This is a genomic window from Mucilaginibacter frigoritolerans (assembly GCF_007830615.1).
GTDB lineage: Bacteria > Bacteroidota > Bacteroidia > Sphingobacteriales > Sphingobacteriaceae > Mucilaginibacter > Mucilaginibacter frigoritolerans.
Map to the genome: position 1 here is coordinate 115,343 of NZ_VLLI01000001.1, position 57,671 is coordinate 173,013.

General features: G+C 39.4%; 45 protein-coding genes and 1 riboswitch (2 of these 46 running past the window's edge). Of the genes, 21 read left to right on the forward strand and 24 right to left on the reverse strand.

The genetic code is table 11. The annotated features are described in order from the left end of the window. The 3 genes in view from JN11_RS00465 to JN11_RS00475 are tightly spaced (at most 38 nt apart) and all read right to left on the reverse strand, a layout consistent with a single transcriptional unit that may run on beyond the window. Positions 1-43 carry the 5' end (the start) of an HU domain-containing protein gene (locus JN11_RS00465; protein ID WP_144908563.1) on the reverse strand. It extends 1,007 nt beyond the left edge of the window, so 43 of the gene's 1,050 nt are visible here — the first part of the coding sequence; the start codon lies at positions 41-43; the stop codon falls past the left edge of the window. Between the two features lie 38 nt (positions 44-81). Beyond that, the gene (locus tag JN11_RS00470; RefSeq protein WP_144908565.1) at positions 82-1,896 is read right to left on the reverse strand and encodes a TonB-dependent receptor; all 1,815 of its coding nucleotides are present in this window, start codon (positions 1,894-1,896) and stop codon (positions 82-84) included. Between the two features lie 14 nt (positions 1,897-1,910). Then, positions 1,911-4,973: a tetratricopeptide repeat protein gene (locus tag JN11_RS00475; RefSeq protein WP_144908567.1), complete on the reverse strand. Its 3,063-nt coding sequence runs from the start codon at positions 4,971-4,973 to the stop codon at positions 1,911-1,913. Between the two features lie 237 nt (positions 4,974-5,210). Here JN11_RS00475 and JN11_RS00480 point away from each other — a divergent pair, with 237 nt between their 5' ends. Beyond that, a complete protein-coding gene (locus JN11_RS00480; protein WP_144908569.1) occupies positions 5,211-6,326 on the forward strand; it encodes a DUF922 domain-containing protein in 1,116 nt (371 codons plus the stop codon). A gap of 58 nt (positions 6,327-6,384) precedes the next feature. Here JN11_RS00480 and JN11_RS00485 read toward each other — a convergent pair whose 3' ends face one another. The 6 genes from JN11_RS00485 to JN11_RS00510 form a co-directional block, all read right to left on the reverse strand. Next, positions 6,385-6,747 (reverse strand): response regulator, encoded by a 363-nt coding sequence (locus tag JN11_RS00485; RefSeq protein WP_246138918.1) that lies wholly within the window; start codon positions 6,745-6,747, stop codon positions 6,385-6,387. Between the two features lie 309 nt (positions 6,748-7,056). Continuing rightward, the gene (locus JN11_RS00490; protein ID WP_144908573.1) at positions 7,057-7,440 is read right to left on the reverse strand and encodes a response regulator; all 384 of its coding nucleotides are present in this window, start codon (positions 7,438-7,440) and stop codon (positions 7,057-7,059) included. A 154-nt stretch (positions 7,441-7,594) separates the two neighbouring features. Next, positions 7,595-8,818: a BamA/TamA family outer membrane protein gene (locus tag JN11_RS00495; RefSeq protein WP_144908575.1), complete on the reverse strand. Its 1,224-nt coding sequence runs from the start codon at positions 8,816-8,818 to the stop codon at positions 7,595-7,597. A gap of 90 nt (positions 8,819-8,908) precedes the next feature. Further along, positions 8,909-10,129 carry a BamA/TamA family outer membrane protein gene (locus JN11_RS00500; RefSeq protein WP_144908577.1) on the reverse strand — a complete coding sequence of 407 codons (1,221 nt, stop codon included), beginning with the start codon at positions 10,127-10,129 and terminating at the stop codon, positions 8,909-8,911. Between the two features lie 59 nt (positions 10,130-10,188). Then, the gene (locus JN11_RS00505) at positions 10,189-10,989 is read right to left on the reverse strand and encodes an alpha/beta fold hydrolase (protein ID WP_144908579.1); all 801 of its coding nucleotides are present in this window, start codon (positions 10,987-10,989) and stop codon (positions 10,189-10,191) included. A gap of 43 nt (positions 10,990-11,032) precedes the next feature. Next, positions 11,033-11,941 (reverse strand): serine hydrolase, encoded by a 909-nt coding sequence (locus JN11_RS00510; RefSeq protein WP_144908581.1) that lies wholly within the window; start codon positions 11,939-11,941, stop codon positions 11,033-11,035. A gap of 263 nt (positions 11,942-12,204) precedes the next feature. Between JN11_RS00510 and JN11_RS00515 the strand changes: the two genes are divergently transcribed. The 3 genes from JN11_RS00515 to JN11_RS00525 all read left to right on the forward strand — a co-directional run bounded on the left by JN11_RS00515 (position 12,205) and on the right by JN11_RS00525 (position 19,554). After that, positions 12,205-14,634: an ABC transporter permease gene (locus JN11_RS00515; protein WP_144908583.1), complete on the forward strand. Its 2,430-nt coding sequence runs from the start codon at positions 12,205-12,207 to the stop codon at positions 14,632-14,634. A 15-nt stretch (positions 14,635-14,649) separates the two neighbouring features. Next, positions 14,650-17,031 (forward strand): ABC transporter permease, encoded by a 2,382-nt coding sequence (locus JN11_RS00520; protein WP_144908585.1) that lies wholly within the window; start codon positions 14,650-14,652, stop codon positions 17,029-17,031. 96 nt (positions 17,032-17,127) lie between these two features. Further along, positions 17,128-19,554 (forward strand): ABC transporter permease, encoded by a 2,427-nt coding sequence (locus JN11_RS00525; protein ID WP_144908586.1) that lies wholly within the window; start codon positions 17,128-17,130, stop codon positions 19,552-19,554. Between the two features lie 98 nt (positions 19,555-19,652). Here the strand turns inward: JN11_RS00525 and JN11_RS00530 are convergent, their stop codons facing one another. From JN11_RS00530 to JN11_RS00545, 4 genes are all read right to left on the reverse strand, one after another. Then, entirely contained in the window at positions 19,653-21,272 is a 1,620-nt protein-coding gene (locus JN11_RS00530; RefSeq protein WP_144908588.1) for an alpha/beta hydrolase-fold protein, read from the reverse strand. Positions 21,273-21,449: 177 nt separating this feature from the next. Then, positions 21,450-22,202 carry a hypothetical protein gene (locus tag JN11_RS00535; protein WP_144908590.1) on the reverse strand — a complete coding sequence of 251 codons (753 nt, stop codon included), beginning with the start codon at positions 22,200-22,202 and terminating at the stop codon, positions 21,450-21,452. A gap of 167 nt (positions 22,203-22,369) precedes the next feature. Further along, a complete protein-coding gene (locus tag JN11_RS00540; protein ID WP_144908592.1) occupies positions 22,370-23,071 on the reverse strand; it encodes a PspA/IM30 family protein in 702 nt (233 codons plus the stop codon). Positions 23,072-23,117: 46 nt separating this feature from the next. Continuing rightward, the gene (locus tag JN11_RS00545; RefSeq protein ID WP_144908594.1) at positions 23,118-23,852 is read right to left on the reverse strand and encodes a hypothetical protein; all 735 of its coding nucleotides are present in this window, start codon (positions 23,850-23,852) and stop codon (positions 23,118-23,120) included. A 405-nt stretch (positions 23,853-24,257) separates the two neighbouring features. Here JN11_RS00545 and JN11_RS00550 point away from each other — a divergent pair, with 405 nt between their 5' ends. The 4 genes from JN11_RS00550 (at position 24,258) to JN11_RS00565 (ending at position 29,106) form a co-directional block, all read left to right on the forward strand. Continuing rightward, a complete protein-coding gene (locus JN11_RS00550) occupies positions 24,258-25,025 on the forward strand; it encodes a Type 1 glutamine amidotransferase-like domain-containing protein (protein ID WP_144908596.1) in 768 nt (255 codons plus the stop codon). Positions 25,026-25,125: 100 nt separating this feature from the next. Continuing rightward, complete coding sequence (lpxK, locus tag JN11_RS00555; RefSeq protein ID WP_144908598.1) at positions 25,126-26,226, forward strand: tetraacyldisaccharide 4'-kinase; 1,101 nt, start codon at positions 25,126-25,128, stop codon at positions 26,224-26,226. After that, positions 26,210-27,025, forward strand: a complete 816-nt coding sequence (locus JN11_RS00560) for a purine-nucleoside phosphorylase (protein WP_144908600.1) — start codon at positions 26,210-26,212, stop codon at positions 27,023-27,025. Before lpxK ends, JN11_RS00560 begins: the two co-directional genes overlap by 17 nt. Beyond that, positions 27,025-29,106 (forward strand): putative porin, encoded by a 2,082-nt coding sequence (locus JN11_RS00565; protein WP_144908602.1) that lies wholly within the window; start codon positions 27,025-27,027, stop codon positions 29,104-29,106. The genes JN11_RS00560 and JN11_RS00565 overlap by 1 nt, the downstream gene beginning before the upstream one ends. Positions 29,107-29,166: 60 nt before the next feature. Here JN11_RS00565 and JN11_RS00570 read toward each other — a convergent pair whose 3' ends face one another. Beyond that, positions 29,167-30,348 (reverse strand): asparagine synthetase B, encoded by a 1,182-nt coding sequence (locus tag JN11_RS00570; RefSeq protein ID WP_144909626.1) that lies wholly within the window; start codon positions 30,346-30,348, stop codon positions 29,167-29,169. Between the two features lie 238 nt (positions 30,349-30,586). Between JN11_RS00570 and JN11_RS00575 the strand changes: the two genes are divergently transcribed. Together JN11_RS00575 and JN11_RS00580 are read left to right on the forward strand one after the other, a co-directional pair. Beyond that, positions 30,587-31,024 (forward strand): peptidylprolyl isomerase, encoded by a 438-nt coding sequence (locus JN11_RS00575; protein ID WP_144908604.1) that lies wholly within the window; start codon positions 30,587-30,589, stop codon positions 31,022-31,024. 71 nt (positions 31,025-31,095) lie between these two features. After that, positions 31,096-31,608 (forward strand): DUF5606 family protein, encoded by a 513-nt coding sequence (locus tag JN11_RS00580; protein WP_144908606.1) that lies wholly within the window; start codon positions 31,096-31,098, stop codon positions 31,606-31,608. Positions 31,609-31,713: 105 nt separating this feature from the next. Here the strand turns inward: JN11_RS00580 and JN11_RS00585 are convergent, their stop codons facing one another. The 3 genes from JN11_RS00585 to rlmH all read right to left on the reverse strand — a co-directional run bounded on the left by JN11_RS00585 (position 31,714) and on the right by rlmH (position 34,286). Then, on the reverse strand, positions 31,714-32,655 hold the full coding sequence (locus tag JN11_RS00585) for a cation diffusion facilitator family transporter (RefSeq protein WP_144908608.1): 942 nt from the start codon (positions 32,653-32,655) through the stop codon (positions 31,714-31,716). A gap of 46 nt (positions 32,656-32,701) precedes the next feature. Then, on the reverse strand, positions 32,702-33,628 hold the full coding sequence (locus tag JN11_RS00590) for an aspartyl/asparaginyl beta-hydroxylase domain-containing protein (protein ID WP_144908610.1): 927 nt from the start codon (positions 33,626-33,628) through the stop codon (positions 32,702-32,704). Positions 33,629-33,812: 184 nt separating this feature from the next. Continuing rightward, positions 33,813-34,286: a 23S rRNA (pseudouridine(1915)-N(3))-methyltransferase RlmH gene (rlmH, locus tag JN11_RS00595; RefSeq protein ID WP_144908612.1), complete on the reverse strand. Its 474-nt coding sequence runs from the start codon at positions 34,284-34,286 to the stop codon at positions 33,813-33,815. A gap of 60 nt (positions 34,287-34,346) precedes the next feature. Here rlmH and JN11_RS00600 point away from each other — a divergent pair, with 60 nt between their 5' ends. Further along, positions 34,347-36,161 (forward strand): MutS-related protein, encoded by a 1,815-nt coding sequence (locus tag JN11_RS00600; RefSeq protein WP_144908614.1) that lies wholly within the window; start codon positions 34,347-34,349, stop codon positions 36,159-36,161. A gap of 200 nt (positions 36,162-36,361) precedes the next feature. On the opposite strand, the gene JN11_RS00605 is transcribed toward JN11_RS00600, so the two are convergent. Continuing rightward, positions 36,362-38,878 carry a TonB-dependent receptor domain-containing protein gene (locus tag JN11_RS00605; protein ID WP_144908616.1) on the reverse strand — a complete coding sequence of 839 codons (2,517 nt, stop codon included), beginning with the start codon at positions 38,876-38,878 and terminating at the stop codon, positions 36,362-36,364. 160 nt (positions 38,879-39,038) lie between these two features. Next, entirely contained in the window at positions 39,039-42,341 is a 3,303-nt protein-coding gene (locus JN11_RS00610; protein WP_144908618.1) for a leucine--tRNA ligase, read from the reverse strand. 1,240 nt (positions 42,342-43,581) lie between these two features. Here JN11_RS00610 and JN11_RS00615 point away from each other — a divergent pair. From JN11_RS00615 to JN11_RS00660, 10 genes are all read left to right on the forward strand, one after another. Continuing rightward, positions 43,582-44,355, forward strand: coding sequence for a hypothetical protein (locus JN11_RS00615; protein WP_144908620.1), 774 nt, complete (start codon positions 43,582-43,584; stop codon positions 44,353-44,355). A gap of 263 nt (positions 44,356-44,618) precedes the next feature. Beyond that, entirely contained in the window at positions 44,619-45,869 is a 1,251-nt protein-coding gene (dctA, locus tag JN11_RS00620) for a C4-dicarboxylate transporter DctA (protein ID WP_144908622.1), read from the forward strand. 174 nt (positions 45,870-46,043) lie between these two features. Next, positions 46,044-46,253, forward strand: coding sequence for a hypothetical protein (locus tag JN11_RS00625; protein ID WP_144908623.1), 210 nt, complete (start codon positions 46,044-46,046; stop codon positions 46,251-46,253). Between the two features lie 72 nt (positions 46,254-46,325). Then, complete coding sequence (locus JN11_RS00630) at positions 46,326-46,628, forward strand: hypothetical protein (RefSeq protein WP_144908625.1); 303 nt, start codon at positions 46,326-46,328, stop codon at positions 46,626-46,628. Between the two features lie 208 nt (positions 46,629-46,836). Then, positions 46,837-47,406, forward strand: coding sequence for a PPC domain-containing DNA-binding protein (locus JN11_RS00635; RefSeq protein ID WP_144908627.1), 570 nt, complete (start codon positions 46,837-46,839; stop codon positions 47,404-47,406). Between the two features lie 105 nt (positions 47,407-47,511). Then, positions 47,512-48,393 carry a succinate--CoA ligase subunit alpha gene (gene sucD, locus JN11_RS00640; RefSeq protein ID WP_144908629.1) on the forward strand — a complete coding sequence of 294 codons (882 nt, stop codon included), beginning with the start codon at positions 47,512-47,514 and terminating at the stop codon, positions 48,391-48,393. A gap of 391 nt (positions 48,394-48,784) precedes the next feature. Then, on the forward strand, positions 48,785-49,150 hold the full coding sequence (locus JN11_RS00645) for a methionine-R-sulfoxide reductase (protein ID WP_144908631.1): 366 nt from the start codon (positions 48,785-48,787) through the stop codon (positions 49,148-49,150). Between the two features lie 450 nt (positions 49,151-49,600). After that, positions 49,601-50,572: a ribonucleoside-diphosphate reductase small subunit gene (locus JN11_RS00650; RefSeq protein WP_144908633.1), complete on the forward strand. Its 972-nt coding sequence runs from the start codon at positions 49,601-49,603 to the stop codon at positions 50,570-50,572. Positions 50,573-50,680: 108 nt separating this feature from the next. Further along, a complete protein-coding gene (locus JN11_RS00655; RefSeq protein WP_144908635.1) occupies positions 50,681-53,053 on the forward strand; it encodes a ribonucleoside-diphosphate reductase subunit alpha in 2,373 nt (790 codons plus the stop codon). A gap of 139 nt (positions 53,054-53,192) precedes the next feature. Continuing rightward, positions 53,193-53,399, forward strand: coding sequence for a cysteine-rich CWC family protein (locus tag JN11_RS00660; protein WP_144908637.1), 207 nt, complete (start codon positions 53,193-53,195; stop codon positions 53,397-53,399). A 74-nt stretch (positions 53,400-53,473) separates the two neighbouring features. Here the strand turns inward: JN11_RS00660 and JN11_RS00665 are convergent, their stop codons facing one another. The 5 genes from JN11_RS00665 to JN11_RS00685 form a co-directional block, all read right to left on the reverse strand. Then, complete coding sequence (locus JN11_RS00665; RefSeq protein WP_144908639.1) at positions 53,474-53,863, reverse strand: acyl-CoA thioesterase; 390 nt, start codon at positions 53,861-53,863, stop codon at positions 53,474-53,476. After that, a complete protein-coding gene (locus JN11_RS00670) occupies positions 53,860-54,102 on the reverse strand; it encodes a cysteine-rich CWC family protein (RefSeq protein WP_144908641.1) in 243 nt (80 codons plus the stop codon). The genes JN11_RS00665 and JN11_RS00670 overlap by 4 nt, the downstream gene beginning before the upstream one ends. A gap of 46 nt (positions 54,103-54,148) precedes the next feature. Beyond that, positions 54,149-56,455: a 5-methyltetrahydropteroyltriglutamate--homocysteine S-methyltransferase gene (gene metE / locus JN11_RS00675; protein WP_144909628.1), complete on the reverse strand. Its 2,307-nt coding sequence runs from the start codon at positions 56,453-56,455 to the stop codon at positions 54,149-54,151. A gap of 163 nt (positions 56,456-56,618) precedes the next feature. Beyond that, a riboswitch (cobalamin riboswitch) is annotated at positions 56,619-56,818 on the reverse strand. Positions 56,819-56,976: 158 nt separating this feature from the next. Then, positions 56,977-57,588 (reverse strand): hypothetical protein, encoded by a 612-nt coding sequence (locus JN11_RS00680; RefSeq protein WP_144908643.1) that lies wholly within the window; start codon positions 57,586-57,588, stop codon positions 56,977-56,979. Between the two features lie 31 nt (positions 57,589-57,619). Continuing rightward, a protein-coding gene (locus JN11_RS00685) for a glycoside hydrolase family 3 C-terminal domain-containing protein (RefSeq protein WP_144908645.1) crosses the window boundary here: on the reverse strand, positions 57,620-57,671 show its end. The gene runs 2,090 nt beyond the window's last position; only the last 52 of its 2,142 coding nucleotides appear in the window; the start codon falls outside the window, past its right edge; its stop codon occupies positions 57,620-57,622.

Here is a 57,671-nt window from a genome sequence, read left to right on the forward strand (position 1 = left end):
CGTGCTGCCCTAACAATTCGCTCAAATAATCAGCTAAATTCATCGTGCTAAAAATACGTTTTATTATAACGTTTAGAAAACTTAAAAAGTAAACCCAACACCGCCAAATATATTAAACCCGTAATCAGGATAATATAACCACGTTTGATTGGTTCCGTTTAAAATATTATTAACTTTTACAAAAAGTGAAAATCTGTTATTTATCTTATAGTCAACACCACCACTTACATCAGCAAATGAGTTAATAGTTGTTGGTGTGGTACTGCCTGCTTTTGAAGGATATGGATCAAGTGCCGAACCACGTATTAACAATGTTCCGCTTATATTAATCTTATCGGTAATATGCAATATGGTTCCGGCAGTAAGCTTAAACTTAGGCAAGTTCCAGGGTTGTGCAACGGTTGCCATCTGATAGTCCTTAATTTCAACACGGCCAAAAATATCCACGTCTTCTGATGCTTTGTAATCCAGTTCTCCATTAAATCCATTAACGCGCGATTTGCCATCATCATAAATAACAGTAAAACGGTTATAGCCTTTGGTAAAGTCAAAGTCGCTGACAAACAGCGGCATATCTTTAATACTATTGCGGAAAACAGATACCTTAAAGCCTAATCCCGGTACTATAGTACCTTTTAATCCGGCGCTGATATCCAATTGATCAACCGAGTTCTGGATATTGATGTTTTGTCCTAAAAATGGATTGTAGCTATAAAAGTCGAGTAGTGATGATTTATTTACATCACCCTTGGCTTCAACAAAAAGCCGTACATATTTGGGAATCACCTGGAACTCCAGCTTTGCTGCCGGGAATACATGAAAATTTGATGTGCCGCCAAATTGATCAACGATGTTTATCCCCGCATCAATTTTATAATTATCGCCCTGAAATTTAATGTAAGGGTTAAGCCTGATAAGGCTGTTATTATAATTATGGAGATATAAACTATCCTGTTGGGTACTTAAATCGAGCGAGCCGCTTAAACCAACATAAAACTGGTTAATAGTTTCGTTTAAAAATCCTGAAAGAACAATATTGTTTTCCTTAGTTTGATATGCATCACTAAAAGTATAGGCCTTAATTTTAAGAGCATAAGTAAAATCATTCTCTACATCCTTAAAGTTTTTGGCAAGCTCGCCTTCGGCTCCTAATGTGCTGAAGTGCTGTTTGTTGATTTGTACAGGGTTTAGCGGGTTGGCTTCATCAATACCGTAAAAATAATTACTGTTATAGTTATAGGTAATACGGCCGCTTAAGGAGTTTTGAGCTCCTATGCTTTTACCAAAAATGCCAGCTTCTTCTTTAGCCGAATTTTGTTTGTACAATGATCCATCCTGGGCAAAATGTTTCAGATAACCGCCAAACTGTAAACCCTGATCCTGGCCATTGTTAAAATAGGCCTCGCCATAAGTGGTTTTTAAATTACCCAGGCCGGCTTTTACATAGTTATTTGTTGGGATAGAATCGTGCTCTGCTGGCCTTTTCATGGCCTCCAGTTGTTTTATTTCATTATTCTGTTCAAGGCGCTTATCAAGCGGGGTGTAAATCAGGGGAGCTTTAAAAGGTGTGGTATCTCCCAGATCCGGATTACGGCGAATCTTCACTGCATCTGCCAATACCGGTTTATAAGCAGTAGTTACTACAATTTCTTCCGAAAGGCTGCTGTTGTCACTTGGTTGGCCACCTTTTTTAATGGTATCAATGGTCACTTTTGCTGCAGCATCACCTAAACTTTTGGCGGCTGTTTTTTGTGTGCTGGTGATTGCTTTAGCAGGTTTTTTCTTTACTGCCTTTGTGGAATGCTTTTTAGCTTTTTGATTTGTTTGTGCAGATGCAGGAACAATGTACAAAGCTATTATTAAGCTAAGCAGCGTATAGATGTATTTGAATTTCATTGCTTGTCTCATTTTTATTCTTTGTTATCCTGTTTCTTATCGTTTGTTCCTGTTGCTGATAGCTTATCCAATTTTTGTTTGGCTGTTGGGAGGATGTCATCATCGCCTTTATAGTTGTCAATAACACTTTGAAGGGTTGCTTTGGCCTGAAAGGTGTCTTTTAATCCCACATAATCATCCGCCAGCAGGATAAAGGTTTTAGTTACCCAATAGTCGTAATTTGGGAGATTTTTTACCAGATCAAAGCAGGTTTTTTGTGATGCTTTGTAATGGCCTTTCAAATATTCAATATTGGCAATATTGTATTTGGCTTCGGCCGCGGCAACTGTTTTGGTATTGGCTACGGTATAATCAAACTCGTTAACCGCTTTAGTGGTATCATTTTTTTGCAAGTAAGCTAAACCCGCGTACAAACCAGTTTTGAATTTATCTTCCTGAGATGTCTTATCATTATCACGCACCTGTTTTACATAATTCAATACATCATCAGGCATCTCCATTTGAGCATAGCAAAACAGGAGGTTATTTATAGCAAAAGTGTAATCAGATTTGTATTCAGCATTAGTTTCCAGCTTTTTCAGGAAAGGAACCGCTTCGTTATATTTTTTTTGAACCATGTACAATTTAGCCATACTGATGAGCGATTGTTCAGTATAAGGACTTGTCCAATCATTTAATATCACATTATAATCGGTAACGGCTTCATCATACCTGTTTAAGTTGGCTAAGCTTTGTGCACGGATAAATCTTGCCTGCTTATCATAAATAGGCTTGGTTGGAAATTTATCATAATAAGCGTTAACGGCTCCTACTGTTCCCTGCCAGTCACCACGTAAATAAAGATTGTTAGCTGCGGTTATCATGATATTTTCCTGATCAGCCGCGCTGTAATTTGCTATTGGCGTAGTGGATGCGTAATTGATAAAGGTTTTTGCGTCACCTTTATCGGTGTAAATTTTCTCCACTTCTTTCAATGCCGATTTAGCTTCATCAGTTGAGGAGTAGTCCTGAATTACGCGTTTGAATGATTCAATAGCTAAATCATCATTCCCTGAATTATAGTCAATCAAGCCTATAGTAACCAATGCCCGCGGTACGTAGCTGCTATGTGGATATTTTTGAATCATATTCAGTAGACCGGTTTTGGCGGTTGTTGAATCATTTTTTAAGAAATAAGTATAAGCTATTTCAAAAGAAGCATCATCAGCATAATCTGAACTCGGGAATTTGTTTAAAACATCTGTTAATGTAGTAATCTTAGTATCAGGTGCACCCTGTAAACCCTGGATCATCCCGCGCTGAAATAAGGCATAATCCTCTCCGCGATTATGTTTTTCAATAATGCGATTGTAATAATCAAGTGCCTTGCCGTATTGTTTTAAAACAAAATAGCTATCGCCCAGACGGGTTGTTGCATCGTTTATTGTGTTAGCGTCTTTCTCATCGCCATCTAAAAACTTCTGGAAATAAATAGCTGCCTTTTTATATTGTTCGTCACTAAAGGCGGCATAGGCTAAAGCATAATTAGCATAATTATATACATCAGTTTCGCTGGCGCCGGGTAAGTCAAGAAACCTTTCAAAGGTTTCAACAGACTCTTTATACTTGCGTACTTCATACATGGCTTCGGCCATCCAGTAAGTAGTTAAAACCTCTACCTTACTGTCAACTGGATTTTTTAACGACCTGAGGAAGATACCGATAGCATTTTCAAAAGCGCGTTCATTATAAAATTCCAGCCCGCGATAATAGGTTACCTTTTGATAAGCTGCCTGTGCACTGGCTGATTTATTGGGAATAGGCTCCAATATATCAACCGCCTCCTTGTAATTGTGTGAATTGAGCAGTTCTTCGCCTAACAATGTTTTCATTTCGTCATTACGACGGGAGCGCGGATAGTTTTTTAAATATAGCCGTGTTGCATCAAGCGCTTGTGTATTAAAATCAAGCTCATAGGATAACTTGGCATATTCATACAAAGCATCTTCCTGTAATTGCTTATCAAAATCAAGCTTTGATGCTGCAAAAAATGCACTGCGTGCACTTTGCTTGTTATTCATTTTCAGAAATACATTGCCAAGGGTGTAATTTCCATTCTGGCTGTAAATATCATTTTGCTGTTGTAGTTTTTCCAGTTCGCTTGCGGCTTTTGCATTATTGCCCACCTTGAAAAAGGTATAACCCATTTGGTAACTATCCTGAGTGTTTTGGGTATGCCCCAGGTCTTCCGTTTCAAAACGGGTATAGTATTTGGCTGCGTTAGGGTAATCGGCCTTTGCAAAATAGGATGCTGCAATAATTCGCAGCATTTCTTTTTCATTTTGCTGGTGTGTGTTATTAACTATAGGTATTGCATAGTTAATAACATCATCATAGCGGTTATCTAAAAAATATACGGCAGAAATATAATAAGGGTAACTGCTTTCGTATTTTTTGGAGTTTTTCAGCCTTTCAAAATTTACCAGTGCTAAATGATAGTCTTTATTTAAATAGGCAATGTAGGCAAAGTAATAAGTAGCATCATCGGTAAATGGCGAGCGGATATTTTTTACTTCTCCAAAAAGCAGTTGTGCATTTTTATAATCATTAGTTGCAAAGTAAGCATACCCCTTACGGAACTTATATTCGGTATTTTCACGTCCATTGAGCTGATCCGCATTAACTTTATTAAACCAGGTTAAGGCTTCGGTATATTTTTCTTGTTTGGAATACGAACGTCCAATTTGATAATAGGCTAGTTTGGTTAATGGATTTTCGGGATGTTCTTTTATAAACCGCAGAAACATGCTTTCGGCATCGTCATTTCCAAGCTCAAGGGCACACAAGGCTTCGTAATATTGGGCATTTTCTTTTATTAATGATAGCTCTGATTCAAACTTAGGTTGGGTGCTTGTTTTAAGCCTTGAATTTTCAACGAGACGAAATTGTTCTGCAGCGGCAACATATTTTCCTTTATCAAGTAGCTCATTTGCTGTGTGATAGATGCGATACACCTGGAAAGATGGATTTTGCTGTGCATAAGATGAAAAGACAAAAAATACCGGAACAAGAAAATAAATGTATTTATGTTTGGTCATAAAATATCAAACTAAGGATTTCGCGAAATTAGGGGAAATGGAATGTGGTTCTCCACAATAGTAATTCACATGGTGTGGATAACATTTTCTTAACGGTATTAAATTACTACATGTTATTGATGTGGATAACTTTAAGGTTGTTTAAAAAAGAACAAAACACAGGCTCAAAATAAAAACACTTCAAATAATATCGCTTTATCAACGCTTTCGTTTTATAGTAAAGAATAATTAATCTGTATGTTTTTTTTAGGAAAGAGGTGGGCGAAATTTGTTTTATTAATAATAGCTGGTTTATGGGCCGGACTTCAACAAGCTTTGGGTCAAACGCAGGAGATTTTTCTAAAAAATGAACACCTGAATATCAAGGCTGAACAATACTATATCAAAAAAATAATTGATGAACGTGTTAACCGCACAATGGTTGCCTCATTAGCTGATGTTGGTACGTCTTTAAATAATAAGACTAAAAGTAATACAGCAGATTTCGCAGGTGGTACTCAGGTAGCTTTACAACAATTTGTTTTGTATAATAATTTAAATGTTAAATCAGGATTTCCATTAATTATCCGGGTGAAAAAATTTAATGCAACAGAAACAACAGCTGCTAATGGCAGTATTCAAGGGAAAGTAATACTAATAATGTCATTTGATGTAGATAAGGGTGACGATGAGATCCTTCATCTAAGTGATTATAATGGGAATGCTGTTTATACAAGAGGGATAGGCCCTGCACAAAATATGGAACCAGCTTTAAGACAGGTATTTGAAAACGGCCTTATTTACATTAATAACTGGATGAACCAGTCAATATCAACCAATATTAAACTGGCCCGGGCGGTGAAGGTTATTTTTACTGATTTTAGTGAAAAAGAGGAGGGAGACACCATTTATTATAACCCAAAGCGGCCCTTAAGTTGGAACGATTTTCAATCCAGAATACAAAGTAATAAGTTCGATGCCGAAGTGTTTCCAACAATTGGATATGAAGAGCGGAATGAAGTTATAAAAGGAGTGGTAGTAATTACAATGGCTATGAAGGTGAGCTTACCCAAAAGCGCCAACTGGGTAAAGGAGGGAAGCCGTAATAGTTATGCTTTAAATCACGAACAAAGGCACTTTGATATAGCCAAAATTGCGGCACTGCATTTTGAGCAAAGGATAAAGGCCGAAAATTTACCGGTAAATAACTATGATGGCTTTATTAATGAGGCTTATCTGGATGCTTACCGCGAAATGAATAATATGCAGAAGAAGTATGATGATGAAACCAGACATGGCTCCGATGAGTTGGCTCAGGGACAGTGGAATACTTTTATTGATAAAGAGTTGAAGAAGATGATTCTATCCCCATAATCTTAAATACGTTTTTTTAACGTTTTAATCTGGAGGGGGATGTTACTAAAAGCTTGTTTTAAGCTGCAGGAAGTTGCAATTTAATGATTTGGAGGAGGTCATCAATATCAAAGGGTTTTGCTAAAAAAGCATTTGGTGCCCCTATGTTATTGGATGCATTTGCCACGTTATGACTCGCTGAAACCAATATTACTGGAATATTGGTTGTTTCAAGTTTCGCCTTAACATCTTTACAAAGCTCCCGGCCATCTAAATTACCCAACATAATATCAAGTAAGATTAAATCTGGCGTGTGTGCTTTAATCTTTTCGAATAAATAACGCCCATCCATAAGTGTGTCTACCTCATAACCGGAATCTTCTAATATAAACTGAAGTACTTCAAGTATATCTCTGTCATCGTCCACCGCTAAAATCCTCATTTTGATACGTATAAATTTAATTTCTGATCTGCTAATAATGTAAGCGTAATAGCTTAATAAACTGTATTGTGTAAGGCAGACACAATTATTATACCAGCTTATTTAATTAGTGCTGATTAATTTTAAACGTATTTTAAAAATGACAATTAATTAATTCGGGTTAAAGGTAAGATAAGGTGTATTTATTCCTTTAAGTGTTTAAAAGTCCTTTTTTTAATGATCTTACCGGAATTGGTTGAACTGTAGCTTTTTATTGAAGTTGTATAGTTTTATAAACTATTGTTTAAAAATAACAAAATTTGTAATGGTTTATAATAGCGTGTTTTCTTTGCTCTCGTTTAGTAAACTATTCACTTTAGTAACCAGTTCATTTAAATCAAAGGGCTTATTGATTATTGCATCACATCCATAAGCATAAAGCTCATCGTCATGATTAATGTAAGCAGAAAATATAATCACGGGTGTGTTTTTAAAATTGGGATGTGATTTTATTTGCATACATAGTTCACCACCGTTTGTACCTGCTACCCGGTAATCTAATATAATTAAATCAGGCGCAAATTTTTCCATTAATGGGATAACCACTTCTCCGCGCGATGTGCTCTTCACTTCAAATTGCTCATACGAAAGCGTTTCGTGAACAATGTCCAGAATGTCATGATTGTCATCCAATACCAATATGCGTTTTGCCATAACAAATTAAATTTAACGGCCGAAAAAAGTACAATGATTGCTATAGCTAAAAAAGAATTGAGTCGGCTCTAACTTTATCGGGATTAATAATGTATAATTATACTAATTTTTATATTAATAATATAATTTTTAACAATTGTGTTAATTTTTTTACTTAGAAAGCTTCACCAAGGGCTATGTTTAGATCAGAATAACCTTTGCTAAAACCATAATCAAAGCAAATATTGGTATTTGATTTCTTGTTGAATTTAATACGCAGACCGCCGCCACCCGCAGGATTAAGATATTCAAATTTGCGTGTATTGGGTTGACTGGCAGAATTTACATTTGCAAATAGTACAAAGCCCAGCAAACCATTGTTTGTAATATCCCTCCGGTATTCAGTTTCAAAATAGATCAGGCTTTCGCCGCGATACCTGCTTTGTTCAATTCCCCGTCCCGAACGCTGATATGGATCCATACCAATTGATGGTAAATTAAGGTATGGCGTACCAGTTGAGAGTGTTGTCCAGTAGTAAGACCAGAAAGCCAATTGGTTTTTAGGTCCTGCTTCGGTTAAAGAAACATACTTGCGGAAATCAAGATAAAGGGACCGTGAATTGTTATCACTTCCTAAAACTTCGGTATTGAACCGATAAATAATATTTCCATAAACACCAGGAATAGGGTTAAGGGAGTTTTGCCTTGTATCGTATAAAAAGTTTAATGACAGGCCCGAGGTAAATGATTTCTGATTGGTTGTTGTTCCATATACGTAATGGGTAAAGTCAGCTAATGAAACTGGCTGATTGGCAATAGTAGGATTAAAATCGAAGTAATAATCCATATTATACCCAATACCTGCATAGAAATAAGAGCTGATGCGTTTAAGTGCACTCTGATAAAAACGCAGATAATCGTAGTTAATCAATACCCTATTATTTTCAGGCTGGCCACCGCCAAGCCCCCATGTATTTTGTGGATATACTAAAAATCGGGTATCACCCTGTATATTAAATGTATTATCCTTTAACCAGATGCTGGAGTGTATGGGTAAGCCGTACCTGCCCTTAAAATTAAAGTAAGGTGCGAAAGTAACACTGCTTAAATAGGTAGTTTTGCGTGGCCCCAGGTAAAAGCCGGCAGTTGTAGAAGTAACCAATACATTACTTGCGCCCGGAACAGCTGTTGAAATGGGTAAAACTGAATAATATATTTGTTTTTTTTCCTTATTAGGATATTTGCGGGGCTTAAATTTAAATAACTTTAGGCCGATATCTATTAAGTCCTTCTGACCGGTAGTATCAATATCGGGCGAATTGGTGGTATCAACCGGTACTTGTGCTTTTACTAATAAAGGCAACAAACAAATAAGTACTAAAAAAATATATCTGTGCATTAATCCTTAAAAGCAATTAAAAAGGAATTTGTTTGAATGGTACAGAATTACGATTATTTAAACACCTGGAAAATAGATTGTGAATAAGGGTTAAAAAGCTTCACCAAGTCCTAAAATTACGGCCGAGTAGTTTTTGCTGACTCCATAATCAATACAAATATTGGTGTCTGACTTTTTGTTGAATTTTATACGCAAGCCTGTACCTGCTGCCGGGTTCCAGTATACAAAGCGATTATTTTTAGGTTGACTGGCGGAGTTAACATTTGCGAATACCACAAAGCCCAATAAACCATTTTCGGTAATATCACGACGATATTCACTTTCAAAGTAAATTAATCTTTTTCCACGATATCTGTTTTGTTCAATCCCCCGGCCCGAACGCTGGTATGGATCCATACCTATCGCTGGCAGGTTAAGATAAGGTGCTCCTGAATTTAAGGTTGACCAGTAATAACTCCAAAACGCCAGTATATTTTTGGGCCCTGAGTTGCTAAGAGAAATGTATTTACGAAAATCGGCGAATATAGATTGCCAGTTATTATTACTGCCAACTACGTCGGTATTGTACCTGTAAATAAAGTTAACATACGCACCAGGTAAAGGGTTTAATGAGTTTTTGCGGGTATCATAAAGTACGTTAACAGTTGGTCCTGATGAAATAAAGTTATGATCATTAAGGGTCCCAAATTTGTAATGGCTAAAATTAATCAATGTATTATTATTCGTTATACTTTCAACATCCAGATAATAATCGAGATCATAACCAAGGCCAACAAAAAAATAGGGGGTTATGCGTTTCAACGCACTTTGATAAAAGCGCAAATAATTATAGCTAACCAAAAGCTTATAACTTTCGGGCTGGCCACCTCCCAGGCTCCAGGTATATTGCGGATAAACCAGGATACGGGTATCTCCCTGTATATTCCAGCTATTGTTATTTAACCAGAAACTTGATCGGATAGGTAGGCCATATCGCCCCTTTAAATTAAAATAAGGAGCGAAAGTAATGGTAGAGAGATAGGTTGTTTTTCTGTTGCCCAGGTAAAAACCTGCAGTAGTAGAGGTAACCAGTGCGTTTCCGCCCCCTGGTATAGATGTAGAAAGTGGTAAAAAGGAAAAGTAAATAGTCTTTTTATCATCCAGCGAAACCGGGCGTGGGGGTGATTTAACGAAGGAACGGGCAATATCTATCAAATCCTTTTTGCCAGTAGTATCAAAGTTCATGTGGGTTTTATCAATAGGGCTTTGGGCCATTATTGCATACGGAACTAAACAACCTGTAAGCATTAATAAAACCTTTCCTATTTGCATCCAAAACAAAAATTAAGTTTAGCCAAATTATTTAAAAAAAACATAAAACCCCCATTTTATCAATCACCAATAAATTTCAAAACAGCGGCTGAAAATTCAGAAGTTCTAATAGCTGTATTGTGATTACCCGGAACATAAGTAAGTTCGGAATGAAGGATAAGTTTATTTAATCCTATTTCGGAGCCATTTTCTTTATCTTCAGTTCCCCGGATAATTAAAACCGGCTTTTTTACAGCAGCCAGTTCTTTTATGCTTGTTGATGGTTGATATTTTTGTTGATAGGCCAATGATAGTTCATCAAAATGCTGGCTGTGAATGTATTTTACCATACCATCTACATCATGTAAGGTAGTATCGCCCATTAAGGCTTTGTAGGCATGTACCCTGCGTGGCCAATCAGGATTGGTGTATGCATCGCCCATGCCACCCATTATGGCTTTATGGATCCTTTTATCCAGCACTAACAATCGGGAAAGTATAATGGAGCCACGGGAATATCCTAAAGCATCGTAATGCTTAATGTTCAGGCTGCTCATTAACCCCATAATGTCTTTTGCTTCGGCATCGTTTGCATAAGCCAATTCGTTATGAGGTTTGTCAGAGTTACCGTTCCCACGCTGATCAATCAATATCACCTTATAGCCTGCTTTCAGCAGATCTCCATAAACTGCGCAACTCTTCCATCCCTGCCCGGTTCCCGAAAAGCCGTGGATCAATATTACCGGGTAACCATCACCCTTAACTTCATAATAGATTTTTGTACTGTCGAATGATGTAAAATAATTACCTTCAGCCTTTTGGGCAAAAAGGTGGGTAGTTATCATCAGTAAAATGCCAATCACTGTTAAGCTTTTTTTCATGCTGTAAATTACATTTAAATCTACTCTTCCAGGCCGTTTTCCGTTATTCATCCTTCATGTATTTTTCTATTCCTTCTGCAGGTTTCCAATCACTTTTTGGTTCATAGTAATGCCATAATAACGCAGATATTTTTCTAATTAATATATCCGCTTCATTATCGGTAGTCCAGCGCTGATCTTTATTGTTATTGGTGATGATAGAAAACACATACCCGCCATGTGGCGCATTCACCAGTACCGTTTCTGATTTGGAAGCATCAACAGCGCCTTGTTTGGATATGGTTTGAATATAAGGAGGGATTTGTGAAAGCGCTTTATTGTCCCAAAATATCCTGCCCATATTACGGCTCATGCGCTCACTTGCTGCGGCACTTACAGCTTTCCCCTGGCGAATCATCGTGAACAGTCGGCACATTTCATAAGGTGTAGTAACCCCCCATCCATATTTGGCACGGATAGCTTCGCGCCCCAGAACCCTGGAGTTTACCCGCATCACCTTAAACCCATTCTGATCCAGCCAGTTGTTAATGTACTCACCGCCAACCAGCTTTTGCAGCCATAAGCTGGCTGTGTTGTCGCTCATGGTAATCATCAGCATAGCTACCTTACTCACCTCAATGGTGTCTCCATCTTTAAATGAGCCTAAAATATCTTCGCCTTTATAAAGTAATGAATCGCGGTAAACCAGTTTTTGGTTGTATTGTATCTCACCTTTTTCAATCTTATCCATTAACCCGCACTGAATGCTTACTTTTATCATACTGGCGGTTGGGAAAAGGGTATCGGCATTAATGGTAACTGTTTTACCCGTCTTAAGATTTTGTACATAGATGCCCACCTGTCCGTCAAATCCTTTTATGGCTTCCTGTAGTTTAACAGTGAGCTTTTTATCGATTTGGGCAAAACAAGCGGAAGAGAGTAATAAAATAAAGACTAAAAATTTATACTTCATTATTTATTGGTTTTGAACTACCTAAAGTATGAAAGCAATTTAAATATTGAAACTGATTGAATTCTGAAGTATCACTTAAAAGTTTATTTTTTATTAGTTAGATCAAGCTTTCATTACCGTACATTCATTGTATCGAAAACGAACACGTTATTTAGTTTGATTTTGTTTAACTAAATGATATTCAATTGTTTGTTTGTTTGGCATCTTGTTGGTTCGCCTTACCTTGTTTTATCAATACGCTTTACCAGTTAATACCCATTGCTATGTTAAAAAGTTATCTTAAAACGGCTTTCCGGTTTTTATTAAAAAATAAAACTTTCAGCTTTATCAATATTTTCGGATTGGCTACAGGTACTTTATGTTGCCTGTACATTTTGCTTTATGTACAGGATCAGTACAGTTATGATAAGCAGCATAATTCTGTAAAAAATATCTACAGGCTTACAACCGACCTTGTTTTATCTGGCGACAAACATCACAGCGCAACTTCGTCGCCACCGATTGCACCTGCCCTAAAAAAAGATTTCCCGGAAGTGCAAAACGTTACAAGGGTAGTAGAAGTGGATAAGTTGGGTGCAAAAGAACATTTGCTGCGATATAAAGAGAAGTCGTTTTATGAAAGTGAGGCCTATCTGGTTGACTCTACCTTTTTTGATATGTTCAACTACAATTTTGTGGAGGGGCATGCCACGCACGCTTTAGATGATCCATATTCTGTTGTTTTACTAAAAACCACGGCTGATAAGCTTTTTGGTAGCGAGAATGCTGTAGGGAAAATGATAAATATTAATGACGCCTACGGAAAGCATGATTTTAAAGTAACAGGGGTAGTGGATGAAAGCCTGGGCAAATCGCATTTACATGCCAATATGTTTATCACTATGAAAAGCAGCAGTACCGGTGTTTCTATTGCAAATGATAATGAGTGGGCCGGTAATAATTTTCTTTTTACATATGTGAAATTACGACCCGGTGCAGATCCCAAAACACTTGAAAAAAAACTGCCTGCATTTTTACTTAAATATGCATCTCAAAAATTAAAGCAATTGGGAATGCAAAAAGAGTTGCATTTACAGCCCGTTACATCTATTCACACTACAGCAGGTTTTGATATTGAACCTACCAAAACAGCTAATCCATCGTTCCTATTGATTTTAGTATTAATTGCGGTGCTTATTCAAGTTATTGCCTGTATCAATTTCATGAATCTGTCTACGGCACGCGCTTCAAAAAGAGCCAAAGAAGTTGGAGTACGTAAGGTTGTGGGAGCAGGTAAATATGATTTGATTAAGCAGTTTTTGGGCGAGTCGTTTATACTATCTTTTATCGGGGTAATTATTGCTTTGCCTTTGCTATGGATTGTGCTTCCTTACTTTAATGATATTACTCACGCGGATATCCGGCTGTCGTTTTTTGCTGACTACCGTTTATGGTTGATACTTACTGCGCTAATAGTGGTAACAGGTCTGGTAGCGGGCAGCTACCCTGCGTTCTATTTGTCGGCTTTTGAAGCTATAAAAGTTATAAAAGGCAATTTTAATAGTAGGATTTCGGCAATAGGTATCCGTAAAATATTGGTGATTATCCAGTTTGTGGTTTCTATTGTAATGATAACGTGTATTATCATTATTTACAGCCAGCTTAGTTTCATCAAAAACAAGGACCTCGGTTTTGATAAGAACCAGAAAGTTATCTTTAATTTTTATACTGATGATGCACAAAAGCAAATGCCTGCACTGGCAAATGATTTAAGGCAGATTGCCGGAGTAAAAGCGGTTAATAGCGCAGATAATTACCTGAGCCAATTTGTAATGCATGATCATGGCGTTTACCCGGCTGGTGGTAATATGGCTACGGCAATAGATGCACAGAATATTGCCAGCGATCAATATTTTATAAAAGCTTATGGTATAAAATTATTGAGCGGCAGAGATTTTATACCCGGTGATTCGAACAAGGTAATTATCAACACCACGTTGGCTAAAAGGCTTAACCTAAATGCGCAAACTGCTCCCGGAGCCAGGCTTTATTCGCAATTTGGCAATGGTCCGCTAACCTTTGTTACGGTGGTAGGGGTGATGAATGATTTTAATTATAACTCACTACATGATGCAGTGCGACCCTTTATGGTAGAATATGACGGCAATGCAGGCGATATGTCGAGCATTATCGTATCAACCAATTCAAAGGATTATAAGGCGTTGCTAACGCAAATTGGGGCAATATGGCATAAAGACCTACCATCGGTTCCATTTGAATATTCGTTTATGGATAGCGAGGTGCAAAAACAGTATGAAACAGAAATTACCTTATCAAATATTATTAATTCGTTTACTATAATAGCTATACTGATATCATGTCTTGGTTTATTTGGATTAGCTGCCTTTAGTGCTGAACAACGCAATAAGGAAATAGGGATCCGCAAGGTATTGGGGGCTAGTGTATCGGGTTTGGTATCCCTGTTATCAAAAGATTTTTTAATACTGGTAGGTGTTTCATTTGTAATTGCCACACCAATGGCCTGGTACGGCATGAGCAAGTGGTTGGAAGCCTTTGCCTATCGCATATCATTGAGCTGGTGGATGTTTGCCTTAGCGGGAGTGATGGCCGTTTTAATAGCCGTACTAACCGTAAGCACCCAGGCAATTAGAGCAGCGCTGGCTAATCCGGTAAAAAGTTTGAAAACAGAATAATTGTCTGAACCAACTATGATAAAAAATTATTTAAAAATTGCGTGGCGTAATATCATTAACAACAAGGTTTACAGCGCACTTAATATTATCGGCCTGGCTACAGGTATGGCCGTTGCTTTGTTAATTGCCTTGTGGGTTAATTACCAATATTCGTATGATCAGTTTTTGCCTAATAACGGACGGCTTTACCAGGTAATGCGCAATTTTAATAGCAATGGTGATACGCTAACCTTTTCATCTACCTCATTGAAACTGGCAGATGCGTTGCGCAATAACATTCCTGAATTTGACCACGTTGCCGAAACTGACGGACAAGGTGCTCATGGCCTTATGGTTGGCAATAAAAAATTTTACCTTTATGGTATACAGGTCGGAGGCGATTTTCTGAAAATGTTTCCTTATCCATTTATTAGTGGGAATGCCAATGTTGCATTAAAAGACCCTTTTTCTATTGTGCTTACTGAATCAACAGCAAAAGCCTTGTTTGGAAGTACCGACGTGATCAATAAGGTTGTGAGGGTTGATAATCGCGACAATTTAAAGGTTACCGGTGTTATAAATGATCTTCCTGCTAATTCAACCTTTCAATTTAAATACGTTATCCCTTTTAGTTATTATGAGGCAACACAAGGCTATGTAAAACGGGCGCGCACCGGGAGCTTTGGTAATAATAGCTTCGCGATTTATACGGAACTAAAACCCGGTACTTCTTTTGCAGCTGTATCAGCCAAAATACAAAACATAGAAAAAGGTGAAACCAATAACCTCAATGCAATAAACTCCAATGTGATTTTGTATCCTATGCTCAAATGGCACCTTTACAATGATTTTAAGAACGGGAAAGCTATCAGCGGATTTATTGATTATGTACGCATTTTTACCCTTATTGGTACGCTTGTTTTATTGATTGCCTGTATCAACTTTATTAATCTTTCTACCGCCCGATCAGAGAAACGGGCGAGGGAGGTAGGCGTGCGCAAAGCAATCGGCTCAAGGCGAAACGATTTAATTTTTCAATTCCTGATTGAGTCGGCTCTGATTACTTTTATCGCTTTCTTATTTTCTGTATTGTTTGTACAACTGGCCCTACCAGCATTTAACTCGCTTACAGGTACAGTAATTTCTATTCCATATGGTAGCCCGGTATTTTGGATAGTTATGACGGCTTGTGTATTATTTACAGCCTTGTTGGCCGGTAGTAGGCCAGCGTTTTATCTTTCTTCATTTAATCCGGTTAAGGTATTAAAAGGCACCATACAAGGCGGTAAATCAGCAACCATATCACGTAAAATATTGGTAGTAACACAGTTTAGCTGCTCTATCGCTTTAATTATCAGTACGGTTATTATTTACAGGCAAATTCAATATGCTAAAGACAGGCCGATAGGTTACCAGATCAGCCGTTTAATGACTACTGAGGTAAATTCAGATCTTGCCCATAACTATGATGCCCTAAGACACGACCTTTTGCAAAGCGGTGTAGTAACAGCCATTACTACATCAACCAGCCCTGCAACAACGGTTTGGTCGCATACGGATCTGGATAAGTTTCCTGGAAAACGGCCGGGCGAAACAGTGGAAATGGGCAACATAACAGTATCAGATGATTATTTTAAAACCTTAGGGATGCAAATACAATCAGGCAGGGACTTTGTATCCGGCTCGAAGGCCGATACCAACAATGTTATATTTAACGAAGCCGCCATCAAAAGGCTAAGGCTTGCCAATCCTGTAAACCAGATCATCACATGGGGAGGGCAGCAATTTCGGATAATTGGCATTGTGAAAAATGCGCTGATGAACTCGCCCTATAGCGATGCAGACCCAACGATGTTTACTTTTAGCGCCAACAGCGCCAATTTTAATTTAATATATCAGTTATCGCCCAATGTAAACACTCATGCTGCAGTTCAAAAGCTGAGTTCCATCTTTAATACATATAATCCAGCTTATCCTTATGATTACCGTTTTGTTGACCTGGATTATAACAGCAAGTTTAGTCAGGAAGTACTTGTAGGTAAGCTGTCGGGAGTTTTTGCCGGGTTGGCCATATTTATTTCATGCCTCGGTTTATTCGGACTTGCTGCCTTTGTTGCCGAACAGCGCACCAAAGAAATAGGTATAAGAAAAGTACTAGGTGCCACCGTAGCCCAGGTATGGGTATTATTATCTAAAGATTTTATTTTGCTGGTGATGCTTAGCTGTGTTATTGCTTCGCCTTTAGCGTTTTACTTTTTGCAAAAATGGCTGCAGAAGTATGATTATCATATAAGCATTGGCCCGGGTGTGTTTATCATTTCGGCAGTTATGGCAATTGTTATTACGCTGGTTACCATAAGCTCACAGGCCATAAAAGCGGCATTGGCCAACCCAGTGAAGAGTTTGAAGACGGAGTAATACATAGAGAGGTGGGAGATCAGAGATTAGCTTTTCTAACTATGATCTGAGGATGCCTGATGAACCAATAAACAAGTGAACTAATGAACTAACATCATGATAAAAAACTATTTAAAAATTGCGGTAAGGCAATTGCGCAAACAACGGATGTATGCGGCAATTAAGATTGGTGGTTTTGCATTAAGTATTGCCGCCTGTATATTGATAGGGCTTTATATTAAAGATGAGTTGAGCTATGATCAATCTTACCCGGATACCAATCGTATTTACAGGTTGGTTGAATATTATACACATGATGGAAAAGTTGAAAAAGGTGATGATTACCCTGCACCAATTTCAAATGCGTTAAAAGCTGATTTTCCGGAGATAGAAAAATCCGCGCGTTTAATGCCAAATTCACTTTTCCCCGGAGCCGGAAACAATGAGTTGAGGCGTGCCGACCAGGTAGAGAATACGCATGAAGAAGGGTTCACTTATGCCGATGAGGATCTGTTGAATATTTTAAAGCTGCCAATGGTTTATGGAGAAAGGGAACATGCACTTTCAGAACCTAATACCATGGTGATATCCAAACGCAAAGCGGATAAGTATTTCCCTGGTCAAAATCCGGTTGGTAAGGTAATGTATCTGAATAATGATCAAACCAAACCTTATAGAATTGGGGGAGTGATGGAAAATTTCCCAAAAACATCGCATCTGCAATTTGATTTTCTGCTTACCCTGAAAGGGGTTGAATTTTACAAAGGCGAGCAAACCAACTGGAATGCCAGTAATTACCCCGACTATGTGCTGCTGAAGCCAGGAACAAATATTGAGCAACTGAATAAAAAAATAACCGCTGACATCGAAAAAAATTATTTTTTGCCTGCATTGCTTAGTATCAGTTTTAAAGATGCCGCAAAATTATTGCAACAATTATCATTTAAGTTGCAGCCAATCAGCGATGTTCATTTAACATACGATGTGCAGGACGAATTTCAGCATGGTGACATCCGTTTTATCTGGCTTTTTGGAGCTGTGGCATTATTTATTTTAACCATTGCCTGCATCAATTTCGTTAACCTTTCTACAGCTAAATCGGCTAATCGTGCTAAGGAGGTTGGGTTAAGAAAAGTTGTTGGCTCAACCCGTGGAGGATTAATTAATCAATTTCTTACAGAGTCATTACTTTACAGTGTTATTTCATTTATGATTGGTATACTGCTGGCCTGGGCGTTATTGCCATATTTTAATGTGCTGGCTTCAAAAACATTAACCATACCCTGGCTGGCACTGTGGTTTATACCGGTTATACTTGTAGCGGCATTTATAGTAGGCATAGTGGCCGGCATTTACCCCGCATTTTATCTTTCATCCTTTAAGCCTGCAAGTGTGCTTAAAGGGTCAATAAGTAACGGTAGCAAAAGCTCTGTTCTTCGTAATAGCCTGGTGGTATTCCAGTTTACGGCTTCCATTATACTTATCATCAGCACTTTTGTTATTTACAACCAAATGAAGTATATCCTTAACAAAAACCTGGGTTATAATAAAGATCAGGTTGTTGTGCTGCAGGGTACCAATACACTGGGCGATAATGGCGTTAAAAATCTTAAGCAGGATCTGCTGAAGCTATCGTCAGTTAAAAGTGTTTCTATCAGCGATTATCTGCCTGTTGCCGATACTAAACGCAATGGTAATACCCTTTGGAACGAAGGAAAATCAAAAGTTGAAACCGGTGTAGATTCTCAGTTTTGGGTAATTGACGAGGATTACCTAAAAACGTTTGGCATAAAGCTTTTGGACGGGGTAAACTTTTCGCCTGATGGAAATAATGGTGGTGTTATCGTTAACGAGACTATGGTGAAAAAACTCAACATCAAAAATCCTGTAGGTAAGGCAATTACTCATGGGAGTGATGTGATGAGAATTATTGGCGTAGTAAAGGATTTTAATTTTGAATCGTTAAGGCAACCTATTGGTGCGTTAGCGCTTTTCAAAGGCATCAGCCCTTCTATTGTTTCGGTAAAAATAAATGGCGGAAACATACCAAACACTATCGCGGAAATTTCATCTGTGTGGAAGGATTTGGCCCCATCGCAGCCCATCCGTTATTCTTTTCTCGATGATCGCTTTAATAAAATGTATGATGATGTGCAGCGGATGGGTCATATATTTACCAGTTTTGCTATTCTGGCTGTCGTGATTGCCTGTTTAGGTTTATTCGCTTTAGCAGCCTTTATGGCAGAGCAACGAAGCAAAGAAATCGGGATCAGAAAAGTATTGGGTGCAAGCGTGCAAAGTATTACCAAACTATTATCTTTTGATTTTGTAAAGCTGGTGGTGCTTGCCATCATCATTGCTTCGCCAATTGCCTGGTGGACCATGAATAAATGGCTGGAGGATTTTAATTACCGCATTACTATAAGTTGGTGGATATTTGCCTTAGCGGGCGTTGTTGCTATTTTTATAGCCTTGTTTACGGTGAGTTTTCAATCTATTAAGGCGGCTGTTGCGAACCCTATTAAAGCTTTGCGGAGCGAGTAGAGCAAGGAAGTAGCAGTTTTTATGAGCGGTGACAGTAAAATTATCTGAATCAGAATTGAATCTAAATTTGGCAATTCTGATTCAGATAATGAGTTTAATTAATTATCAGGATGCACCTTTTTCAGATAAGCATCCATTTCGCGGAGTAGTTGACCACTTGAATAAGGCCGCCAGCCATGGCCGCCTCGTTCGCCATAAGTAAACGAGCCTCCATAGTAAGGATTGGTAGTTTTGATTAAAAAATCTTCCATATGGTAAACGCCGAAGTTCAAAAAGAAATCATCCATGCGGCCAGCAAATACATGCAGTTTGCCCACTAATTTGGGGCCTACAGTTGTCCAGTTTTTTTCGAGATAGTAACGCATGTCAAAATTCTCTTTCCAGTAACAGGCTACAGAAGTATCCATCACACCGGTTTCCTCATTAAAAAGTGGTTTAAAATAGCCGTCGCTTCCAATAGGTCCGTAAACGGCGCTCCAAATATCCAGCTGACCGCCCGAACGTCCTTTTGTGCCATTAACCAGTTCCATGGTAATGCGTTGTTTTGAGGTGAGGCGCACATCTCCGGTTTGCCAGAAACGGGTATTGATGGTAGGTGTTTTATACCATTCAAACTCTTTATAAAAGGCGTTTTTATCTTCATAAACATTAATGCCCTCTACATTATGAAAATCAAGCGGGTCTGGTGAGAATGACCATGTACCGCCGTAAAACTCAGGATACAAAACCTGCAACGCAAATGATTCCCAGCCACCGGTTGAGCCTCCGGTTAATAAACGGGCATAACCTTCCCTGATGCAGCGAAACTGTTTTTCTATTTCGGGTATCAGTTCCTGGTGGATAGCATCACCATAAGGACCGTTATTTACCGTATTTACGGCATACGAATCGTCGAAATAAGGGGTAGGATGCTGCAAGGTTATGGCAATAAATGCAGGAAATCCATCGGATGTCCAATCTTTATAAAATTCACTCTGATCACTTTCCCTAAACCTGAATGGCGGGGCCAGCGAGAAATGCCCCTCCTCGTAAACCGTAGGATAGTGTTTATCAGGGTTTTCATCATAGCCTTTCGGTAACAAGATGGTTGCTCCAATATAAATTGGCTGTCCCCAAAATTTGCTGAGTATTTCACTCTTAATTTTAATATGCTTTACCCATTTGGTATCGGCAGGAACTGGAATAGGTGGTATTACTTGGTCAACCAGTAATTTGATGGATTGGGTATGATTTTGATTAATAGAAATTTTTTGCACTTTACTATAGAGGTTGCCCGGTGAACGGCGCCAATCCTGCCCTTCCCATTGGTCCATGTGCATCCATAAGGTGTGTCCGTCAGATCGTTTAAATTCTGTGTATTTGCTTAATACTGCTTGTACATAGTAATCGCCGGTAGGAATATCTTTAAGATCGTTTACCGGGTATCCCAGTATTGAACCATCCACTGTTATTTCCTGTGCCGGTTGCAGCTTTTCAAAGTCGACACCAAAAAACTGTGTGCCATATCGGCCAACTTGCAGTCGTGGTTCAATGGTATCTGCATGCGAAATTACCAGGAACATACGGCCTGTTAATGGTTTTGCGTCGGTTGCGGATGAAAAGGATATTTTAAACTGGAGTTTTCCTTTTGCTCCGGCAATATTTTCTGCTTTTTGCTGGGAAAAAGCGTTTGTCAGGCCTGATAAAAGAAACGAAATGAGGAGTGATTTTAATTTCATATAACAGCAAATTATTAATGATTAAAAAAGATGATTGGCTTATCTTAAGCAATTTACCGTGATTTTTTCATTTAATAAGAAGCCAAACAGCTTTGTTACATGAATGTTAAGCGAAAAGAAAAAGGTGTGAACCTTTAATTGGCCACACCTTCTTTAATTAAATGTTATCATTTGTTTTTACCACAAAAACAATGGTAAAAGCCAAATTGGCGAAACATAGTAAGGATCGTAATAGGGCTCATAATATTCAACGGTTTCTTCCTCTACAATAGTTTCAGTTCCGTTATTATTATAATTGTTATCGTTTTGGTTTTGTTTTTGCTCTTCTTCCAGCAGCTTAATCATCAGCTCTGAACCTTGATTAATCATATCAACCATGGGATCTTCGCCAACTTCTTCGGGCTTGATTGCTGTTTTGCAGATTTCTTCAATTTCGCTCCATTCATTATCAGATACCAGGTCCATCTGCCAACCATTTGAGGCAGTGTCGAACCTGTTTTCATTAATAAACGACATAAATACTATTTCGGCAGGATCAATTTTCTTAAAAAGGGCTACTGCAATACGGAGATCATCAAAGCGTTCGTCATTTGTAAAATCGGCCCAGGCATCATCACTTTCAAAATCAAAATAACGGGCAAAAGCAAATTCACCTTTTTCCAGATCTACATAAGAGAAAATGTCATATACTTTTAAGTATTCTGTATACCGTTTCATGAAGGTATTAAATACATCTTGTCCTTTTGTGGTAACCTGGTAGTTTAGTCCGCTGGTTTGTACATAGCCTTTTGACATCAGCTCAATGAACAGCGGTTCCAGTACACTATCATCGCCATTGGCAACCGTTTGAAAATGATGCTGGCCATTAATCATCTCATTTAAAAGGATGATGGCCTTAAATGATTTTTTATTATCGTCTGTTAAAAACATGGGGGATTGAATGGTTTTGTGGATAGTTACTTCCTATCTAAAAAAAAGCAATAACCTACCCGTCATTGCGAGGTACGAAGCAATCTTTATGCTTTACAAATCATCAAGGGCTTTTATTGTCCTGTGTAGAGATTGCTTCGTACCTCGCAATGACGCGTGGTGAAGGGTTAATTTAACAATTTGGTGCGTTTAGCTTTAATAGCTTCCAATGCGTTTGATGATGAACCTACACCTAAAGCTTTATTGATTTCCTGCTCGGTTGACAGGGTTGAATCTTCAATTTGCGCATAAGCAGCAGCACGGAATTCTTGTGCCGATGCTTTTTCGTCCATACGGTTTAAGGTTGCCATTAAGCCATCGGTATCGACATTTGAAAGCGTTTTGTTGATTTTTTCAGAAACCTCAGCTGTTTTAGCACGCGATTGAATCAATTTTGCACGGTTTTCTGTGTCGGTTATCTGATCCTTAATTTGTTTTATTTTGAGGTCCATCACTGCTACAGCACTTTCTTCTTTTTCGGCCATTTTAGCAAACTGATCTGCTTCAATTGCTGCTTTTTGGTGTGCCTCGGCAGCTTTGGCAGCCAGTTCATTGCCTTTAACCTCGTCAAGCTGTTTGGTTTCAATACGATCAAGCAGTTCATTGGTTTTCTTTTCCCAATCATCGGCACTATTGCGGTATTGCAATTCGCTTGCGCGATGTTGCAGAGCAAGCGCTTTAATTTCGGCCTCGCCCTGTATGGCTTGCTGATAATTTTCTCTTAATTCGCGAAGTATCTGGTCGGCCATTTTAGCCGGATCTTCTAATTTATCTACTGCGGCATTAGCTTCGGCTTTGCCAATGCGGAATAACCTGTCAAATATGCTCATATTATAAAATGTTAGATGCTTAAAATTAATTGTCTGTTTATTAAAATTATCTTCTGCGGCCAAAACCACCACGGCTGCGCCCAAAACTCGACCTGCCAGATGATGATGAACTGCTATGACCAAAGCCACCACTACGCACAGTTGATGGGCTACGGGTACTGAATGAACGTTGTGAACGTGATGGTGAACTTAAACTGCTACGTGAACTTCTGGTAGACATAGCCGATGAAGTTGTTGGCCTGAAAGTAGTATAAGTGCGTGTACGTGTATAATATGACGGATAATAGCCGTAATGGTACATCGGCATATAATAAGCGTGCGGGCGCATCAGGTAACTGAGTAGCAGGAAATCAGTAAGTGAAAATGAGGAATGATAGTAATTATCATTGCCCACATAATTAGGGTTGCCCTGTACACTTAAATCGGCAGTATTGTTTTGGGTGGGATCTACCTTAATGTGTGCAATAGTTACAGAGTCGGCATCACTTACATCATCAACTACGTTTAGCCTGTTTTGAGATGGCTCTTCCACTTTCAAATAATCAATGTTCCCGTCTTTATCCAAATCGAGGTTGCTTACATGATTATTAGGATCGTTAATGGCTTTTTCAAGCGTTTGCGGGTCAGTGCTGGTTTTAACCAACTGAGCTAGTTTGTTTACATCAAAGCCTGCAGGAGCGTTGTTGCTTTCAATAGTTACATTATTTTGTTGCGGCGGGTTTTGCGTGCAACCGGCAGCAAGTATTGCTACGGCAGAGAGTACTATAAATATCTTTTTCATCGTATTTAATCCTGAGTAAATTTATAAAAGTTGTTAATGATAACACAGAACTTATTGATTGTTTTTTATTGCAAGGTTGCTTATTGTTCTGATTGTAGTATTTAGATGCAACTGGTAGCAGGATGTTACAAAAGCCGTTGTGTAATTAAATAAGATGGTGGCTTAAACTATGCCATTACCATCTGATGAGGAAAATATCGGTTTAAACCCATCCGAATATTTCAAAAAAAATCAGGAATTGTTAAGAGAAATGCAACAGATGTTTAAGAATAATGAAGTTTTTTGATAAGTAATGTCAGGTTAACAGGTTATTAAAGTGGTTTTATATATTTACAGCCTTGTTTTAAAAGTTGCGATAACTTTCATCAGGATAACCAATTATAAACTGAGAATTATTTAATAAAGATGAGAAGGATTTGTTTTGTTATTTTACTAACATCTATTTGTTTTGCAGGTATGGGTCAAGGGACACAGGGTACAGCCACAAGAACTATTTTTGCCTATGGTGGTGGTTTTACCAAGCAGTTTATGAGTTATGTAATTACCCTAACTAAAAAAGATAATCCTAAAATATGCTTTTTGCCAACAGCAACAGGTGATAATGCCAATACCATTAATAGCTGGTACTCTGCCTGCGAAGGTTTACCGATGCGTCCTTACGTACAAAGAGCTTTTGTTGCTTCATCTACTGACTCAAAAAGCTTTGAAGAAAACCTGCTGAGCATGGACGCTATTATTGTTGGTGGTGGCAATACCCTAAATATGATGGCCATATGGAAAGCCCAGGGCATCGATACCGTGTTAAAAAAAGCATACAACAAGGGTATTATATTAGGTGGAGGAAGTGCCGGTTCTTTATGCTGGTTTCAGGGAGGTACGACCGATTCAAGACCTAAAGACCTATCTATTGTAAAATGCCTTGGATTTATTCAAACCAGCCACTGTCCGCATTACCATAGCGAGCCATTGCGTAAGCCGCTTTATTTTGATAATATTTTACAGGGAAGACTATCAGCAGGCTATGCCATTGATGATAAGGCCGGGATAGTATTTGAGAATGAACAATATGTGCGAACTGTTGCCATTGATGATAAAAGCAATGCTTACTATGTATCAGTTGTAAACGGACAGATTGATGAAAAGCTTTTGCCGGTTACACAGATCATCAAATAATTTAAATCCTGTTTATCAGCATTTAGTAAGGCCGTCGGTTTCCATAAATCGATGAACCGGCAATCTCTGTTAAACTGTTTTCCTATCTTTACAGCGATTTATGAAATACTTTCGCTGGCTTTTATTGCCGTTTTCATTGCTTTATGGCCTGGTGGTAATTATCCGCAACTGGTTTTATGATGCCGGGATATTTAAGAGCCATAAATTTGAAAAACCTGTAGTATCGGTTGGTAACCTGGATGTTGGTGGTGCGGGTAAAAGCCCTATGACTGAATATCTTATCCGTTTGCTAAAAGATAATTATAAGCTGGCAACCCTGAGCAGGGGCTATGGCCGTAAAACAAAAGGGTACCTGGTTGCTGCTTTATTTAAGGGTATGCCAGGTGTACCAGGTGGCACAGTGCAAAGTGGGTTGGATGATTCTCATCATCAATTAGCTGACCTTGTAGGGGACGAACCTGCACAATTCAAACACAAGTTTCCGGAAATTACTGTTGCCGTTTGCGAGAAAAGGGTAGAAGGACTTAAACGGCTATTACCTGATCATGATTTAATTATTTTGGACGATGCTTACCAGCACCGCGCAGTTGAACCAGGATTAAGTATTTTATTGTTCGATTATAATCGTATTAATGAACCGCACTTTGTGCTGCCTGCAGGTAATCTTCGTGAACCTTTCAGCGGCAGGTGGCGCTCGCAGATCATCGTAATAACAAAGTGTCCTGCACAGTTGAGTGCTTCAGAACAGGTGACTATTGCTGAGAGGATTAAACCATTGCCTTACCAGAGCTTATTTTTTTCGAAAATAGAATATCAGCAGCTGGAAGATTTGGCAGGATTGCCGGTGGATACAGTAATAGATAGCGATACAACCGTGTTTTTGCTCACCGGTATTGCCAATGCTACACCACTTATTAAGTATTTAAATACGGTAACTACAGATATTATTCATCATAAATATCCGGATCATCATCCCTTTACTTTAAAAAATATCACTAAACTTGCTGATGAGTTTAAAGCCTGCACATCACAGAAAAAAGTAATTATTACAACAGAAAAGGATGCACAGCGTTTACAGGAATCATGGTTTAATAAGGATGAAAAAATACCTGTTTGTGTGATCCCTATAAGAACCGTATTTTTAAATGATGACGATCATAAATTTGATCAGCTAATTATTGATTATGTTAGAGAGTATTGAAAAAACCACAGCATACATAAAAAGCCGGATAGGCGATTTTGAACCTGAAGTAGGAATTATATTAGGAACAGGTCTTGGGGGCCTGGTACGTGAAATTGAAGTTGAAAAACAATTGATGTACTCCAATATTCCTGATTTTCCGATCTCCACATTGGAATTTCACTCGGGTAAACTGATTTTCGGAATGCTGGCTGGTAAAAAAGTAGTGGCTATGCAGGGCAGACTTCATTATTATGAAGGTTATAGCATGCAACAGATTACGTTTCCGGTAAGAGTTTTGAAAATGCTGGGTATAAAAACGCTATTTGTATCAAACGCAAGCGGATCATTAAATCCTGATTTTAAAAAGGGTGATTTGATGATAATTGAAGATCATATCAATTTGCAACCTCATAACCCGCTGATTGGGAGAAACGAAGAGGCTCTTGGTCCGCGCTTTCCGGATATGAGTGAGCCTTATAAACGCGTGCTGACAGCTAAAGCACTAGAAATTGCAAAGGCAAACAATATAATATGCCACAAGGGAGTTTATGTTGCTGTTACAGGTCCTAACCTTGAAACCAAAGCTGAATATAAATATTTGCGGATAATAGGTGGTGATGCTGTTGGGATGAGTACCGTTCCGGAAGTGATTGTGGCGAACCATATGGGCTTACCCGTATTTGCAATATCCGTATTAACGGATGAGGGTTTTGGAGAGGTATTAACCCCTGTTTCTGTAGAGGAAATATTGGCTGTGGCTGCTGAAGCCGAGCCTAAAATGACAATGATACTTAAAGAATTGATAGCCGGTTTTTAATGCCTGACAAAATAAAATACTTACTGATTATATTGTTCTGTGTTTTTACACAGGCAGTTTTTGCGCAATCATCTTCCAATTCTAATGGTCAATATAGTACTTCGGGGCAAAAGCCTAATTTAAGGGATACAACCACCCAAAAGGTACTTACTGCCGATCAGGAGCTGGATTCATTGAGGAAGAAGCAGGATAAGAAAAAAGATACTGTTGTATTTAACTCAAAATTTATAAGGGTAACTAATGAAAGGTTATTGAGAGACAGCACACAATTGCTGCGCTTGGATACTGGCATTATAAATTTTGAAAATTATGGAGCACTTAGTCAGCCCAGGAGCCCTAAAATAGGTTTGGGCAACTTAGGTTTGGATGAACGGGATTTATTATTTACACCATCGCGTACCATTGGATTTGATGCGGGTTTGCATACATTGGATGCTTATCTGTTGAATCCTGAAGATATTAATTATTATCGCGCCCGTGTTGGTTATACCAATATGTATGGTGGTTTAACAGATCAGATATTTAAATTATTACATACCCAAAATGTCAACCCACGGTTAAACGTTGGTTTTAATCTTAATTTTATTGGTTCGCATGGAACTTATAGTCAGCAACTGTTATTACAAAATGTTAGTGATGTAAATGCGGGCGCCTTTGCATGGTACGAATCAAAAAACAAACGATATAACCTGTTAGCCAATTTACTTTATAATAATTTAAAAGCTCCCGAAACTGGTTCCATTCAAAATGACTCTATCTTTAAAACCGGGTCAATCGACAAAACATCAGAGCCCGTACGTTTGGCCAGTACCTATGAAAACTGGAAACAAGCTGGACTTTATGTAAAACAGTTTTATTACATAGGCAGGATAGACAGTACCAAAAAAGGATCGGGTAATGAAAATATATTGCCCACCCAGCGTGTTAGCTATACCCTTAATTATAATACCCGCAAGTATAATTTTTTACAAAACGAGGCTGATACTTATAATGTATTCCCCGATTATTATTATGCATCCAATTACTCGCGCGATTCGCTCACGGTGCAGCATGTGCAAAATGAATTTTCCTATAGTTTTTACCTCCGGAGTAAATCGGTAAAGTTTGTTAAAAATGAAGTAAAGCTTGATTTAGGTTTGGCTGAAGACTATTATCATTATACCCAATACGTTGCTGATACTGCATTAAATCAATATGGTAATAAGGTTATTCAGTCCACAAAGGTTCAGGATGCTTCCTTTCAGGATATTACGCTTAAGGCAAAGTTTAGTTACAAGTTTAGTGACAAAATAGGTTTGGAAGGCGATTTTCAACAAATTGCCCAGGGCAGGGATGCCGGCGATTTTTTGTACGATGCCAAAGTTTTACTCGCTGGCGGCCAAAAGGCAGGCCGAATAATATTTGAAGGATACACACAAAGCAGCTCGCCTCCATTAGTGTATACTGATTGGATATCAAACCACTTTATATTTCACGATAAATTCAACAATCAAAAAACTAATAGTGTATCCTTTCACTACATTAATGATTTATTGAAATTGGATTTGAAAGCTGAATACTTTTTGATAAATGATTACCTGTATTTTGCATCGCAACCTAATGGAATTGATGCAACACCAACCCAATTAAATTCTGATATCAATCTGCTTAAAGTTAGTTTAGGCAAAAGTATAGCCTGGCGCAGATGGCACCTGGATGAATTTTTAGTTTATCAAAAAACAGATTATCAGGCAACTTTGCGTACGCCTCAATTTTATAGCTACACCAGTTTGTATTATAAAATGTTCCTGTTTCACGTACTATATTCAAATCTGGGTATAGATGTGCGTTATAATTCGGAATATGTGGCTCCTTCATACGCGGTTGGTTTAGGGCAATTTTACAACGGTGCAAATGTTACCTTCTCTTCATATCCGATAGCAAGTGTCTTTTTTAAAGCCACTTTGCAGCGCACCAACTTTTTTATTATGTATGATTATGCCAATCAGGGATTGTTTAGCCCCGGATTTTATAATGTAAACCGTTATCCCCAGATGGATCACTTGCTTAAAATAGGAGTGTCCTGGTCATTCTATAATTAAGACCCCCTAACCCCCTGAAGGGGGAACTTGAAAATCGACTCCCCTTCAGGGAGCTGGAGGTTAGGTTTTCTGTTTCTTCTTTCTTGCAGCAGGGAAAAGTACGTTATTTAAGATCAGCCTGTATCCGGGCGAGTTAGGGTGCAGCTTTAAATCAGTTGGCGGATCGCCTACAATGTGCTGATAATCTTCCGGATCATGGCCGCCGTAAAAGGTCCATTGCCCCTTGCCATATTCGCCATGAATGTAACGCGCTTCATTGTTTGATTTCATTTCGCCCATTATGGTTACTCCGGGTTTAAGCAACTTTTTATTAAAGGCAGTGGTTAATCCCATAAAACCCTTTATTACTTTATCGTGATTCTGTGTTAGCATGCTGGGCACTACATCCCACTTGGCCGAAAAATCAAACAAAGTAAAAAAGTCTTGTGTGCGGTCAACCTGGCGGGTTGAAGTTACATCAATATTGCTAAACTGGTGCGAAAGTGGGTTCATATCCAATGTGAAATTCTGGAAAGCAAAGGTCTGGCTGAAATCCAGTTTTGATTGCGCTTCAGGGTCGGCAGCATCTCCATCAAACATCGCCTCGCAAATGTCTGTATTGGCAGCAGCCAAGGCTATATCAAAGGTATCGGTACCCGAGCACATAGCAAATAGGAACCCTCCTCCGGCACAAAAATCACGGATATTTTGGGCAACGGCCAGCTTCATTTGCGATACCTTTTTAAACCCCAGTTTATGAGCCGTAGCTTCCTGTATCTTCACATCATCGTTATACCATTGCGCGTACCTGAAAGCGCCATAAAATTTACTGTACTGGCCTGTAAAATCTTCGTGATGCAGGTGCAGCCAATCGTATTTAGGTAAATCGCCCCGTATTACTTCTTCATCATAAACCACATCATACGGGATCTCGGCATACTTTAAAACCAGCGTGACGGCGTCATCCCATGGAAGTTTGTTTTTGGGTGAGTAAACGGCCATTTTAGGCGCTTTTTCCAGCTTTACAATATCCATATTTACAGAAGGGTCGCTCACTTCGGTAACAATCTCATTTACCTTGGCATCGGCTAAAACCTCATAGCTTACGCCACGGATTTTGCATTCATCCTCAATCTTTTTATCGTAGTTCATCATAAAGCTGCCACCGCGATAGTTAAGCAGCCAGTTTACTTCTTCGCCGTTTTTTAAAACCCAGAAGGCAATTCCGTACGATTTTAAATGATCTTTCTGTTCTTCATCCATAGGGATTAATATGGATGCTGCCCTTGTAATAAAGGGTAAAAGGTAAATAGCGAAAGCTAAAAGGTATTTTATTTTTGTTTTACTGATGATCACTTTTTGGGCAACTACATTTATCCAAATGTAACGAATAATTGAATAGGGTATTATGTAATAGTTTTGATTGATAACTAACCTTTTGCCTTTCACCTTTATCCTTTCTGCTTTTTTGTTACCTTTGCTCTCTATTTTAAAAAAAGAAATGAGCAAAGCAATTATCAAAACTGAAAAGGGCGATATGACCGTAGAATTTTACGATAAGGATGCCCCAAATACCGTTGCTAACTTTAAAAAATTAGCAAGTTCTGGCTTCTATAATAATGTAATTTTTCACCGTGTTATCCCTAATTTCATGATTCAGGGTGGCGATCCAACCGGTACAGGTGCTGGTGGCCCGGGTTACAAAATTGATTGTGAATTAACCGGCGAAAACCAATACCATGATCGTGGTGTGCTTTCAATGGCTCACGCTGGCCGTAATACTGGTGGCTCACAGTTCTTTATCTGCCATAGCAGAGCCAATACCGCACATTTAGACAGAAATCATACCGTATTTGGTAAGGTAGTTGAAAATGTTGACGTAGTGGATGATATCCGCCAGGGCGATAAAATATTGAGCATTGAGGTAATTGAAGACTAAATAGTTAAGGGTACAGCAGTGAACGGTAATTCTCTCTTCACTGCTTTGCCTTCGCCATAAAACAAAACAGGATGAATTTATTAGGAATTGTTGCCGTATCAGGAAAACCAGGATTATGGAGAGCATTGGCTCAAAATAAAACCGGCTATATTTTAGAGAGCCTTGATGCGCAAAAAACTAAACTGGTAGCAAATATCTCTACCGCTAAACTGGCTGCGCTAAACGAGATTACCATTTTTGGTTTAGAAGAAGATATTAAGCTGTTAGACGTATTTGAAAAAATGAAGAATGCTTCATCTGTACCTGATACAAAAGCAGACGGTAAGAAAATGCGCGAATTTTTCAGAGAAATAGCGCCGGATCATGATGAAGAGAAAGTGTATGCCTCTGATATGAAAAAAATTATCAGCTGGTACCAGGTACTGAAAGATCTTCCTTTATTTAATGAAGATGAGCCTGTTGCTGCTGAAGAGCCTGCCGTAACCGAAGAGCCTGTAAAGGTTGCTGAAACTGTTGAAGCCGAAGCCACCGCTGAAAAGCCTAAAGCGAAAGCTAAAAAGCCAGCCGCTAAAAAAGCTGAATAGTATTATCACTATCACCACGCGTTGTTGCGAGGTACTAAGCAATCTCTAAACTATACAGATCAAATAAGTTTAGAGGTTGCTTTTTGATTTAAACCTGTCTCCCAATTAACAATCCTGCTGCTTACATTCCTCTTCCGAAAACTCGGGTTCAAAGGTGCTATGGCTAATATCCAGGTGCTCTAAACGGTGACGAAGATCGTGCTTGATGTTATCGAATGTTGAAATAAACTCTGGATCAATAACAATATGTGCGGTTAGTGCATTTTCGGTGGTGCTTAGTGCCCAAACGTGCATGTGGTGGATATCAACTACCCCCTTGGCCTTTAATAAGCTGGCCTTAATTTTATCAAGGTCCATTTCTTTGGGTACGCCATCCATTTCCAATCGCAGGCTGTCTTTAAGTAAGCTCCAGGTGCCTCTTAATATTACTATGGCTATAATTAAACTCACAACGCTGTCAATCCAGTAATACTTGGTAAAATAAATGATGATACCTGAAATTACCACCCCGAATGATACGATGGCATCCATAGCCATGTGCATGTAAGCACCTTTAACATTCAGGTCGGTATCTTTATCCTTAACAAATAGCCAGGCGGTAAAAGCATTAATACCAATACCAATAAATGATACCCATGCCATAGTACCACCATCAACCTTTTCGGGTGTGATGAAACGTATTATGGCTTCGTACCCAATAAAACCTACGGAAACAAATAAAATAAGGGCGTTAAAAAAAGATACAATAATGGTTGATCTTTTATAGCCATAGGTGTACTGACTGTTTGCGTTTACCTTGGTTAATTTAAATGCCAGTAGAGCAAGTGCCAGGCCTGCAACATCACTCAGGTTATGGCCCGCATCGGTTAACAGGGATAGGGAATGAGTGAATAACCCGGCTACCACTTCTATAACAACAAAAGCTGAGTTAAGGATAATACCTACTATAAAAGCAGTATTTAAATGATCAAGCTTAGGGGTATGATCATGGTGATGATGACCATGAGCATGTGAATGATCGTGCGAATGACTGTGACCTGATGACATAGGCGCAAATTTAATTATTTACGCCAACAATAACAGTAAACCGCTATTAAAAGAAGATTAGATATAAAATAAGCAGCATTAACGCATATTTAACCGCATAATATAAGTTACGGTTATAGGCTTTAATACGTTTACCTACCAGCCTGATAGAGTATACATATCTGAACGCTTTGTTAATATTACCAGTTTTATCTTCGCCCATGTTTGGTGATACGGCTGCAGCCATAATGAACCAGCCAAAGAACTTATTCCAGGCACGGCCAAACATGGTATTAACCGGTCTCTCAATATCACAAAACAGGATAATGCGGTCTATATCTGTTTTATTTTCAGCGTAGTGGATATAAGTCTCGTCGAAAATAACGTCCTCGCCATCTTTCCAGGCATAGCTCTGGCCATCAACCACAATGTGGCAAAGTTCAGAGTTAGGGGTTATTAAACCCAGGTGGTAACGTAATGATCCGGCATAAGGATCGCGGTGCATCAACAACTCGCTTCCGGCAGGTAAAACAGCAAACATGGCTGCTTTAACATTAGGAATCTGCTGAAGTAAATCAATAGTTTTCGGGCAGTGTTTTTTTGCTGATGGATGAAAATCATCATACCATTTTAAATAAAAACGTTTCCATCCACGTCTGAAAAACGAGTTGAAACCCATGTCGTTATACTTGTCTGATCCTTTTATCAGCTCTTCGCGCTCCAATTGTAAAGCTTCGTCGCGTATGGTTTGCCAGTTGTCTTTAAGCAGGTTTAACTGCGGAAAATGCTCCTGGCTTATGTATGGTTGATTCTCTACTCCCGAAAAGGCATACATGGGCATATTGATGGGAGCCATAAAGGTAGAGTGATCTGTAAGTTGCCTGAAAAATGGAAAGCGCACCTTGCCACGGTAATGAACTATAACCGTTGAAATGATGAGAATATAAAATAAAATGAATTTTACCGATATTAGTTCTGTAACAATTTGATGCATGTTGCGCCTTTTTTTGCCAAAAATAGGATTATTAAGCCTCCAATATCGTTAAATTAAGTTAATCGCTGATTTTTTTTACAAAAAGCTGACTAATAGTGGCTTTTGGTCAATGATTTTGTTGGTTATTATTTGTCTTGTCCGTCCGGTTTGGAGTACAGGGCAAGTGAACAGTTGCGGACGAAAATTACTCGTGGTGATAAGGTTCACCCTTCATTATGGTATAAGCCCGGTATAATTGTTCAATAAAAAATAAACGCACCATTTGATGCGAAAACGTCATGGGCGATAAGGACAGCTTATCATTTGCCCGGTCATAAACGGTTTCATCAAAACCATATGGGCCGCCAACAACAAAAACCATGCTGGCTACAGAACCAACCTCCTTTTTTTGAATGTAAGCGGCAAACTTTACAGAGCTTAGTTCCATCCCTTTTTCATCAAGGAGTACCACATAATCCTGCGGTGTTATTTTTTTGAGGATCAGTTCTGCTTCTTTGGCTTTTTGTTGTTCGCGGGTTAGGGCTTTGGTGTTTTTTAATTCATCTAAATCAATGATCACTAATTTAGTATAATGCTTTAAGCGCTTAACATATTTGTCAATACCATCTTTTAAATAAGCATCTTCAGTTTTCCCAACGGTTAAAAAAGTGATCTTCATGAAATAAATAAAATGTTTATTTAAAATATATCCGTTTATTTAGCCTGATTTTTATTTAAAATGGAACCGAGTATTCTCAACACTTATCAGCAAACCGCAGCATTTGCCCAGCAAGAGGCCGACAAATATAAAAAAATGGCTAATAACTATGGATTGTACAGGCTGTTGGCATTTGGCTTGTTTATCCTTTCCATATGCGCTGCTATTGCTGTTGATGAAGTGGGAATTATAGGCTTCTCGCTAGCTGTTTTAGTTATTTGCTTTAGCTGGCTCATTAAAAAGCAAAATCATTTTGAAACCCTCGGCGCTTATTATCAGGACATAAAAAAGGTAAATGAAAATGAAATAACCAGTATTGAAAGCCGTGGCAATATGTATAATAATGGAGCCATGGTAAATAATGAAAAACATTATTACGCATCAGATCTGGATATTTTTGGCAACGGCTCTTTGTTTCAATTGGTAAACAGGTGCGCTACTTTTCCGGGTTTGGTTAAATTAGCCGGATGGTTAAATGCTCCAGCTAAAAAGGATGTAATTATACTGCGTCAGCAAGCGATTAGTGAAATTGCCAATAAGAACGATTGGAAGCTGGATATACAGGCCCACTTGCTATTTTCCCTGAAGCAGCAACGCGAACAAATCAAAAATCTGCTCGAATATTTAAAAATACCCGTTGAATTAAAAGACGAAAAATGGCTCAGCCTGTATAGTAAGATTGCACCCTGGTTAGTGTTTGTTGCCATTATTACGGCTATATTTTATGTGCCTGCACGCTACTTTGTACCGATGTTAATGTTATTCAACTATCGCCTGGTTTCGTCACGATCAGAAATTGTAGATAAAACAGATTTGATTGCCGGGAAGATTGGGAAAACCCTGGCTCATTTTGTACTGGCCTTTAAAAGTATTGAAGGAGAGGACTGGCAGTCGGCTTATTTAAAAGAAGTATCGGCCAAAATAAAAACAGGGGATAAGGATAACGTTTCTCACAAAATACAACAGCTTTCGCTGCTGATAAATAAACTAAATTATCGACTTAACTTATTGGTGAAGTTTGTGCTTAATGTTTTTTGTTTGTGGGATATACGGCAGGTAATAGCCATTGAAAACTGGAAAAAAAACAACCACCAAAGTTTTGAAACAGCCTTTGATGTAGTTGCTGAATTTGAAGCCATCATCAGCCTGGCAAGCTTAAAAATAAATAACCACGATTGGTGCATACCTCAAATTGCTGATGGGGAAGGCTACACCATCATAGCAAAGCACCTGGCCCATCCGCTTATTAGTGGTGATAAACGTGTTGATAATGATTTTGAGCTGGATAACGCATTTAAGATCGATATTATCACCGGCTCAAACATGGCAGGTAAAAGTACCTTTCTACGTACCATAGGCATTAATACAGTGCTGGCCCTTTGCGGCGCCCCGGTTTGTGCCAGCGAAATGAAGGTATCGGTAATTACCATTATTACCTACATGCGTATTAAAGATTCGCTGAATGAAAGTACCTCAACCTTTAAGGCTGAGCTTGACAGGCTACAGTTATTACTGAAGGCCGTTGAAAGCGACGATAAGGTATTCTTTTTGATTGATGAGATGCTGCGGGGTACAAACTCGGTAGATAAATACAGGGGCTCAAAAGCGGTAATAGAGCAACTCATTAAAAAGAAAGCAGTAGGCATGGTGGCAACACACGATTTGCAGATTGCCGAACTGGAAGCCGCTCATCCTGATTATGTGCGTAATTTTTATTTCGATATAAAAGTAAAAGATGGCGAAATGCTGTTTGATTACAAGATTAAACATGGTGAGTGTAAAACCTTCAACGCTTCATTGCTGCTTAAGCAGATTGGGATTGATGTGGAGGAATAGAAATCAAAGAATAAAATCATCAGAGCCTGATAGATCATATCAAACTAAATAATTATCCGTTTGTCTATCCGTCCGGTTTTAGGTATTAGACAGATGGACATCCTGTGGACATATCCCTTAAACAAAAAAGCAGGAACCGGAGGTTTTACCCTGCTGATTCCTGCTTTGTGAATTTTTATTATTTACTATACTACAGCTAATTAATTACCTGCACCTATACCGCCCTGATCACCTTGTTTCTGATCATCATTCAGGCCTTTCTTTTGCTGTTGTGGATTGCTGAAGCTTACTTTACCAAAAGTATAGCTAAACGTTAAGCCCACAGAACGGAATGGAAACTCAAACTTGCTGGTCTGTGTAAAAGTAGGACTCACAGTGCTTGAGTTAAAGTCTTTGTATTTGCTGAAAGGCTCGATAGTATTGATACCAATAGAAGCCTTTTTGTTAAATATTTGTTTCCTGACACCTGCACCTAATATACTAAACGCAGGATTACTTCCTTGTATAGTATATCTTGGAGAGTTTTCAACCGCAAATACTTCTGCAATGAAACCATTATTCAGTGTTACCGATCCGCTTAAGAAAGCGTTGTATGATATTCTGACACTGTTTTGAGTTTGATAAAAGCTATACAGCGGATAAACCGTTGGATCAAACGTAAATGCGTTTACACTTCCTCTTATAGTTAAAATCTTGATAGGGTTTATCGATCCAAAAAAGCTTGCACCAAATGAGTTGTTTGTACCAATATTATAGTATTTGGTAAGTGTGCCGCTTGTAGAATCTCCTACAGCGCCATCGCGAACAGTAATAACTTTTGCTACATTCTGGATTAATCCATCATTACGTTTATAGTAAACTGAGAAATTGATTACAGACGATTTAATAAACGTATTATAGTTTAATTCTACAGTTTGTGATGTTTCAGGATCAAGATTTGGATTACCCACGCTTTGCACTAAAATATTGCTCTGGTTAAGAAATGGATTTAAGTATTGCAAGCTTGGCCTGGTTATACGCTTACTGTAGCTTAACTTCAAGGTTTGGGTTGAAGAAAGTGCTTTTTGTATAGTTAAACTCGGTATAAACGTATTATAGTTTTGACTAAACGGCGATAGTGCTTGTGATTGATTTATAGGATCGCCATGAATGTCTGTGTTTTCGAGCCTTGCACCCGCTAAAATGGTATAGCTCTTTGGCAAAGTAACGGTTAACACGGCGTAACCTGCACTAACATTCTGATTATAATTATATAAATTTGAATTAATAGGGTCAAATACTAAAGCACCGCCTGCAGCACTATCGGGAGAAAATACATTCGAAGTACTGCTTATTCTCCTGATAATCTCTTTACCACCTGCTTCCAACTTTAATACCTTGTTGATTGGTAAAGTATAATCTAATTGTACTGTATATTCATTATTAATACCATCAATATTATCACCCTGGTTTGCGAAGGTTGAAGAAAACATGTTCGTATAGTTGGTTACTATTGAACTATGGCTCCATTGGGTTGATAAACTGATTTCTTCGCCTTCTTTATGGAATTTGTGGGTAAAATCGATGTTCCAGTCAAAGCCGCCAAAAGAGTTGTGGCCAAGGGTTCTTGAAGTATCGGTATAATTATTTGTAGCGTCTATAAAATCTGTTTTAGAATTAAATGACTGTGCATTAGTATTAAACGTACCATCAGTAACCCTAAAGGTTGATGTTATATTGTTATACTTATTAAAATCATATCCTGCGGTAAATGATCCTAAAACGCTGTATCGCTTTACACGACTGGTTCCGTTGCTTGTTTGTGATGTATGTGTAGCATCATCGGGATGAAAATCCTGGAACGATTGTGTAATAGATGTTTGCGGCCATGTAAAGTTACCACCTATATTAGCCGAAAGGGTTAAACGGTTTTTGGTGTAGTTGATGTTAGCATTGCCATTATTTTGACGTGTACCAAAACCACCACTTACCGAACCACTTAAACCCGACATATTGGTTTGCTTGGTTACAATGTTAATGATACCCGCAGTACCTTCTGCATCATATTTTGCAGATGGGTTGGTAATTACTTCTATTGATTTAATCTGATCTGCCGGAATAGCTTTCAATAAATCTGATAAGCTGGCTGCAGTAGCGCCCGATGGCTTGCCGTTAATTAATACACGCACGTTACCATCACCACGAACAGATACGTTACCGTTAATGTCAACAGCAACCAACGGTACTTTCTGCAATACATCTGATGCATTGCCACCGGCAGCAGTAAGGTCCTTCTCTACATTGTAAACCAATTTATCAATGTGGTTTTCAATCAGCGCTTTTTGGCCGGTAACAGTTACTTCTTTCAATACCTTTTGGCCTGGTGAAACCAAAACCTGCCCTAAATTTTTATCTGGCTTTGAATCGGTAGTAACTACAGGGTCAATTATTTTGGTTGGATACCCAATAAAGGTAATAGCTAGTTTATAGCTGCCGGGTTTTACACCATCAAGCTTAAAGTTTCCTTTTTCGTCGGTAACAACACCGGTAATAGGTGCTTTACCACCACTGCGATATAAGCCCACAGAGGCATAATCCATAGGTTTTTTGGTAACCGAGTCAATCAGTGTACCTGATATTTTCCCTACTATGCTTGATCCTCCGCCTGCGCCAAACTGGGCATTGGCTGCCGTTGCAAAACAACAAAATATTGCTATAATTATGTAAAAACGCTTCATTTCTGGTATTTTTTCTAATTGGAGGCGAAAATACTTGAAATGTTACACGCTTTACCGCTTTATTTTTGCCATCACCCAGATGTAACAAATTAGTTACGATGCAATATTGTTATTTATTGTGTCTTTAAGACACTCTGGTGACAAATCAGCCTGATACAGTTTATAATACAATATTTACTATCCTGCCTTTTACCACTATTACCTTTTTAGGTGCTTTGCCATCCAGGTATTTTTGTACATCGGCATTGGCTAAAACGCTGGCTTCAATATCTTTTGGCTCAAGGCTCAGCGATATGCTCAAATTCATTTTTGTTTTACCATTGATAGAGATAGGATAAGCAAACTCATCCTCAATTAAATACGCGGCGTTGAACTTAGGATAAGGCGCATACGATAACGTACCGGCTTCATTGCCCAACAATACCCAAAGCTCCTCACAAATGTGTGGTGCATAAGGCGACAGGATGGTTACCATATCCTGCAAAATACTGCGCTTGTTGCACTTCAAATCGGTTAGCTCGTTTACGGCTATCATAAAGCTGGATACCGAAGTATTGAACGAGAAACGATCAATATCTTCCTCAACCTTGCGGATAATTTTATGTAATGATTTTAGCTCTGCTTTGGTAGGCTCTTCGTTAAGTACGGTAAACTCCCAGGCATCGTTATGGAATAACCGCCAGAACTTGCGTAAAAACTTAAACACGCCCTCAATACCATTAGTGTTCCACGGTTTGCTTTGCTCCAGCGGACCTAAAAACATCTCGTACATACGCAAAGTATCGGCACCGTAACGCTCAATCAAATCATCAGGGTTAACCACGTTGAATTTAGATTTCGACATCTTTTCAACTTCCACACCACAGATGTATTTGCCGCCTTCTAAAATAAACTCGGCGTTGGCATATTCCTCGCGCCATTTTTTGAATTTATCAATGTTCAGCACATCATTCTCCACAATATTTACATCAACATGCAAAGGCGATGTTTGGTATTGCTTGCTTAATCCGTATGATACAAAGGTGTTGGTGCCACGGCCCAGCTCATCAATCAGCCTGTAAACAAAGTTACTACGACCCTGAATCATGCCCTGATTAATAAGCTTTTTAAAAGGCTCTTCTTCAACCACCAGGTTCATGTCTTTCAAAAACTTGTTCCAGAAACGACTGTACAGCAGGTGCCCGGTAGCATGCTCGCTGCCGCCAATATACAGGTCAACATCTTTCCAGTAGGCTATAGCTTCTTTTGATGCAAATTCATGATCGTTATTAGCATCCATGTAGCGGTACCAGTACCAACTGCTGCCTGCCCAACCCGGCATGGTGCTGAGTTCGTATTCAAAAGCATCGGCCCCCTCTAAATCTCCCCCGGTAGGGGAGACTTTAACTTCGCTATCGGCATCGCCTGATAACAAGGTTTTATCTCTATCTGGTAAGCTATCTAACTTCAGCTTTATTTTTTCAACAATACCAGTAGGATTTTCTAAAACTTCATCATTTGTAAATTTGATTACTGTAAATCCGAAGTGGTTTAAAACTTCAGTTCTGGCATCATCAGCTTCTTTATTTAATTTATGATGATGTCCATCAAGTTCTATAACTAATCCTTTTTGCAGCGAAACAAAATCGGCTATAAATTGACCTATTGAATGTTGTCTTCTGATTTTATGACCAGATTGGTTGTTTCTTAACAGTTGCCAAAGAATATTTTCGGCTTCAGTAGGCTGATTTCGGTGAGCCTGACTAAATTCCTTCAATTGTTCATAATACACAGGGTCAGCCGTTTCCCGATAATTGGCAGCCTGCTCAGAAAGCCCTCCCTTCCGGGTAGGGTTTGGGTGGGGCTTGTAATTCCATCCGGTAGCCCTTGCCAATGGTGGTTCGCCGCTTTCGGTAGGTAAATATTTATCAACCTCTGGCAGTACCAGTGGTAAATGGCTTTCTTCAATTAAATAAGGCAGCTCATCCTTAAAATAAACAGGAACAGGCTCGCCCCAGTAACGCTGACGGCCAAATATGGCATCCCTCATCCTGAAGTTTACCTTTGCCTTGCCTGCTCCAATGGCCTCTAATTTGGCTACTACCGCTGCGGTTGCTTCCTTATAGGTCAAACCGTTAATAAAATCAGAATTAATGTATTTACCTTCCTTGGTTGGGTCGGCCTCGATATCAATTTTTTGTAGGTCGATGATCGGTACTATCGGCAAATTAAAATACTTGGCAAACAGGTAATCGCGCTGATCGCCTGATGGTACGGCCATTACGGCACCGGTTCCATATCCGGCCAAAACGTAATCGGCAATCCAGATCTGTACCTTTTCGCCATTAAGCGGATTAAGCACATAACTACCTGTAAAGGCACCCGATACCGTTTTAGCATCGGCCATACGCTCCAACTCCGATTTCTTTTTTGTTTTGGTGATATACGCCTCAATATCAGCCTTTTGTGCCGGTGTAGTTAATACATCAACCAACTCATGCTCTGGAGCTATCACCAAAAAGGTAACCCCGAAAATGGTATCTACCCTGGTAGTAAAAACTTCGATGTAGTGATTAGTGGTTAGTGATTTGATATTAGCTGCATTGTCAATAGGAAATTTAACACTTGCACCCACGCTTTTGCCTATCCAGTTGCGTTGCATTTCTTTTAAAGGCTCGGGCCAGTCAATGGTATCTAAGCCCTGCAATAACCTGTCGGCATAGGCGGTAATACGCATGCTCCACTGCATCATTTTCTTTTGCTCAACAGGGTAGCCTCCGCGCTCGCTAAAGCCGTCTTTCACTTCATCATTAGCCAATACGGTACCCAATGCAGGGCACCAGTTTACGGTGCTTTCGCGTAGGTAGGTAAGGCGGTATTTTAATAGCTCGGCCTGCTGCTCCTGGTTGCTCATGGCTTTCCATTGCGCAGCGGTAAAGCTTAATATTTCTTCATCGCATACGGCATTGATGCCTGCCGATCCGTTTTGCTCAAAATGGCTTACCAGTTTGGCAATGCTTTCGGCTTTATCAGCATCTTTATTATACCAGCTGTTAAACAACTGCATAAATATCCACTGTGTCCATTTATAATAGCCAGGCGAGCTGGTACGCACCTCACGACTCCAATCAAAAGAGAAACCAATCTGATCCAGCTGACGGCGATAGGTGGCAATATTGGCCTCGGTAGTTATAGCAGGGTGCTGCCCGGTTTGTATGGCATATTGCTCGGCAGGTAAGCCAAAGCTGTCATATCCCATAGGGTGCAGCACGTTGAAGCCCTTTAAACGCTTGTAACGCGCAAAAATATCAGAGGCGATATAGCCCAGCGGATGGCCCACATGCAAGCCCGCACCAGAAGGGTAGGGGAACATATCAAGCACATAATACTTGGGTTTGGTAGTTTTATCTTCGGCTTTAAATGTCTGATGATCAGCCCAAAACTGCTGCCACTTTTTTTCTATATCTTTAAATTGATAGTCCATTGGTTAATTTAACGCGTAATAGCCCGCGAAATTAATAAAATCCCTATTAGTTTGGTAGCTTTTTGTTTGTTGATTGTGGGAGTAGTCCATAGTCGATGGTCCATAGACCATCGACTTCCCCTGTACTGTCCGTCCGAAACGGAGTATAGGGTATGTGGAATAATTGCGGACAGAAGAGAGCTTAGTTTACAGTTCACAGACGATAGTGGATGCACTATGACTTCTGCTTTACATATCCATCGACTCTATGGTCTATGGACTATCGACTATGGACTTCCCCTGTACTGTCCGTCCGGTTTTGAGTATAGGGTATGCGGAATAATTGCGGACAGGTCTGTGTTCATTAGTTCGTTGGTTCATTGGTAGTATGGTGGCGGGTTCCTGGTAAATTGCTTTGCATATCATCACAATGGACTCCTTCCGTCCGGTTTGTTAATAGGTACCCTATACCTAATTTCGGACGGACAGTACAACATCAGGGTGACACCCTTTGGTTATCTACCTTTCAAATCTATCGACTATCGACCATGGACTATCGACTCCCCGTCCGCTTTGTCAACTACTACCCTATACTCCGTTTCGGACGAACAGTACAGCGCTAATTCAGCTATCTCAACTGATAAAAAAGATGATATTTTATTTGAGAATTTAGCTGCAATTTGGTATATTTGTATGTATACCGACAGGGTAAATCAATCCACCACAATTTCCTGATTTAGTATCGCAGCCATCCTGAATTATCTATTTTTTAATAGGTAAGTATAGGTAAGGGTATTTTTAATTTTCAAGGTTTAAAATTTATATCAGTATTAATAATTGATATACTATTTTTATTATTCAGGTAGATAACTTTTATGGCAGGTTAGCCTTAATCAGGTTAATGATAAATAAATCAATTCAGGTTGATATTAATATCAAATTATTTAGTTGCGGATTAATCTGATTTTATAATTAATAGGCTGATAGTTTATTGACTAATTAATTGCTATCTATGGACTATCGACCATGGACTTTTCCCTGTATCGTCCGTCCGAAAATAAGTATAGGGTAGTGATGGACAAAGCGGACAGTTGCTTATACAAATTATTTCATCGCGGTGGTAAAATAATAAACCAAATGTTACAATCTTTCGTACAAATGGCCTAGCAAACCTAAATAAACGCCCCCCTGGTTTAAATAGTATTCACTTTAGTTGTATTAATAAATATCTTTGTTTCATAAACACAACAAAAACCTCATCATGAAAATTAAATTCAGTGTCCTTTTAGTGCTGGCTATAAGTTTAGCCTTTACATCGTGCAAAAAGTCATCAACAGCTACTACTGATCCTCAGCTTACACCGCAACAGGTTGCAAGCCAGGTAGCGTTAAACTTTAGCTCAACATTATTAGGAGGCTCAGGTGGACTTAATATAGGCAAAGGTTTAAACGCACCACAATCACTTGCGGTACATACCAAAAGCAAACGGTTAAATGATTTGTCTGACGGGAATCTTTGCGGTTTAACTGTTGATACTACATTTAATTCGACCGTTGCATTTGGCGATTCTACCATAACAGTAGCAGGTACCATTAACTTCTCCTTTAATTGCTCTGGAGGTGCGTTAAGCGGTTTCACAACAAATGATAATTTTAATTTAGCATATTCAAGTCCTCAACTTGCAATTGCAGAAAAATCAATCTCAAGTTTAACTTTAACAGTAACAAACGTAGCTGATTCTACTGCAGATGTAGCATTAAGTGGTTCGTCATCAACATCTGGTAGCTATCAGTATAAAACCGGCACTAAAAGAACCGGTACAGAAGCTTTCAGCTATACTTTAACCAATTTATTGATTGATCCAAATTCAAGCTCTATAGTAAGTGGTTCGGCAAAGTTCAGTACATCAGGCAGCGGTCCTCGTGGTGTATGGAACTACCAGGGTACCATTACCTTTTTGCCTAACAACCTGGCTACTATAGTAATTAATGGAAAAACTTATAATGTTAACCTGCTTACCGGCATAGTTAGCTAAGCGATATTTAAAATAAACAGTAAGGGCCTTTTCCGATAATACGGGGAGGGCTTTTTTGTTTTAAGCCCCCTCTAATTCTCCCCCGGTAGGGGAGATTTTAGCTTCGCCCGCGTTTAATTTTTGAGCCCCTCCCTACCGGGGAGGGGCTCAACCATCAACCACTGTCCGCTTTGTCAACAGGTACCCTATACTCCGTTTCGGACGGACAGTACATAACAGATTGGGTTATCTCACCTTAAAAAAAATAATTTGTATAATTGTTTATGTTTAAACGCTTACTCTTTAACCTCAACTTTCAGGTAATTATTGGTATTTTATTGGGTGTGGTGGTTGGCTTCTTCTTTAAGTCGTTCGGGCCAACGGCAAAGCTCATCAGTCAAACCTTTATCAGCTTAATAACCATGCTGATACCCTTTATTATATTTTTAACCATAGTGCTGGGCATTGCCGGCATGAGCGATATGAAAAAGGTAGGCAGGGTAGGTGGCAAAGCATTGTTATATTTTGAGATCGTATCTACCTGTGCCTTAATAATAGGTGTAATAGTGGCCAATATATTAAGGCCCGGCGACAATTTTCCGAGTGATATAGCTGCTGACCATAGCAAGCTTGCCGTTTACCAGAAAGCTGCCGCCGATATGCACTGGATTGATTTTATAGTGCACATTGTGCCCAACAACGTCTTAGAGGCTTTTGTAAAGAATGATATTTTACAGATCCTGTTTTTTGCCATACTTTTTGGCTTTGGTTTGAGCCGCATGGGCGAAGCCGGGCAAAGCGTAATCAGCCTGTTTGATAAGCTTTCAAAAGTATTCTTCAATATTATGCGCATAGTGATGCGGGTGGCTCCAATAGGCGCATTTGGGGGGATGGCTTATACCATTAGCACCTATGGCATCAAAACGCTGCAACCTCTGGCTATGCTGATGGTTTCGGTATACCTTACTTCTATCTGCTTTATTTTTATAGTGCTCAATATTATTTGCAGACTGTACAAATTCAGCCTGTGGCAATACCTCAAATACATCAGGAATGAGATCCTGATTGTATTCGGCACCTCATCATCCGAATCTGTTTTACCGCTGATGATGGAGAAGATGGAAAAGTTTGGTTGTTCCAAATCAGTAGTCGGCCTGGTTATCCCGGCAGGTTATTCTTTTAATTTAGATGGTACGACCATTTACCTGTCCATGTCGGTTATTTTCCTGGCGCAGGTATTTCATATCCCGCTTACGCTGATGCAGCAGATCACCATTATAGGTATCCTGATGATCACCTCCAAAGGAGCAGCAGGAGTAACAGGCAGTGGTTTTATTATCCTTACCTCAACGCTGGCCGCCATAAAGATTATCCCAGCCGAAGGCGTGGCCATATTGTTGGGAGTAGACCGGTTTATGTCAGAAGCCCGTGCCATTACCAATATGATAGGCAACGGGATAGCTACCATAGTGATAGCGAAAAGCGAAGGCGAGTTTCATCCGGTAGCTGTTTTAGGTGATGGGGAAGCAGCTTGATGGAAGGGAGTTTGCAGTTTTTTCTTTCGTCGGCCCCTATAACATGTTGTAAAAGTGAAATACTTTCTCTTCGCTCGAAGAGTGGACTCACCCTGCCATTGCTGCGCGCGGCATCCCTCTCTACGACAAGTCGTAAAGAGGGAAAAGACAGTGAAGATTTATAAATCAATTTCAATGAAAAAGTTAAAGTTCTTTCTTTTTATCTTATTTGTACTGTTGAATGTAGTAAAGGCACAAACCCTAAGCTATTTTCCAAATAAAGCGAACGATAACGATGCCTTGGATTCGTTTACTATCAAATGGTATTCAGGTCAACTTGCTGCAATGAAAGAACCCGTACTCTATAATAGAAAGGCAGACAATGAGACATACCGGTTTACCTGACTCAGAACATTTGATCATCCCATCGCTATCAGGGTTGAAAAACAAGGTGACAATTATATTCTTTTTTGGAAGATGTGTAGTGGATCAGGAGGATATGAGCCTGGTAAATTAATTCTGGAAAAACAAAAGTCAATCAGTAAATTAACGTGGCATCAATTCAAAGAAAAACTGGATGAAATAGGTTTTTGGGGAATGGCTACGAAAGAAAAAAGTATGGGTAATGATGGATCTGAATGGATCTTAGAGGGGGTCGTAAATGATAAATATCATGTAGTTGATAGATGGACGCCTAAGTCTTTAAGTGATTATTATCAATGCTGTGACTACCTGTTGAAACTGACGGATATAAAAATTCCTGCTGATAGAAAATACTGAATTTTCCTAACCCTCTTTGCCGCTTGCGGAAGAGAGGGAGAACGAGCGTAGCTACGTTCGTGAGTAAACTCTGCGGGCGATATTATCCTCCGGATACCCTCCTATCAAACTAACTAAAGAAATAGCCAATACTTTTTTAATACGTGCTTTAAATTTGTAGTGTGTAAATTATTTATTATTATTAGTTACATCTTCAAATCTATCTGTCATGAAAATAAAATCAAGGGGTCTGCTATTCTTTATAGCCTTATCGGGTATTATATTATCAGGTATAAAAGCCAATGCCCAGGAGTATGTATCGCCAACCAAACCTGCACAAATTGGTCGTTCGCCAGGCGTAAAGGTTAAGCTCATCAGTGAGAATGGATCCACCAGAACCTATGTATTGGTATTTGCTAAGGGCGATGAAATTATGTCGGGCTTAAATGAGTTTGCTCAGAAATATAAGGTGCAAAGTGCTCATTTTACCGCCATAGGTGATGCTACCAGTGCTAAAATAGGCTGGTACGATAAAACCAACAAAATGTTTAAGGTTAACAATATTAACGAACAATCAGAAATTACCTCATTAATAGGCGATGTTGCACTCAGCAATGGCAAGCCGGTGGTGCATGCCCATATCAATTTGGCTGCTGCCGATGGTAGTGTACGCGGTGGTCATCTGCTGGAGGCTTTTGTAGCGCCTACGCTGGAAGTGATGATAACCGTTGAGCCGGTACCGCTTTATAAAAAACCCGACACCGAATTCGGCATATCTGTTATTGATCCGGCACAATAATAAAATTGTGACGATTAATTTACCATTAACTGCCGCATTGAAAGCTAAATTTAATTTGACATTCGATCAAAAACTTTAGCTTTGCGCTACAAATTAAAAAATCCAATGAGTGTACTCGTAAATAAAGATTCCAAGGTTATAGTTCAGGGTTTTACTGGTAACGAAGGTACTTACCATGCAACACAAATGATTGCGTATGGTACCCAGGTTGTTGGCGGCGTTACTCCGGGTAAAGGAGGGCAGCAACACCTTGAAAGACCAGTATTTAATACTGTTGACGATGCGGTTAAACAAACCGGTGCCGATGTATCCATCATATTTGTACCTCCTGCTTTTGCAGCTGATGCCATTATGGAAGCTGCTGAAGCTGGTATAAAAGTAATTGTATGTATCACCGAAGGTATCCCTACAAAGGATATGATTTTGGTGAAAGAATATTTAACTGATAAGGATTCGCGTCTTATCGGGCCAAACTGCCCGGGTGTTATCACTGCTGATGAAAGTAAAATTGGTATTATGCCAGGCTTTATCTTCAAAAAGGGTCATGTTGGTGTAGTTTCAAAATCAGGTACTTTAACTTACGAAGCAGTTGACCAAGTGGTTAAAGCCGGTTTAGGTATCACTACTGCCATTGGTATTGGCGGTGACCCAATTATAGGTACTCCAACCAAAGAAGCGGTAGAACTGTTAATGAACGATCCTGACACGCACGGTATCATCATGATTGGTGAAATTGGTGGTGGTATGGAAGCAGAAGCAGCCCGCTGGATCAAAGAAAACGGTACTAAGCCGGTTGTAGGCTTCATCGCAGGGCAAACAGCTCCTCCGGGACGCCGTATGGGCCACGCAGGTGCTATTGTTGGCGGAGCCGATGATACTGCTGCTGCAAAAATGAAAATTATGCGTGAGTGCGGTATCCGCGTAGTAGAATCACCAGCCGAAATTGGTGCTGCTATGGCAGAAGAGCTGGCAAAAATAAAAGCTTAATTACAGATCGGATTATCGTCCGCTTTTGTCCATACCCCCTGGTACTTAAAACCGGACGGACAGGAAGCGTTTCTAATTGATATTCCATCATTAAATAAAAAGGAAATCCTGGTCGTAAATGGCTGGGATTTTTTTATTTTGATAGATGTTGTTAAGGAAGCCCCCTCTAAATCTCCCCCGGTTGGGGAGACTTCAACTGCGCTCGCGTTGACTTTTTAAGTCCTCCCTACTGGGGAGGATTTAGGTGGGGCCTATCGTCAACTCCGTGTAAACATCATCCCATCAAACAAAATAAGCCCCGTTTTTGTCGTATATTTATGTAGTTGAGAAAGGATAAAAAATCTAAAAAACCTTTTCATCAACATAAATTAATCATCACAAATTAAACAATATGAACTACAATCAATTAACACCCGATGAAGAATGGGTAATACTACACAAAGGCACCGAAAGGCCATTTACAGGCGCACTGTTAGATAATAAAGCGCAGGGCGTATACGTATGCAAAAGGTGCGACACACCGCTGTATACTTCCGAATCAAAGTTCGAATCTCACTGCGGCTGGCCAAGTTTTGACGATGAAATTCCGGGAGCCGTAAAGCGCGTGCCTGATGCCGATGGCCGTCGTGTTGAAATTGTTTGCGCCAATTGCGGGGCTCATTTGGGTCACGTTTTCGAGGGCGAATATCTTACTCCAAAAAATGTTCGTCACTGCGTAAATTCTGTTTCCATGAAGTTTATTCCCCTGGGCTCTTAACATCTTTTTTTTAATGAAAATCATCGTTCTGTAAGTTTTTCTTAACACTCAGATTACATGTACTTCATGCAGCGTAAATCATTCATTGCTAACGATTAATTATCTTTTGTTTATAACTTATAGGTGATGTTAAAAACTTAAACTATCATAGTCAGGATGCTTACCCTATCTTTGGATATAAGTTCTTTCAAGGCTATTGATAATTACCGGAACCCTACCGGTAAAGTGAAGTGAAAACCATGGTAATACATGGGTAACGAATAAAATATAAAGTAGTTTGGCGGAGGTAAGTGAGGGGGAGTAAGTAAGCAGTTGGCGTGATAAATTCAATTTATCAGCGGTTAAAAAACTAACGCTACGGTATAGCTATCGGCTTACCTCAAGGTGGGTAAAAAGACGAAAACGGGGTTTAATTAAGAGTAAGGTTAAATAAAGTATTAGAAGTATTACATGGAACAGGAAACAGAATTATTACTAAGAGAGAACAAAGACCGCTTTGTAATACTACCTATAAAGTACCCTGCCATTTGGGAAATGTATAAAAAATGCGAAGCCAGTTTCTGGACCGCCGAGGAGATTGATCTTTCTGACGATCAAAAGCATTGGGATGCTATGAACGATGGTGAGCGTCATTTTGTATCGCATGTGTTGGCTTTCTTTGCAGCGAGCGATGGTATAGTGAACGAGAACCTGGCGGTAAACTTTATGAGCGAAGTGCAACTACCCGAAGCACGTTGTTTCTACGGTTTCCAGATCATGATGGAGAATATCCACTCAGAAACCTATGCTTTACTGATTGATACTTATATTAAAGATCCGGCCGAAAAAGATCGTTTGTTCCATGCTATTGATACCGTACCCTGCGTAGGTAAAAAAGCAGAATGGGCATTGCGCTGGATCAACAACGGATCGTTTGCCGAGCGTTTAATAGCCTTTGCAGCGGTTGAAGGGATCTTTTTCTCAGGCAGTTTCTGCTCTATATTCTGGCTTAAAAAACGTGGCCTGATGCCGGGTTTAACTTTCAGCAATGAGTTAATATCACGCGATGAAGGTATGCACTGCGAATTTGCCTGCTTACTATACAAAATGCTTGAAAACAAGCTAAGCAAAGAAGCAGCAACAGCTATTATTACAGATGCTGTTGAAATAGAGAAAGAATTTATTTCTGAAGCTCTACCGGTAAGCCTGATAGGCATGAATGCCAAACTGATGAGCCAGTATATTGAATTTGTTGCCGACAGATGGTTAGGTGAGCTGGGTTATGATAAAGTATACGGAGCATCAAATCCATTTGATTTTATGGAGATGATATCATTACAGGGTAAAACCAACTTCTTCGAGAAGAGAGTAGGTGACTACCAAAAAAGCGGAGTTTTAAACTCACAGGAAAGCAAGTCGTTCTCATTAGATGAGGACTTTTAAATAGCCGGTTTGAAGATTAGGGTACTTCAGCGAAGCAGAGAGTTCAATAAATAATTAATCATTAAAAATGCTCTCGCCGTGTTGGCGAAGAGATTAAAGGGGGTCCAGATGTTTGTAATTAAAAGAGACGGAAAAAAAGAAACGGTAAAGTTCGACAAAATTACCGCGCGCATTGAAAAACTATGCTATGGTTTTCAATTGGTCGATCCGATTGATGTAGCTAAAAAGGTTATTGAAGGCCTGTTTGATGGGGTAACCACCTCAGAGCTCGACAACCTGGCTGCTGAAACGGCTGCATCCCTAACTACCAAACACCCCGATTACGCTTTGCTTGCCTCACGCATTGCTGTATCAAATCTGCATAAAAATACTATCAAATCATTTTCAGAAACTATGCGTATTCTGCATGGTTATGTTGACCCTAAAACAGGCAAAGATGCGTCAATGATCGCTGATGATGTTTGGGAAATAATTGAAAAGAATGCAGAAGAGCTTGACAGTTCGATTATTTACGACCGTGACTTTGGTTTTGATTATTTCGGCTTTAAAACCCTCGAAAAATCATACCTGCTAAAGGTTAACGGAAAGATAGCTGAACGCCCGCAGCACCTGTTTATGCGTGTAGCCGTTGGTATCCATAAGGAAGATATTGAAAGCGCTATCAAAACGTATAACTTAATGAGCGAGCGCTGGTTTACACATGGTACCCCTACCTTGTTTAACGCCGGTACGCCAAAACCTCAGATGTCATCATGCTTTTTAATTTCGATGAAGGATGACAGCATTGACGGTATTTATGATACGCTGAAACAAACTGCTAAAATATCACAAAGCGCAGGCGGTATAGGCCTTAGCATCCACAATGTAAGGGCTACCGGCTCATACATCAGCGGTACTAACGGAACCAGTAATGGTATTATCCCAATGCTGCGTGTATTTAATGATACTGCCCGTTATGTTGACCAGGGTGGTGGCAAGCGTAAAGGTGCTTTTGCTATCTACCTGGAGCCATGGCATGCAGATATATTTGAATTTTTAGATCTGCGTAAAAATCATGGTAAAGAAGAAATGCGTGCGCGTGACTTGTTCTATGCTCTTTGGGTATCTGACTTGTTTATGCAACGTGTGGAAGCCAATGAGGATTGGAGCTTATTCTGCCCTCATGAAGCACCCGGATTGGCAGATTGCTGGGGTAAAGAGTTTGAAGACCTTTATACCAAATACGAAAGAGAAGGCCGTGCCCGTAAAGTAATTAAAGCACAGGAACTTTGGTTTGCAGTATTGGATGCCCAGGTAGAAACCGGTACACCATACCTGTTATACAAAGATGCTGCTAACGGTAAATCAAACCAGCAAAACTTAGGTACCATAAAAAGTTCAAACCTTTGTACCGAAATTATTGAATATACATCTCCTGATGAGATAGCTGTATGTAACCTTGCATCAATAGCACTGCCACGTTTTGTTAGAGAAGGTGTGTTTGATCACGTTAAGTTATACGAAGTAACCTACCAGGCTACCTTAAACCTTAACAAAGTAATTGATGGTAACTACTATCCGGTTAAAGAAGCAGAATACTCAAACCTGCGTCACCGTCCGGTTGGTTTAGGTGTACAGGGTTTAGCTGATGCATTTATCCTGCTGCGTTTACCATTTGAAAGCGAAGAAGCTAAGAAATTAAATAAAGAGATCTTTGAAACCATCTACTTTGCTGCTATGACAGCTTCAAAAGATTTGGCTATTAAAGATGGCCCTTATGAAACGTTTAAAGGTTCACCACTGTCAAAAGGAAAATTCCAGTTTGATTTGTGGAATGTAACACCAGAAAGCGGTCGTTGGGATTGGGAAAACCTGCGTTTAGATGTAATGAATCATGGTGTACGTAACTCCTTATTGGTTGCGCCAATGCCTACAGCATCTACCTCACAAATTCTTGGTAACAATGAGTGTTTTGAACCATACACTTCAAACATTTACACCCGCCGTGTATTAAGCGGTGAGTTTGTAATAGTAAACAAGCACCTGCTGCGCGATCTGGTAAACCTTGGTTTATGGACACCTGCAATGAAAGATAAGATCATCACTGCAAATGGATCTGTACAGGATATTGCTGAGATTCCTGCAGATATTAAAGAACTGTACAAAACAGTTTGGGAAATAAAGATGCGTACCATTATTGATATGGCTGCAGACAGAGGAGCATACATTTGCCAGTCGCAATCGCTTAATCTGTTTATTAATCAGCCCAATGCTTCCAAGCTTACTTCAATGCACTTCTATGCATGGAAGAAAGGCCTTAAAACAGGTATGTACTACCTGCGTACACAGGCAGCTTCACAGGCAGTTAAATTTACAGTAGAGAACCAGGGCGGTAAAAACATGGATCCTGTAATTCCGGAAGTAGTTGATCAGGTTGCTGATGAAATACCGGAAGGCCCAAGCTGCTCAATGGAAGAAGGTTGCGTAACCTGCTCATCATAATTAATTAGTCCATAGTCGATGGTCCATAGACCATAGTTAATCATCAGATCAAGATCTTTTGAATTGACTATGGTCTTTTTGTTTTACTTTTGTATTAAATGCCATGGTCTATCGTCCATTGACCATGGACTAAACAAAAATGATCAAACACGAAATTATCCGTTGTGAGCGATGTGGTACCAGCATTGAATGTAAGGCAAACTCTTATACCAAATGCCAGTGCAGTGTGGTGCAGTTGAATTTAAATGAGGTTCAATACATCAGCGAGAACTACGAAGGCTGTATGTGTGCTGCTTGTTTACTGGCTTTGCAGGATGAATACAGGGCGATGATTGTAAATGTATAAGCATTAAATATCCATTCTGTCCGCCTAACGTTTTCAAAGTCTGGACTCAAAACCGGACGGACGGTACAGGACTATTAATCCTCCATTACTTTTATCGGATTTTTGTTTTTATCAATGGCTACAAAAGTGAAGGTTCCCGTAATAGCCTTTTCACGTTCAAAAGAATACATCTCTTCTACATAAATCTCTACTAAAACTTTGAGGCTGGTGTTGCCAATATGCTGCACTTTGCCAACCAGTTCAATAATAGTTCCTGCGGGGATGGGTTTTTTAAAATCAATTCTGTCTGACGATACGGTTACCATGGTTTTGCGTGTAAAACGGGTAGCGGTAATAAAGGCAACCTCATCCATCAGGTGCATAGCGGTACCACCAAACAGGGTGTCGTAATGGTTAGTAGTATTGGGGAATACGGTTTTAAAAATGCGTGTTTCTGCTTTGGTTATTCTTTCTTCTGTGGTCATTCTTTTTTTGTTGGGGCGAATATAGCTTCCATTTTCTTCTTAATATCATTATAAACTATTTCGCGCTTTATAGATTGCAGGCAATCGCGGCATAAACAATCGTGGTACGTTGTACGGATATACATCTCCTCCAGTTCAGAAAAGGTTAGCCCATGACATTGACACTGCAATATGTTACCCACCTTACATTCAAAAGGCTGCTGGCACCTGGGGCAATATTTGTTTTCGTGATTTGCCATAATGATAAATAGCTGTGCATCCTGTTACAGATACACAGCCGTTTTTTTAAGCATTAATATCAAATGTTATTTTTTCACGGGCCACTTGGGCCGCCGTAACCATGTTTTGCAATGCTGCCTGTGTTTCGGGCCACTTGCGCGTTTTTAAACCACAATCGGGGTTAACCCAAATATTTTCGGCCGGTAATAAAACAGCAGCCTTTTCAAGCAGGCTCACCATTTCATCAACCGTAGGTATGCGCGGCGAGTGGATATCATAAACGCCAGGGCCAATTTCGGCAGGGTATTTAAAATCAGCAAAAGCTTCCAGCAGCTCCATTTGTGAGCGCGATGTTTCAATGGTAATCACATCCGCATCCATTTGGGCAATGTGCTGAATGATATCATTAAACTCACTGTAGCACATATGGGTATGTATTTGCGTTTCATCCTTTACGCCGCTCGCCGAGATCCGGAATGCCCTTACTGCCCAATCCAGGTATTCGGCCCTGTCTTCTTTAAGCAGGGGTAACCCTTCGCGGATAGCCGGTTCATCAATCTGTATCACTTTGATGCCCGCTTTTTCTAAAGCAACTACCTCATCGCGAATAGCTAAAGCAATTTGGTAAGTAGTTTCAGACCTTGGCTGATCATCCCTCACAAACGACCATTGCAAGATAGTTACCGGGCCGGTAAGCATGCCTTTCATCAATTTTTTGGTATTGGCCTGTGCAAAGCTGCTCCAGCGTACCGTCATATCTTTAGGGCGGCTAACATCACCATAAATAACCGGTGGTTTAACACAACGGCTGCCATAGCTTTGTACCCATCCGTTTTTGGTGAACAAAAAGCCATTCAGTTGCTCGCCAAAATACTCCACCATGTCGTTACGCTCAAACTCACCATGTACCAAAACATCAATGCCTATTTCTTCCTGCCAGCGAATAGCCGAAATAGTAGCCTGTTCAATTTCGAGATCATATTGCTCCAGGGTAATTTCCTTTTTCTTTAACCTGGCCCTTAACTGGCGGATATCATCCGTTTGCGGGAACGATCCAATGGTAGTGGTAGGAAATAAAGGCAGCCCGAAGTTTTGCTGTTGTATTTTTTGCCTTTCAGCAAATACACTATGGCGCTGTGCATCCTGATCGGTGATAGCCATTGCTCTTCTCTTGATCTCCTGTTTATGAATCAGCTTTGACAGGCTCCGGCTTGAAATGTCTTTCAGGTTCTCTAACAATAAGTCATTATTACCTTCAATAATTTCATTCAACTCTTTCACCTCGTTAAGCTTCTGCTTGGCAAAGGCCATCCAGTTTTTTATTTCAGAGTGGATATCGGTTTCCAGGTCCAGATCAAAGGGAGTATGCAATAATGAGCAGCTCGGGGCTATCATTAACCTATCTTTACCAATAACCGCCATTGCCTTTTTGATATGTGCCAGTGAGCGGATATAATCATTTTTCCAGATGTTACGGCCATCAACCACACCTAATGATAAGCTTAAAGTATCGGGTATAAGGGTTAATACGTTGTCCAACTGTTTGGGAGCCCGCACCAGGTCAATATGCAGTGCACAAACCGGTAAACTAACGGCAAAAGAAGTGTTTTGATGTAAGCCTTCAAAATAGGTAGTAAGTAGGGTCTTTATTTCAGGGCACTCCTTTTTAATTTCTTTATAAGCATAAACAAATGCTTCTTTTTCTTTTTGGGTGAGATCCATCGCCAGGAATGGTTCATCCAGTTGCACCCAAACGGCACCTTCCTTTTTTAATCGTTTTAAAATGTCGATGTAAACCGGCACGATTTTTTTAATCAGGTCGATCTTTTCAAAGCCTTCTTCTTTTTCTTTGCCCAGCAAAAGGTATGATACCGGGCCAATCAATACTGGTTTAGGAATGGTACCGGTAACGTGTTTAGCCAGGTTAAACTCTTCAAAAACCTTTTCAGAAAATACACGGAACTCCTGATTTTGGGTAAATTCAGGCACAATGTAATGGTAATTGGTATCAAACCATTTGGTCATCTCCATGGCGGTAATGTCAAGACCATCTTTCTGATAACCTCTGGCCATAGCAAAATAAAGATCAATCTCTTTATTGTTTTCATTCTTAATCAGGATGTCGTTATACCTTGCCGGGATAACGCCCAGCATTAACGAGGTATCTAGCACCTGATCATAAAAACTGAAATCATTACAGGGGATAAGGTCGATGCCTGCATCCTGTTGTAATTTCCAGTTTTTTTCGCGGAGAGAACGGGCAACGGCAAATAATTCTTTAGTGCCGATTTTGCCCGACCAGTACTGTTCACTGGCCTTTTTGAGTTCACGATTGGCGCCCACACGTGGGTAGCCGAGGTTGTTTTTGAGCATACGCATAAAACTTTTTTGGTTAAACATTAAATTGAATTAATGCTCCTTACGGTTTTCGGTATGCTTTCGGAGGAAATGGTAATAAAAGACACAAGGGATAATTTAGGCGTGGAAATACCCTGCATATCCAATATGCTCTGACTACTGCTTCAAAACGCGAAAGCATTGTCTTAAACAGAGGGCAAGTATCCTGGCTCGTAACATTGTTGCCGTCCTTCTCAACCCGGTGAATTGGGTAATGGACATTGTTAAAGGCAACAACCTTTTTGTGTTACTTACAGTTGCGCGACAGCCCGTGATTTACACACGGTTCCTTTTTCATTCCGGATATACACCCGGAAACCTCACTGTTGAAAATTAAAGTAAAGAACTTGCTGTAAAGATAGGTGATAAGACGGAAGTCCGCAAGTGGGTAAATTATCAATAGGGCAGATTTAATTGTCCGCTTTTGTTTATACCCCCAGATACTTAAAACCGGACGGACAGACAGGGGGGAATTAAGAGTTTCCATGTACTTGAGGTTAAATATTTATATGATTGGTTTTTAAATATGTTTTCAGGTCTTTTGCAATAATATAAGGGTAATCGTAATTAAACTGACATTTGGATTTTTTTAGCTTTCTATGTTTACTATCTGTAAGGGTATATTTGGAACTGATTACATTAAAATCTGTATCATAGTATTTAACCAGATCTTCATGTGCAGCGTCATCCGCGTCAATGGTACACTCACTATTAAAAAAGCCTGCCATCCTTTCAAAAGCAAACAGTTTGCCTGATTTATTGAAGTAATTGAGATATTGAATGTCCCAATCTCCGCTCTCGCTGGTAGGTGATTCCGATATTAAAACGATATTACCATTTTTGTCTTTTACTAAGTTATAGGTAACTTCTACATCATCAGGGAATTTACCGTCTTTAATTAATTGCAAGCTATCACTGCCTGGTTTTTTTATGAGGACAATAACCGCGTTTGAATCATTCGCAAGCTTGTCAATACCCTTTTTTGCTTTTATTTCCTCCTTAAGAATTGATTTGGATTGTTGGCTGTTTTGGGACTTGCAAGCAGTTATTGTGCTGATTATAAATATTATAAAAGCGATTTGCAAATAAGATTTCTTTGTAAGGTTCATCAAACTAAAATAGTATAATACTTTGATCTGATTACTTGATTGCTATATCTTTCTGCTCCCTAATATCTGCGGATGAACTGCCT

What these genes read in the sequence shown, in the direction of transcription:
- JN11_RS00470 (WP_144908565.1), bottom strand. Translation starts at nt 1,896, where the DNA reads ATGAAATTCAAATACATCTATACGCTGCTTAGCTTAATAATAGCTTTG.
- JN11_RS00475 (WP_144908567.1), bottom strand. Translation starts at nt 4,973, where the DNA reads ATGACCAAACATAAATACATTTATTTTCTTGTTCCGGTATTTTTTGTC.
- JN11_RS00480 (WP_144908569.1), top strand. Translation starts at nt 5,211, where the DNA reads ATGTTTTTTTTAGGAAAGAGGTGGGCGAAATTTGTTTTATTAATAATA.
- JN11_RS00485 (WP_246138918.1), bottom strand. Translation starts at nt 6,747, where the DNA reads ATGAGGATTTTAGCGGTGGACGATGACAGAGATATACTTGAAGTACTT.
- JN11_RS00490 (WP_144908573.1), bottom strand. Translation starts at nt 7,440, where the DNA reads ATGGCAAAACGCATATTGGTATTGGATGACAATCATGACATTCTGGAC.
- JN11_RS00495 (WP_144908575.1), bottom strand. Translation starts at nt 8,818, where the DNA reads ATGCACAGATATATTTTTTTAGTACTTATTTGTTTGTTGCCTTTATTA.
- JN11_RS00500 (WP_144908577.1), bottom strand. Translation starts at nt 10,129, where the DNA reads ATGCAAATAGGAAAGGTTTTATTAATGCTTACAGGTTGTTTAGTTCCG.
- JN11_RS00505 (WP_144908579.1), bottom strand. Translation starts at nt 10,989, where the DNA reads ATGAAAAAAAGCTTAACAGTGATTGGCATTTTACTGATGATAACTACC.
- JN11_RS00510 (WP_144908581.1), bottom strand. Translation starts at nt 11,941, where the DNA reads ATGAAGTATAAATTTTTAGTCTTTATTTTATTACTCTCTTCCGCTTGT.
- JN11_RS00515 (WP_144908583.1), top strand. Translation starts at nt 12,205, where the DNA reads ATGTTAAAAAGTTATCTTAAAACGGCTTTCCGGTTTTTATTAAAAAAT.
- JN11_RS00520 (WP_144908585.1), top strand. Translation starts at nt 14,650, where the DNA reads ATGATAAAAAATTATTTAAAAATTGCGTGGCGTAATATCATTAACAAC.
- JN11_RS00525 (WP_144908586.1), top strand. Translation starts at nt 17,128, where the DNA reads ATGATAAAAAACTATTTAAAAATTGCGGTAAGGCAATTGCGCAAACAA.
- JN11_RS00530 (WP_144908588.1), bottom strand. Translation starts at nt 21,272, where the DNA reads ATGAAATTAAAATCACTCCTCATTTCGTTTCTTTTATCAGGCCTGACA.
- JN11_RS00535 (WP_144908590.1), bottom strand. Translation starts at nt 22,202, where the DNA reads ATGTTTTTAACAGACGATAATAAAAAATCATTTAAGGCCATCATCCTT.
- JN11_RS00540 (WP_144908592.1), bottom strand. Translation starts at nt 23,071, where the DNA reads ATGAGCATATTTGACAGGTTATTCCGCATTGGCAAAGCCGAAGCTAAT.
- JN11_RS00545 (WP_144908594.1), bottom strand. Translation starts at nt 23,852, where the DNA reads ATGAAAAAGATATTTATAGTACTCTCTGCCGTAGCAATACTTGCTGCC.
- JN11_RS00550 (WP_144908596.1), top strand. Translation starts at nt 24,258, where the DNA reads ATGAGAAGGATTTGTTTTGTTATTTTACTAACATCTATTTGTTTTGCA.
- lpxK (WP_144908598.1), top strand. Translation starts at nt 25,126, where the DNA reads ATGAAATACTTTCGCTGGCTTTTATTGCCGTTTTCATTGCTTTATGGC.
- JN11_RS00560 (WP_144908600.1), top strand. Translation starts at nt 26,210, where the DNA reads ATGTTAGAGAGTATTGAAAAAACCACAGCATACATAAAAAGCCGGATA.
- JN11_RS00565 (WP_144908602.1), top strand. Translation starts at nt 27,025, where the DNA reads ATGCCTGACAAAATAAAATACTTACTGATTATATTGTTCTGTGTTTTT.
- JN11_RS00570 (WP_144909626.1), bottom strand. Translation starts at nt 30,348, where the DNA reads ATGGATGAAGAACAGAAAGATCATTTAAAATCGTACGGAATTGCCTTC.
- JN11_RS00575 (WP_144908604.1), top strand. Translation starts at nt 30,587, where the DNA reads ATGAGCAAAGCAATTATCAAAACTGAAAAGGGCGATATGACCGTAGAA.
- JN11_RS00580 (WP_144908606.1), top strand. Translation starts at nt 31,096, where the DNA reads ATGAATTTATTAGGAATTGTTGCCGTATCAGGAAAACCAGGATTATGG.
- JN11_RS00585 (WP_144908608.1), bottom strand. Translation starts at nt 32,655, where the DNA reads ATGTCATCAGGTCACAGTCATTCGCACGATCATTCACATGCTCATGGT.
- JN11_RS00590 (WP_144908610.1), bottom strand. Translation starts at nt 33,628, where the DNA reads ATGCATCAAATTGTTACAGAACTAATATCGGTAAAATTCATTTTATTT.
- rlmH (WP_144908612.1), bottom strand. Translation starts at nt 34,286, where the DNA reads ATGAAGATCACTTTTTTAACCGTTGGGAAAACTGAAGATGCTTATTTA.
- JN11_RS00600 (WP_144908614.1), top strand. Translation starts at nt 34,347, where the DNA reads ATGGAACCGAGTATTCTCAACACTTATCAGCAAACCGCAGCATTTGCC.
- JN11_RS00605 (WP_144908616.1), bottom strand. Translation starts at nt 38,878, where the DNA reads ATGAAGCGTTTTTACATAATTATAGCAATATTTTGTTGTTTTGCAACG.
- JN11_RS00610 (WP_144908618.1), bottom strand. Translation starts at nt 42,341, where the DNA reads ATGGACTATCAATTTAAAGATATAGAAAAAAAGTGGCAGCAGTTTTGG.
- JN11_RS00615 (WP_144908620.1), top strand. Translation starts at nt 43,582, where the DNA reads ATGAAAATTAAATTCAGTGTCCTTTTAGTGCTGGCTATAAGTTTAGCC.
- dctA (WP_144908622.1), top strand. Translation starts at nt 44,619, where the DNA reads ATGTTTAAACGCTTACTCTTTAACCTCAACTTTCAGGTAATTATTGGT.
- JN11_RS00625 (WP_144908623.1), top strand. Translation starts at nt 46,044, where the DNA reads ATGAAAAAGTTAAAGTTCTTTCTTTTTATCTTATTTGTACTGTTGAAT.
- JN11_RS00630 (WP_144908625.1), top strand. Translation starts at nt 46,326, where the DNA reads ATGTGTAGTGGATCAGGAGGATATGAGCCTGGTAAATTAATTCTGGAA.
- JN11_RS00635 (WP_144908627.1), top strand. Translation starts at nt 46,837, where the DNA reads ATGAAAATAAAATCAAGGGGTCTGCTATTCTTTATAGCCTTATCGGGT.
- sucD (WP_144908629.1), top strand. Translation starts at nt 47,512, where the DNA reads ATGAGTGTACTCGTAAATAAAGATTCCAAGGTTATAGTTCAGGGTTTT.
- JN11_RS00645 (WP_144908631.1), top strand. Translation starts at nt 48,785, where the DNA reads ATGAACTACAATCAATTAACACCCGATGAAGAATGGGTAATACTACAC.
- JN11_RS00650 (WP_144908633.1), top strand. Translation starts at nt 49,601, where the DNA reads ATGGAACAGGAAACAGAATTATTACTAAGAGAGAACAAAGACCGCTTT.
- JN11_RS00655 (WP_144908635.1), top strand. Translation starts at nt 50,681, where the DNA reads ATGTTTGTAATTAAAAGAGACGGAAAAAAAGAAACGGTAAAGTTCGAC.
- JN11_RS00660 (WP_144908637.1), top strand. Translation starts at nt 53,193, where the DNA reads ATGATCAAACACGAAATTATCCGTTGTGAGCGATGTGGTACCAGCATT.
- JN11_RS00665 (WP_144908639.1), bottom strand. Translation starts at nt 53,863, where the DNA reads ATGACCACAGAAGAAAGAATAACCAAAGCAGAAACACGCATTTTTAAA.
- JN11_RS00670 (WP_144908641.1), bottom strand. Translation starts at nt 54,102, where the DNA reads ATGGCAAATCACGAAAACAAATATTGCCCCAGGTGCCAGCAGCCTTTT.
- metE (WP_144909628.1), bottom strand. Translation starts at nt 56,455, where the DNA reads ATGCTCAAAAACAACCTCGGCTACCCACGTGTGGGCGCCAATCGTGAA.
- JN11_RS00680 (WP_144908643.1), bottom strand. Translation starts at nt 57,588, where the DNA reads ATGAACCTTACAAAGAAATCTTATTTGCAAATCGCTTTTATAATATTT.